This window comes from Halobellus clavatus, from assembly GCF_900107195.1.
Lineage (GTDB): Archaea > Halobacteriota > Halobacteria > Halobacteriales > Haloferacaceae > Haloquadratum > Haloquadratum clavatum.
This window is the reverse complement of record NZ_FNPB01000005.1, coordinates 1-52,734: the sequence shown is the minus strand read 5'-3', so window position 1 is coordinate 52,734 and position 52,734 is coordinate 1. Positions and strand designations below refer to the sequence as shown.

Annotated in this window: 63 protein-coding genes, 3 tRNA genes and 2 pseudogenes (1 of these 68 only partly in view); 47 read left to right on the top strand and 21 right to left on the bottom strand. The window is 64.1% G+C overall.

What is annotated here, in order from left to right; genetic code table 11:
• Positions 1-70, top strand: partial view of a DUF8146 domain-containing protein gene (locus BLU74_RS08750; protein ID WP_089766901.1) — the 3' portion only. 341 nt of this gene lie to the left of the window's left edge; only the last 70 of its 411 coding nucleotides appear in the window; the start codon falls outside the window, past its left edge; the stop codon is at positions 68-70.
• Positions 71-146: 76 nt separating this feature from the next.
• Here the strand turns inward: BLU74_RS08750 and BLU74_RS08745 are convergent, their stop codons facing one another.
• Positions 147-602 carry a DUF5814 domain-containing protein gene (locus BLU74_RS08745; RefSeq protein ID WP_089766900.1) on the bottom strand — a complete coding sequence of 152 codons (456 nt, stop codon included), beginning with the start codon at positions 600-602 and terminating at the stop codon, positions 147-149.
• Positions 603-739: 137 nt separating this feature from the next.
• Between BLU74_RS08745 and BLU74_RS08740 the strand changes: the two genes are divergently transcribed.
• Positions 740-812, top strand: a tRNA-His gene (locus BLU74_RS08740).
• Positions 813-998: 186 nt separating this feature from the next.
• On the opposite strand, the gene ddh is transcribed toward BLU74_RS08740, so the two are convergent.
• Positions 999-1,937 (bottom strand): D-2-hydroxyacid dehydrogenase, encoded by a 939-nt coding sequence (gene ddh, locus BLU74_RS08735; protein WP_089766899.1) that lies wholly within the window; start codon positions 1,935-1,937, stop codon positions 999-1,001.
• Between the two features lie 172 nt (positions 1,938-2,109).
• Here ddh and BLU74_RS08730 point away from each other — a divergent pair, with 172 nt between their 5' ends.
• Together BLU74_RS08730 and BLU74_RS08725 are read left to right on the top strand one after the other, a co-directional pair.
• Entirely contained in the window at positions 2,110-2,655 is a 546-nt protein-coding gene (locus BLU74_RS08730; RefSeq protein ID WP_089766898.1) for a DoxX family protein, read from the top strand.
• Between the two features lie 61 nt (positions 2,656-2,716).
• The gene (locus BLU74_RS08725; protein ID WP_089766897.1) at positions 2,717-3,742 is read left to right on the top strand and encodes a threonine aldolase family protein; all 1,026 of its coding nucleotides are present in this window, start codon (positions 2,717-2,719) and stop codon (positions 3,740-3,742) included.
• Positions 3,743-3,747: 5 nt separating this feature from the next.
• Here the strand turns inward: BLU74_RS08725 and BLU74_RS08720 are convergent, their stop codons facing one another.
• Positions 3,748-4,689 carry a cation diffusion facilitator family transporter gene (locus tag BLU74_RS08720; protein ID WP_089766896.1) on the bottom strand — a complete coding sequence of 314 codons (942 nt, stop codon included), beginning with the start codon at positions 4,687-4,689 and terminating at the stop codon, positions 3,748-3,750.
• A gap of 100 nt (positions 4,690-4,789) precedes the next feature.
• Here BLU74_RS08720 and BLU74_RS08715 point away from each other — a divergent pair, with 100 nt between their 5' ends.
• Positions 4,790-5,323 carry a metallophosphoesterase gene (locus BLU74_RS08715; RefSeq protein WP_089766895.1) on the top strand — a complete coding sequence of 178 codons (534 nt, stop codon included), beginning with the start codon at positions 4,790-4,792 and terminating at the stop codon, positions 5,321-5,323.
• Between the two features lie 267 nt (positions 5,324-5,590).
• Here BLU74_RS08715 and BLU74_RS08710 read toward each other — a convergent pair whose 3' ends face one another.
• On the bottom strand, positions 5,591-6,490 hold the full coding sequence (locus BLU74_RS08710; RefSeq protein WP_089766894.1) for an ArsR/SmtB family transcription factor: 900 nt from the start codon (positions 6,488-6,490) through the stop codon (positions 5,591-5,593).
• Positions 6,491-6,673: 183 nt separating this feature from the next.
• On the opposite strand from BLU74_RS08710, the gene BLU74_RS08705 reads away from it, so the two are divergent.
• Positions 6,674-6,895 carry a DUF7859 family protein gene (locus tag BLU74_RS08705; protein WP_089766893.1) on the top strand — a complete coding sequence of 74 codons (222 nt, stop codon included), beginning with the start codon at positions 6,674-6,676 and terminating at the stop codon, positions 6,893-6,895.
• Positions 6,896-6,900: 5 nt separating this feature from the next.
• Positions 6,901-8,097 (top strand): inorganic phosphate transporter, encoded by a 1,197-nt coding sequence (locus tag BLU74_RS08700; protein WP_089766892.1) that lies wholly within the window; start codon positions 6,901-6,903, stop codon positions 8,095-8,097.
• Between the two features lie 24 nt (positions 8,098-8,121).
• Here BLU74_RS08700 and BLU74_RS08695 read toward each other — a convergent pair whose 3' ends face one another.
• Positions 8,122-9,462, bottom strand: coding sequence for a hemolysin family protein (locus tag BLU74_RS08695; protein ID WP_089767103.1), 1,341 nt, complete (start codon positions 9,460-9,462; stop codon positions 8,122-8,124).
• A 297-nt stretch (positions 9,463-9,759) separates the two neighbouring features.
• Between BLU74_RS08695 and BLU74_RS08690 the strand changes: the two genes are divergently transcribed.
• From BLU74_RS08690 to BLU74_RS08680, 3 genes are read left to right on the top strand one after another with little or no spacing between them, the layout of a single operon-like run.
• Positions 9,760-10,029, top strand: coding sequence for a glutathione S-transferase N-terminal domain-containing protein (locus BLU74_RS08690; RefSeq protein ID WP_089766891.1), 270 nt, complete (start codon positions 9,760-9,762; stop codon positions 10,027-10,029).
• The gene (locus BLU74_RS08685) at positions 10,029-10,538 is read left to right on the top strand and encodes a redoxin domain-containing protein (protein ID WP_089766890.1); all 510 of its coding nucleotides are present in this window, start codon (positions 10,029-10,031) and stop codon (positions 10,536-10,538) included. Before BLU74_RS08690 ends, BLU74_RS08685 begins: the two co-directional genes overlap by 1 nt.
• 60 nt (positions 10,539-10,598) lie before the next feature.
• Positions 10,599-11,249, top strand: coding sequence for an L-threonylcarbamoyladenylate synthase (locus BLU74_RS08680; RefSeq protein WP_089766889.1), 651 nt, complete (start codon positions 10,599-10,601; stop codon positions 11,247-11,249).
• Positions 11,250-11,264: 15 nt separating this feature from the next.
• Here the strand turns inward: BLU74_RS08680 and BLU74_RS08675 are convergent, their stop codons facing one another.
• Together BLU74_RS08675 and BLU74_RS08670 are read right to left on the bottom strand one after the other, a co-directional pair.
• Positions 11,265-11,987 (bottom strand): CRISPR-associated protein Cas4, encoded by a 723-nt coding sequence (locus tag BLU74_RS08675; RefSeq protein WP_089767102.1) that lies wholly within the window; start codon positions 11,985-11,987, stop codon positions 11,265-11,267.
• 208 nt (positions 11,988-12,195) lie between these two features.
• Positions 12,196-12,675, bottom strand: a complete 480-nt coding sequence (locus BLU74_RS08670) for an FKBP-type peptidyl-prolyl cis-trans isomerase (protein ID WP_089766888.1) — start codon at positions 12,673-12,675, stop codon at positions 12,196-12,198.
• 111 nt (positions 12,676-12,786) lie between these two features.
• Here BLU74_RS08670 and BLU74_RS08665 point away from each other — a divergent pair, with 111 nt between their 5' ends.
• The 5 genes from BLU74_RS08665 to BLU74_RS08645 all read left to right on the top strand — a co-directional run bounded on the left by BLU74_RS08665 (position 12,787) and on the right by BLU74_RS08645 (position 18,356).
• On the top strand, positions 12,787-13,191 hold the full coding sequence (locus BLU74_RS08665) for a DoxX family protein (RefSeq protein ID WP_089767101.1): 405 nt from the start codon (positions 12,787-12,789) through the stop codon (positions 13,189-13,191).
• A gap of 45 nt (positions 13,192-13,236) precedes the next feature.
• On the top strand, positions 13,237-15,516 hold the full coding sequence (locus BLU74_RS08660) for a hypothetical protein (protein WP_089766887.1): 2,280 nt from the start codon (positions 13,237-13,239) through the stop codon (positions 15,514-15,516).
• 288 nt (positions 15,517-15,804) lie between these two features.
• Positions 15,805-16,917 carry a glutamate-cysteine ligase family protein gene (locus BLU74_RS08655; protein ID WP_089766886.1) on the top strand — a complete coding sequence of 371 codons (1,113 nt, stop codon included), beginning with the start codon at positions 15,805-15,807 and terminating at the stop codon, positions 16,915-16,917.
• Between the two features lie 19 nt (positions 16,918-16,936).
• A complete protein-coding gene (locus tag BLU74_RS08650; protein WP_089766885.1) occupies positions 16,937-17,740 on the top strand; it encodes a type 1 glutamine amidotransferase in 804 nt (267 codons plus the stop codon).
• A 100-nt stretch (positions 17,741-17,840) separates the two neighbouring features.
• A complete protein-coding gene (locus BLU74_RS08645; RefSeq protein ID WP_089766884.1) occupies positions 17,841-18,356 on the top strand; it encodes a helix-turn-helix domain-containing protein in 516 nt (171 codons plus the stop codon).
• Between the two features lie 246 nt (positions 18,357-18,602).
• Here BLU74_RS08645 and BLU74_RS08640 read toward each other — a convergent pair whose 3' ends face one another.
• Complete coding sequence (locus BLU74_RS08640) at positions 18,603-19,076, bottom strand: DUF6789 family protein (protein ID WP_089766883.1); 474 nt, start codon at positions 19,074-19,076, stop codon at positions 18,603-18,605.
• A 290-nt stretch (positions 19,077-19,366) separates the two neighbouring features.
• Here BLU74_RS08640 and BLU74_RS08635 point away from each other — a divergent pair, with 290 nt between their 5' ends.
• A complete protein-coding gene (locus BLU74_RS08635; protein WP_089766882.1) occupies positions 19,367-20,116 on the top strand; it encodes an SDR family NAD(P)-dependent oxidoreductase in 750 nt (249 codons plus the stop codon).
• A 557-nt stretch (positions 20,117-20,673) separates the two neighbouring features.
• The gene (locus BLU74_RS18440) at positions 20,674-20,862 is read left to right on the top strand and encodes a hypothetical protein (RefSeq protein WP_139175698.1); all 189 of its coding nucleotides are present in this window, start codon (positions 20,674-20,676) and stop codon (positions 20,860-20,862) included.
• 236 nt (positions 20,863-21,098) lie between these two features.
• Here BLU74_RS18440 and BLU74_RS08630 read toward each other — a convergent pair whose 3' ends face one another.
• From BLU74_RS08630 to BLU74_RS08615, 4 genes are all read right to left on the bottom strand, one after another.
• Complete coding sequence (locus tag BLU74_RS08630; protein ID WP_217635353.1) at positions 21,099-21,284, bottom strand: DUF7563 family protein; 186 nt, start codon at positions 21,282-21,284, stop codon at positions 21,099-21,101.
• Positions 21,285-21,348: 64 nt separating this feature from the next.
• Positions 21,349-21,421 (bottom strand) — tRNA-Pro (locus tag BLU74_RS08625).
• A 67-nt stretch (positions 21,422-21,488) separates the two neighbouring features.
• Positions 21,489-23,339 (bottom strand): SLC13 family permease, encoded by a 1,851-nt coding sequence (locus tag BLU74_RS08620; RefSeq protein ID WP_089766881.1) that lies wholly within the window; start codon positions 23,337-23,339, stop codon positions 21,489-21,491.
• A 236-nt stretch (positions 23,340-23,575) separates the two neighbouring features.
• Positions 23,576-25,633 (bottom strand): DEAD/DEAH box helicase, encoded by a 2,058-nt coding sequence (locus BLU74_RS08615; protein WP_089766880.1) that lies wholly within the window; start codon positions 25,631-25,633, stop codon positions 23,576-23,578.
• 136 nt (positions 25,634-25,769) lie between these two features.
• Here BLU74_RS08615 and BLU74_RS08610 point away from each other — a divergent pair, with 136 nt between their 5' ends.
• Positions 25,770-26,945 carry a CBS domain-containing protein gene (locus BLU74_RS08610; protein WP_089766879.1) on the top strand — a complete coding sequence of 392 codons (1,176 nt, stop codon included), beginning with the start codon at positions 25,770-25,772 and terminating at the stop codon, positions 26,943-26,945.
• A 35-nt stretch (positions 26,946-26,980) separates the two neighbouring features.
• On the opposite strand, the gene BLU74_RS08605 is transcribed toward BLU74_RS08610, so the two are convergent.
• Complete coding sequence (locus BLU74_RS08605; protein ID WP_089766878.1) at positions 26,981-27,730, bottom strand: competence/damage-inducible protein A; 750 nt, start codon at positions 27,728-27,730, stop codon at positions 26,981-26,983.
• Between the two features lie 110 nt (positions 27,731-27,840).
• Here BLU74_RS08605 and BLU74_RS08600 point away from each other — a divergent pair, with 110 nt between their 5' ends.
• Complete coding sequence (locus BLU74_RS08600; RefSeq protein ID WP_089766877.1) at positions 27,841-28,029, top strand: DUF8178 family membrane protein; 189 nt, start codon at positions 27,841-27,843, stop codon at positions 28,027-28,029.
• 334 nt (positions 28,030-28,363) lie between these two features.
• Positions 28,364-31,591 (top strand): DUF7827 domain-containing protein, encoded by a 3,228-nt coding sequence (locus tag BLU74_RS08595; RefSeq protein ID WP_089766876.1) that lies wholly within the window; start codon positions 28,364-28,366, stop codon positions 31,589-31,591.
• Positions 31,592-31,651: 60 nt separating this feature from the next.
• On the opposite strand, the gene BLU74_RS08590 is transcribed toward BLU74_RS08595, so the two are convergent.
• The 4 genes from BLU74_RS08590 to BLU74_RS18435 all read right to left on the bottom strand — a co-directional run bounded on the left by BLU74_RS08590 (position 31,652) and on the right by BLU74_RS18435 (position 34,855).
• A complete protein-coding gene (locus BLU74_RS08590; RefSeq protein WP_089766875.1) occupies positions 31,652-31,978 on the bottom strand; it encodes an MTH1187 family thiamine-binding protein in 327 nt (108 codons plus the stop codon).
• A gap of 190 nt (positions 31,979-32,168) precedes the next feature.
• Entirely contained in the window at positions 32,169-33,329 is a 1,161-nt protein-coding gene (locus BLU74_RS08585) for an AI-2E family transporter (RefSeq protein WP_089766874.1), read from the bottom strand.
• A gap of 109 nt (positions 33,330-33,438) precedes the next feature.
• Positions 33,439-33,807: a hypothetical protein gene (locus BLU74_RS08580; RefSeq protein ID WP_139175696.1), complete on the bottom strand. Its 369-nt coding sequence runs from the start codon at positions 33,805-33,807 to the stop codon at positions 33,439-33,441.
• A 403-nt stretch (positions 33,808-34,210) separates the two neighbouring features.
• Complete coding sequence (locus BLU74_RS18435) at positions 34,211-34,855, bottom strand: DUF8102 family protein (RefSeq protein ID WP_139175694.1); 645 nt, start codon at positions 34,853-34,855, stop codon at positions 34,211-34,213.
• Positions 34,856-34,986: 131 nt separating this feature from the next.
• Here BLU74_RS18435 and BLU74_RS18920 point away from each other — a divergent pair, with 131 nt between their 5' ends.
• A complete protein-coding gene (locus BLU74_RS18920) occupies positions 34,987-35,157 on the top strand; it encodes a hypothetical protein (RefSeq protein WP_175454608.1) in 171 nt (56 codons plus the stop codon).
• A 111-nt stretch (positions 35,158-35,268) separates the two neighbouring features.
• Here BLU74_RS18920 and BLU74_RS08575 read toward each other — a convergent pair whose 3' ends face one another.
• Both BLU74_RS08575 and BLU74_RS08570 read right to left on the bottom strand, forming a co-directional pair.
• Positions 35,269-36,417 carry a tyrosine-type recombinase/integrase gene (locus BLU74_RS08575; protein WP_175454607.1) on the bottom strand — a complete coding sequence of 383 codons (1,149 nt, stop codon included), beginning with the start codon at positions 36,415-36,417 and terminating at the stop codon, positions 35,269-35,271.
• A 126-nt stretch (positions 36,418-36,543) separates the two neighbouring features.
• Positions 36,544-36,614: transfer RNA gene (locus BLU74_RS08570), tRNA-Gly, on the bottom strand.
• 228 nt (positions 36,615-36,842) lie between these two features.
• On the opposite strand from BLU74_RS08570, the gene BLU74_RS08565 reads away from it, so the two are divergent.
• The 25 genes from BLU74_RS08565 to secY are packed head-to-tail and all read left to right on the top strand — an operon-like array spanning position 36,843 to position 51,239.
• Positions 36,843-37,676: a putative RNA uridine N3 methyltransferase gene (locus BLU74_RS08565; protein ID WP_089766871.1), complete on the top strand. Its 834-nt coding sequence runs from the start codon at positions 36,843-36,845 to the stop codon at positions 37,674-37,676.
• A 4-nt stretch (positions 37,677-37,680) separates the two neighbouring features.
• On the top strand, positions 37,681-38,697 hold the full coding sequence (locus BLU74_RS08560; protein ID WP_089766870.1) for a 50S ribosomal protein L3: 1,017 nt from the start codon (positions 37,681-37,683) through the stop codon (positions 38,695-38,697).
• Between the two features lie 3 nt (positions 38,698-38,700).
• Positions 38,701-39,447 (top strand): 50S ribosomal protein L4, encoded by a 747-nt coding sequence (gene rpl4p, locus BLU74_RS08555; protein ID WP_089766869.1) that lies wholly within the window; start codon positions 38,701-38,703, stop codon positions 39,445-39,447.
• A complete protein-coding gene (locus BLU74_RS08550; RefSeq protein ID WP_089766868.1) occupies positions 39,444-39,698 on the top strand; it encodes a 50S ribosomal protein L23 in 255 nt (84 codons plus the stop codon). Before rpl4p ends, BLU74_RS08550 begins: the two co-directional genes overlap by 4 nt.
• A gap of 2 nt (positions 39,699-39,700) precedes the next feature.
• On the top strand, positions 39,701-40,432 hold the full coding sequence (locus tag BLU74_RS08545) for a 50S ribosomal protein L2 (RefSeq protein ID WP_089766867.1): 732 nt from the start codon (positions 39,701-39,703) through the stop codon (positions 40,430-40,432).
• A gap of 1 nt (position 40,433) precedes the next feature.
• Positions 40,434-40,856: a 30S ribosomal protein S19 gene (locus tag BLU74_RS08540; RefSeq protein ID WP_089766866.1), complete on the top strand. Its 423-nt coding sequence runs from the start codon at positions 40,434-40,436 to the stop codon at positions 40,854-40,856.
• A 3-nt stretch (positions 40,857-40,859) separates the two neighbouring features.
• Positions 40,860-41,330 carry a 50S ribosomal protein L22 gene (locus BLU74_RS08535; RefSeq protein ID WP_089766865.1) on the top strand — a complete coding sequence of 157 codons (471 nt, stop codon included), beginning with the start codon at positions 40,860-40,862 and terminating at the stop codon, positions 41,328-41,330.
• A complete protein-coding gene (locus BLU74_RS08530) occupies positions 41,330-42,262 on the top strand; it encodes a 30S ribosomal protein S3 (RefSeq protein ID WP_089766864.1) in 933 nt (310 codons plus the stop codon). Before BLU74_RS08535 ends, BLU74_RS08530 begins: the two co-directional genes overlap by 1 nt.
• Entirely contained in the window at positions 42,262-42,474 is a 213-nt protein-coding gene (gene rpmC / locus BLU74_RS08525; RefSeq protein ID WP_089766863.1) for a 50S ribosomal protein L29, read from the top strand. Before BLU74_RS08530 ends, rpmC begins: the two co-directional genes overlap by 1 nt.
• Positions 42,475-42,481: 7 nt before the next feature.
• Positions 42,482-42,961, top strand: a complete 480-nt coding sequence (locus BLU74_RS08520) for a ribonuclease P protein component 1 (RefSeq protein ID WP_089766862.1) — start codon at positions 42,482-42,484, stop codon at positions 42,959-42,961.
• Positions 42,952-43,278 carry a 30S ribosomal protein S17 gene (locus tag BLU74_RS08515; protein WP_089766861.1) on the top strand — a complete coding sequence of 109 codons (327 nt, stop codon included), beginning with the start codon at positions 42,952-42,954 and terminating at the stop codon, positions 43,276-43,278. The genes BLU74_RS08520 and BLU74_RS08515 overlap by 10 nt, the downstream gene beginning before the upstream one ends.
• Positions 43,278-43,676, top strand: a complete 399-nt coding sequence (locus BLU74_RS08510; protein ID WP_089766860.1) for a 50S ribosomal protein L14 — start codon at positions 43,278-43,280, stop codon at positions 43,674-43,676. Before BLU74_RS08515 ends, BLU74_RS08510 begins: the two co-directional genes overlap by 1 nt.
• 10 nt (positions 43,677-43,686) lie before the next feature.
• On the top strand, positions 43,687-44,043 hold the full coding sequence (gene rplX, locus BLU74_RS08505) for a 50S ribosomal protein L24 (RefSeq protein WP_089766859.1): 357 nt from the start codon (positions 43,687-43,689) through the stop codon (positions 44,041-44,043).
• A complete protein-coding gene (locus BLU74_RS08500; protein WP_089766858.1) occupies positions 44,040-44,783 on the top strand; it encodes a 30S ribosomal protein S4e in 744 nt (247 codons plus the stop codon). Before rplX ends, BLU74_RS08500 begins: the two co-directional genes overlap by 4 nt.
• Positions 44,780-45,307, top strand: coding sequence for a 50S ribosomal protein L5 (locus tag BLU74_RS08495; RefSeq protein ID WP_089766857.1), 528 nt, complete (start codon positions 44,780-44,782; stop codon positions 45,305-45,307). Before BLU74_RS08500 ends, BLU74_RS08495 begins: the two co-directional genes overlap by 4 nt.
• Positions 45,304-45,480, top strand: coding sequence for a 30S ribosomal protein S14 (locus tag BLU74_RS08490; RefSeq protein WP_089766856.1), 177 nt, complete (start codon positions 45,304-45,306; stop codon positions 45,478-45,480). The genes BLU74_RS08495 and BLU74_RS08490 overlap by 4 nt, the downstream gene beginning before the upstream one ends.
• Before the next feature lie 2 nt (positions 45,481-45,482).
• On the top strand, positions 45,483-45,875 hold the full coding sequence (locus BLU74_RS08485) for a 30S ribosomal protein S8 (protein ID WP_089766855.1): 393 nt from the start codon (positions 45,483-45,485) through the stop codon (positions 45,873-45,875).
• A 4-nt stretch (positions 45,876-45,879) separates the two neighbouring features.
• Positions 45,880-46,416, top strand: a complete 537-nt coding sequence (locus BLU74_RS08480) for a 50S ribosomal protein L6 (RefSeq protein ID WP_089766854.1) — start codon at positions 45,880-45,882, stop codon at positions 46,414-46,416.
• 1 nt (position 46,417) lies between these two features.
• The gene (locus tag BLU74_RS08475) at positions 46,418-47,146 is read left to right on the top strand and encodes a 50S ribosomal protein L32e (RefSeq protein WP_089766853.1); all 729 of its coding nucleotides are present in this window, start codon (positions 46,418-46,420) and stop codon (positions 47,144-47,146) included.
• On the top strand, positions 47,146-47,601 hold the full coding sequence (locus BLU74_RS08470; RefSeq protein WP_089766852.1) for a 50S ribosomal protein L19e: 456 nt from the start codon (positions 47,146-47,148) through the stop codon (positions 47,599-47,601). Before BLU74_RS08475 ends, BLU74_RS08470 begins: the two co-directional genes overlap by 1 nt.
• Entirely contained in the window at positions 47,601-48,155 is a 555-nt protein-coding gene (locus BLU74_RS08465) for a 50S ribosomal protein L18 (protein WP_089766851.1), read from the top strand. Before BLU74_RS08470 ends, BLU74_RS08465 begins: the two co-directional genes overlap by 1 nt.
• A complete protein-coding gene (locus BLU74_RS08460; protein WP_089766850.1) occupies positions 48,152-48,805 on the top strand; it encodes a 30S ribosomal protein S5 in 654 nt (217 codons plus the stop codon). The genes BLU74_RS08465 and BLU74_RS08460 overlap by 4 nt, the downstream gene beginning before the upstream one ends.
• Entirely contained in the window at positions 48,805-49,269 is a 465-nt protein-coding gene (locus BLU74_RS08455; protein WP_089766849.1) for a 50S ribosomal protein L30, read from the top strand. The genes BLU74_RS08460 and BLU74_RS08455 overlap by 1 nt, the downstream gene beginning before the upstream one ends.
• A complete protein-coding gene (locus BLU74_RS08450) occupies positions 49,266-49,766 on the top strand; it encodes an uL15m family ribosomal protein (protein ID WP_089766848.1) in 501 nt (166 codons plus the stop codon). Before BLU74_RS08455 ends, BLU74_RS08450 begins: the two co-directional genes overlap by 4 nt.
• A gap of 3 nt (positions 49,767-49,769) precedes the next feature.
• Positions 49,770-51,239, top strand: a complete 1,470-nt coding sequence (secY, locus tag BLU74_RS08445) for a preprotein translocase subunit SecY (protein WP_089766847.1) — start codon at positions 49,770-49,772, stop codon at positions 51,237-51,239.
• A 103-nt stretch (positions 51,240-51,342) separates the two neighbouring features.
• On the opposite strand, the pseudogene BLU74_RS18430 reads toward secY, so the two are convergent.
• Positions 51,343-51,457 (bottom strand): annotated as a pseudogene (locus BLU74_RS18430) (IS6 family transposase); the annotation flags it as partial.
• Positions 51,426-52,070, bottom strand: a complete 645-nt coding sequence (locus tag BLU74_RS08440) for a sulfatase-like hydrolase/transferase (protein ID WP_089766846.1) — start codon at positions 52,068-52,070, stop codon at positions 51,426-51,428. The pseudogene BLU74_RS18430 and the gene BLU74_RS08440, both read right to left, overlap by 32 nt.
• Positions 52,071-52,434: 364 nt before the next feature.
• Between BLU74_RS08440 and BLU74_RS08435 the strand changes: the two are divergent.
• Positions 52,435-52,734: pseudogene (locus tag BLU74_RS08435) on the top strand (IS6 family transposase); the annotation flags it as partial.

Below are 52,734 nucleotides of genomic sequence, written 5' to 3'. Positions count from 1 at the left end.
CGAGGAGGTCATCCAACTCGAGGATCTCGACGAGAGCGAGGCGGAAGAACCATCCTTTCGACTTGGATAGCCTCGACGGGGTCGAGCGGCCGCTCTCGCGAGATCGGCCGCGGGACGACTCGCCCTGAGGAGCCCCGGGACGCCCGTTACTTAGAGAGCGCCCGCCGCGCCGTCCGCATCTTTGCTTCCATCTCGTCGTTGCCCTCCACTTCGGCGAGCGTTTCGGCCGCCTCCAGCGTTCGGACCGCACTGTCGAGGAACGAGAGCACGTCGCCGGAGTACGAGTACAGCATATACTCGTCACTCATCACGTCGACGATGGCGTCGGGGCCGAGCCCCTGCGCGCGCAGTTCCAGCAGATAGCGGACGAACTGTCGCTCGGGATAGCCCGTGTAGAGGTCGTCGGGATTCTTCGGGTCGAGGAAGTCCTCAGCGAAGTCCAGCAGTCGATCGCGGGTCGCGTCGTCGAGTTTCGCCAGTCCCTCGCCGGAGTAGAGCACGTCCATTGTCGCGCCGGAGAACGCTCCCTTCGGGATATTCACGTCTAACTGGGAGACGATCTGCCGGTGGTTCTTCAGGTAGATCTTGTCCGTGATGGCCACGGTTGGACGTCCGTAGCGCACTCGGCGGCAAAAGGCTCGCGGTGCAGCGAGCGGTCGGGCCGATCGTGTGAGACCGGCGCACTCCGCTGGAGAGTCGTAACGTATTTGACTGCGACGGAGGTACGGAAAGGTGCGTGTCCGGGTTAGGGTAGTGGACCATCCTTCAGCCTTGTGGAGGCTGAGACGCGGGTTCGATTCTCGCACCCGGACCTTCCTGCTGACGAGCGAACGCGAGGAGGCGGAGGTCTGCACAGCGTGAATCGAAGCAGGGAGGTCGCGCGAAGCAAACGAAGTAAGCGAGCACGTCCGACTGCGGTTCGATTCTCGCACCCGGACCTTCTGCGTCCCACGCCGCTCGTGAGCGCCTGCTCCGTCGACGACGACACACGCGGTTCCTCAGACGACGTGGTTCGCGAGTGACTCGCCGCGTCGGATCCGGCGAACGTTCTCTGCGACGATGGCGGCCACGCGTTCGGCGTACTCGTCGGTGGCACCGGCGGCGTGGGGAGTGACGATGACGTTCTCCAGATCCCACAGCGGCGAGTCGTCGGGCAGCGGTTCGGTCTCGAAGACGTCCAGTGCTGCACCGGCTATTCGGCCGTCGGTCAGCGCCGCGACGAGGGCATCCTGATCGACGACGCCGCCGCGAGCGACGTTGAGCAGGTACGCGTCCTCGCGCATCGCGTCGAGTTCGTCGCTGCCGATGAGCCCCTCAGTCTGCGAGGTGAGCGGGACCGTGAGGGCGACGAACCGGGCGTCGGAGATCGCAGCGGTGAGCGAATCCGGCGTGAAGACGGCGTCGACGGACGGGACCGGGGTCGGCGTCCGGCGAACGCCCCGGACGTTCATCCCCACCGCGTCGGCGCGTGCAGTCACTCCCTGGCCGAGCGTCCCGAGTCCGACGACGCAGACGGTCTCGCCCGGAAGCGTGAACGTCTCGTCCCAGTCGGGATAGTACCACTCGCGCGTCGGTTCGTTATCTCGGTAGATGTGCAATCGTCGGGCGAACTGGAGCATATAGCCGAGAACCGTATCGCCGATCGCGTCGCCGTGGACGCCCGAACTGTTCGAGAGCGTGATTCCCCGGCGCTTCAGTGCCTCGAACGGGAATGCGTCGACGCCGGCGAGGATGCAGTGGATCCACTCGAGGTCCGCGGACAGAAACGCCTCCTCGAACGAGAACGTCACGACCCCATCGAGGCCGGCCAGCGCAGAGCCGTCCGACAGGATCCGGACGTCCGCCGCGAGGTCTGTGAGTTCCTCGCGGAGCAGGGACGGCGGAAAGACGATGTCGACCGACGGGTGAATTCCGAGTTCCAGGTCGTCTCCTGTCATACGCGTCACGTCGCGCCACCCGTACAAAAAGACCGGGCGGGGGGTCGGCCCCGCCGGCACCGCGTCTGGGGACCGTGCGTGACACACGCAGCCTCCGTTTCCGGGCCGATGAGAACCACGTTCCCGTTATATCCGCTCGGGGGGCGACAGTTCAATTGTAAGGTGAAAGACGATGACTACAACCCCAACGCAGGCGGCGACTGAAACGACGTTCGACGACATCCTCAACTTCGATCTAGGGGGCACAGTCGCCGGCTACTGGCTCGCAATCCTTCGAGTCGTGACCGGGTACTGGTTCCTCCACGCGGGCTTCACGAAGTTCGCCTTCGTGTCGGGCGAGCCCTTCGACGCGAGCGGCTACCTGCTGCAGGGAACCGCCGGGAGCCCGATACACGGCTTCTTCGCGTGGGCGGCGGGGACACCGTGGCTGATGGAGTTCACGAACTTCGCAATCCCGGCCGGAGAGTTCCTCATCGGCCTCGGACTCGTGGTCGGCGCACTCGTCAGACTGGCCTCGTTCTTCGGGGTCCTCCTGATGGTGTTCTTCTACCTCGGAAACGCCGACTGGGCGCACGGCCTGGTCAACGGTGACCTGATGGGCCTGCTGCTCTTCGTGACCATCGCGACGCTCGGCGCGGGCCGGATCCTCGGCCTCGACGCCTACCTCGAGCAACTGGACCTCGCGGACACCAGGATCGCGAAGTTCCTGCTCGGGTAGCCGGCTCGCTCTGTTTCAACCGGATCCGCGACTTCTTTGTGCTCGCCCGCGACGAAGGCGTATGGCGATCGATCTCCGGAGTGATACGGTGACCCGCCCCTCTACGGCAATGCGTGAGGCGGCGGCCGACGCCGACGTCGGCGACGACGTCTACGGTGAGGATCCGGCGGTGAACGACCTGGAAGCCGCGGCTGCAGCGGCCGTCGGATTCGAGGATGCGCTGTACGTGCCGACGGGGACGATGGGGAACCAGATCGCCGCGCACGTCCACGGCGAGCGCGGCGAGGAAGTCGTCCTCGACCGGGAGTCACACATCTACCGATGGGAACTCGGCGGCCTCGCGCAGTTGTCTGGGCTCCAGCCTCGCACGGTCGACGCCGACAACGCGGTCCCGACCCCCGCACAGTTCGAATCGACGTACGTCGACGAGAGTCTGCACCGGCCGGGGACCGGACTGCTTACCCTCGAGAACACGCACAACGCACGGGGCGGTGTCGCGACTCCCCCGGAGGCGCTCTCGGCCGTCGCGGACGCGGCCCACGACCGGCACGTCCCCGTCCACCTCGACGGCGCGCGCCTGTTCAACGCGTGCGTCGCCCTCGACGTCGATCCGGAGCGGATGACCAGCGAGGTCGACTCCGTGCTGTTCTGCCTCTCGAAGGGGCTCGGCGCGCCCGTCGGATCGATTCTCGCCGGCGACGCCGACTTCATCGACGCCGCGCGACGGGATCGAAAGCTGTTCGGCGGTGGGATGCGGCAGGCGGGCCTGATCGCTGCGCCGGGACTGCTCGCGCTGGAGAACGTCGAGCGGCTCGGGGTCGATCACGCGAACGCGGCCCGTCTCGCAGCGGGGTTGCGGGAGATCGACGGGCTCCGCGTGCCGGAACCGGACACGAACATTGTGCAGGTCGACACTGCGGACCTCGGGATCGACGCGGAGACGTTCGTCGCCGAGTGCGAGGACGCCGGCGTCCGCGGTGGGGCCCACGGCGACTACGTGACGCGGTTCTGCACCCATCTGGACGTTGATTCGGAAGACATCGACGACGCGATCGACCGGATCGATGCGGTCGTCGAATCGGGGTGAGCGACTCAGACCTCGGGTTCGATATACACGTGTTTGACCCGGTCGTCGACCTCGACGAGACGTGATTCGATATCGTCGATCAGTCCGTCGAGATCGGTGGCTTCGGTCTCCGGGACGAAACTCACGTCGGTGGTGACGAGTACGTCCTGCGGGCCGACGTAGACCGTTCGGAACGTGTCGACGTGAACGACCTGCGGAGCGGCCTCGATCGCCGTCTTGAGTTCGGTCTCGATCTCCGCCGGGAGGCTCTCACCGAGAATCAGCCGTTTGTTCTCCCACGCCAACGCGAGGGCGAATCCCATCAGCAGGAGGCCGATGATCAGGGCCGAGATCGCGTCGTAGATCTCGTTCCCCGTCGCCTTCGAGAGCAGGATCCCGACGAGCGCGATCCCCGCGCCGAGCAGCGCAATCGTGTCTTCAGTGTACGCTGTCAGCGTCGTCACGTCGCTGGTCTTCCGGAACGCGTCGCGGAGGCCGTCCCACTCGTAGTGGTTGATCTGGCGTCTGAGTTCCTTGTTCGCCTTCGCGAACGCGTAGCTCTCGAAGCCGATCGCCCCGAAGAGGACGACGACGCTGACGTACCACGAGGGGAACGTCACCCCGGCGACTGAGACGGGCCCGGCCGCCCCGTGACCACCGTGAACGATGGCGTCGTAGCCGTGTTTGACCGACTCCCAGCCCGCGATACCGAACAGCAGGACGGCGACCAGAAAGGAATAGAAGAACTGTGCCTTCCCGTAGCCGAACGGGTGTTCGCGGCTCACCGCTTTGTTGCTGTAGCGGATCCCGAGCAGCAGGAACACCTGATTGCCCGTATCGGAGATCGAGTGGTACGTCTCCGAGAGCATCGAGGGGCTGCCGGTGAGGAGAAACGCGAGGAATTTCAGGATCGCGATGGCACCGTTTGCGACGAGCGCTGCGAGGACGACGCCTCTGCTTCCGGCCATACGGATCCTCTCTGGCGAGAGGGATAAAGTGATTTGCACCGCGGTGCGTTCAGGGGGATTCCGTCGGGCACTTCTTGTCTCCGGGTGACTTACGGCGGCTATGCTCGTCGTCGTCTCTGACACACACAGTACTGATTCTCATCGGCTCACGGGGCGGACCCTCCGGGCCGTCCGCGAGGCAGACATCGTCGCACACCTGGGGGACTTTATGCGCGAATCCGTCCTGGACGACTTCGAGTCCGAAGCCGACCGACTGCTCGGCGTCACCGGCAACAACGACGACGGCGGGATCCGCAACCGGCTTCCTGAGGCGCGCTCGTTCACGTTCGGCGGGCTGACCTTCGCGATGACGCACACCCGGCGCGGCGGGCCGACCGCACTGTCGCTGTTCGGCCGCCAACGCGCCGCCCACGTGGTGCTCTTCGGACACAGTCACCGACCCACCTACGATCCGAGTGACGAGGTCGTCCTCCTCAACCCGGGCAGTCACGCCCAGCCACGGGGGAATCGCGCCGCGCACGCGGAACTCGAGCGACGACCCGCGGGCGGCGTCGAGGGGCGACTCGTCACCGTCGACGGCGAGGTGTTCGAGTCGTTCGTGGTGGAGGGAAACGGGACAGTCCGGCGGCAGTGACGCGAGAGACCGCGACTGAGTGAGCGGTCGATCGAAAAGAATCGGCGCAGGCCGGAGCCAGTGGCCGGGACTGGCCAATCGCCGCGATGTGGAGGGGGCAGGGAGCGAGTGCGGCGAGTCGTGACCCGGAAGGGTGGGGGAGCCGGGTGATGGCTGCTGGCCGGCGGTCCGGCGGGGCTTCGGCCCTCAGTATATCCTGTGGACGGGATGATAAAATAGCCGACGTAGACTGAAAGACCGATTTTATCGTCTCGACAGCAGCGGGGACTACTGCCGCCAGACCAGCGCGACGAACGAGAGCGCGACGACCCCGCCGAGGAAGAAGAGCGCGCCGGGCGGAACCCCGCCGATCGCGGACCCGATCGCGTCGAGCGGACCCACGCCGTCGCCTGCGGCCTGCGTGGTCGCCGCCGCGGTCTGGACCTGATCGGTCGCAATTTGCGTCGCCGTCTCGGTCGCAGTCGCCGCCGGCTCCGTCGATTCGGGCTGTGGGGTCGGCGTCGCCGTCTCCGCCGCCGACTCTGTCGGCGTGTCAGTCGCTTCTGCGATGCTGATGCCGTCGTCACCAGTCTCGGTCGCGGCCGCCGTCTCGGCGTCTGGCGTCGGCGTCGCGCTCGGTTCGGCGGTCCCCTGCTCGCTGAGATTGGTGGCGCCGCCGTCGGCACCGGCGGTGCTCGCACCCCCGTCGGCCCCGCCGGACCCAGCCGTGGGTGCCAGATCCGGGCCGACGCCGGTTCGTGCGAGGCGATCGACGACGACACTCCCCAGAGCGATGGCGCCGAGGCCACCGAGTAGTTGCGTGAGTGCCGACTGGAGTCCGCTGGTGTCGTCTTCGTTCCCCGCGACGACGACGAGCGCCTGGTCCGAGGGGGCGTAGACGGTCATCTCTCGACCCTTCGCGGAGTAGGCCGTGCCGGCCGGTTCGATGAGGCCCGCGGATTCGAGGCGGTCGAGGTGGTACTGCGCGTTCTGGATCGACGTGTCGATACGGTCGGCGAGGTCGGAGGGCGGCCCGGGTTCCTCGTGGATCTCCGAGAGCACCTGCCGCGCCGTCTCAGAGGAGATCGCGGCGAGGAGGTCGTCGACGTCGTCGCTGTCGAGTCCGACGACGCGCGGTTCCTTGTCGTCGTCGGAGATCTCTGGCCGGGAGGGCAGGAGATCGGCCATCTCTTCGCGAGGATTCCGACGCGTGTGTGATGAGTCTTCCCCCTCGCCCGTGTCGGTCGTTCGGTCACCGCTTCCCCGGCCGACGGGGGCTCGGTTGACGGGGCGAGGTGTCCCGAGCGCCGACAGGACCGACAGCGCCGCGACGGCGAAACGCCTTTAGCAACGCCGGGGAAAGCGAGGCCTATGACACCCCGTCAGCCGGGACTCGTCGGCCGATCGCGTCCGGTCGAAGCCGGTGGCGATCCAGCCCAGATCGACGTCGCCGTCGACTTCGTGGCGTCGAACCCGGCGTTGATCCTTCTCGTGGCGTTTCTCCTCGCCTTCGTCTTCTTCGCGTACCTGTTCGTGCGGCGGACGCTGACGGGACTCCGAGACGGCTTCGACGAAGGGTACCGGGGGAAGTAAGCCGGATGGTCGCGTCCGCTGTCCTCGCGACGCTCGTCGTCGCCGCGCTGGCGAGCCTGTTTATGGCGTGGTCGATCGGTGCGGGGTCGTCGGGATCGACGCCCTTCGCTCCCGCCGTCGGCGCGAACGCGATCTCGGTGATGCGCGCCGGGTTCATCGTCGGCGTGCTCGGTCTCGCCGGGGCCGTTCTCCAGGGAGCGAACGTCACGGAGGCCGTCGGGACCGAACTGGTCGTCGGGTCCGTGCTGACGGCCACAGCCTCGACCGTCGCGCTCATCGTCGCGGCCGCGCTGGTCGCGATCGGCGTCTTCGCCGGGTACCCGATCGCGACCGCGTTCACCGTCACCGGGGCGGTCGTCGGCGTCGGCCTCGCCGCCGGCGGCGGTCCGGCGATCGCGAAGTACCAGGAGATCGCAGCGCTGTGGGTGTTGACGCCGTTCGTCGGCGGCGGGATCGCCTACGGAACGGCGCGGTTGCTCCGCAAGGAATCGATCCCCGAGACGGTCGCAGTCCCCGCACTCGGTGGCGTGGTCGGCCTGCTGGTCGCGAACATCCGATTCGCCGTGCTCGGCGGCGAATCCGGTCGGTCGCTGGCGGAGGTCGGCGCGGCCGCGACCCCGCCGCTGGTCCTCCCGGTCCTCAACGTCGAGCTCGGCGTCGCAGCCGTCTCCGTACTGTTCGTCGGCGTCTCCGTCGCGTTGGTCCGACGCGAGGTGGTCCGAGACCTCGCGCAGGGGCAGCGTCGGTTCCTGCTCGTTCTCGGCGGGTTGGTGGCGTTCTCTGCCGGCGGGAGCCAGGTCGGCCTCGCGATCGGGCCGCTCGTCCCCCTCCTCGGTTCGGTGTCCGTCCCGCTCCCGGCACTCCTGGTGGGCGGCGGTCTCGGCCTCCTCGTGGGGTCGTGGACCGGCGCACCGCGGATGATCAAGGCCCTCTCGCAGGACTACTCCTCGCTCGGGCCGCGCCGATCGATCGCCGCGATGATCCCGTCGTTCGCAATCGCCCAGACGGCGGTCGCCCTCGGGATTCCGGTCTCGTTCAACGAGATCATCGTCAGCGCGATCATCGGAAGCGGATACGCCGCCGGCGGCGCAGGCGTGAGCCGCGAAAAGATGCTCAAGACGGCTCTGGCTTGGGTGGGATCTCTCGCGCTGGCGTTCGGCGTCGCGTACGGGGCCTTCACCGGATTGGAATTCCTTCTGTAACCGCCCTCGCCCGGGGCGACGGTGTCACTCCGGCGGTGGCGACTCGGAATCCGCCTCGATGCTCTCGACGTCGTCGTCCTCCTCCTCGATGACCGGCTCTTCGGGGATCGTGATCCGCGCCTTCATAATCCGGGTGTTGTCGACCTGTTCGATCCGGATAGTGATCCCGTCGTAGGTGATCTCCTCGCCCTCTTCGACGAGGCGGCCGGCGCGGTTGAAGACGAACCCGGCCAGCGTCTCGAACTCCTCACCCTCCGGGAGGTCGAGGCCGAGGGCTTCGTTGACTTCGTCGATGTTGACCTCGCCACGGACGAGCGTCTCGCGGTCGTCGACGTACTCGAACGCCTCTTCCTCGTCGTCTTCGAGGATGTCGCCGACGATCTCTTCGACCATATCTTCCAAGGTGACGAGTCCTTCGGTCGTCCCGAACTCGTCGATGACGATCACCATCCGCAGGCGGTTGTCCTGAATCTCCGTCAGCAGTTCGTCGACGTTCTTCGATTCGGGGACGTGCAGCGTGGGTTGGACGATGTCGATCAGCGACGCGGTGCCCTCGCCGTAATGCTTCTCGCGCACGAGGTCTCGGATCGTGACGATCCCGATGATGTTGTCGAGGTTCCCCTCGTAGACGGGCACGCGCTCGTGGTCGGACTGGACGCACGTCTCGATCGCCTCGTCGATGGTGGCGTCTTTCGCGACGGCCGTCATATCGAGTCGCGGGGTCATCACCTCCTTGACGATCGTCTGATTGAAGCGGAAGATCCGATCGAGCATCTCCCGTTCTTCTTCTTCGATCACGCCCTCGCGCTCGCCGGTCTGGATGAGGTCCTGAATCTCGTCGCGGGTGATATAAGAGGTCTCGATGGCGGAGCGACCACCGGTCACCTTGTTGATCACGCGCGTGAGGTAGTCGAAGACGACGACAAGCGGGAGCAGGACGTACTCGGAGTACTTCAGCGGCCGCGAGATCCGGAGCGCCCACGACTCGGTGTTCTCGACGGCGTAGGACTTCGGCGCGCTCTCGCCGAACAGCAGGACGAGCGTCGTGATGCCGAACGTCGAGGCTAACACCGCGGCGCCGGGGTCGAAGTAGATACTGACGATGGCCGTGGCGATCGACGACATCGCGATGTTGACGATGTTGTTACCGACCAGAATCGTCACGAGTAGGCGATGCGGGTTCGATTTGAGATCGGACACCGTCTCCGCGTTCGGGACGCCGTCCTCGACGAGCGAGTCGACGCGGTGTTTCGCCAGCGAGAACATCGCGATCTCCGAGGAGGAGAAGAACGCCGAAAAGCCGATCAACAGGAGGACGGCGATCGCACCCGCAATCGTGACCGTCGTGTCGTTGATCGGCACCATCTGGAGGACTGTACTCGGCAGGGGGGTCCCACTGTCGGCGAACACACGCCGGAGTGATCGCTCGGCGACAGCCGAGAACGCGGCTGGGTCACCGATATCGAGAAGCCCCCGAAGGGCGAGAGAGATGAGTGGCGGAGATAAGCCCATACGACTACGTCACCTTGTCTGGCCCGGGAATTAAGAGTTGCCCTCGAAGCGTCGGTGCGGCGAGAGCAGCGCCCCCTGACACGGGTTTGGCTTCCCGAACGCGACTGCCGGGTGCGAAGGGCTTAGGGAACCGTCGCTCGTATCACGAATATGAGCGAGTCCGACCCACAGATCACTCTGTATCGGCTGCAAGCGTGCCCGTTCTGCGAGCGGGTCGTTCGCGTCCTGAATGATCTCGATCTGTCGTATCAGTCGCGCTTCGTCGAGCCGATGCACTCCGATCGGAACGTCGTCAAGCGCGTCTCCGGCAAGCGCAGCGTACCGGCGATCGTCGACGAGAACACCGGGGTGACGATGTCGGAGTCGGCGAACATCGTCGAGTACCTGCAGAACACCTACGGTGAAGGGGGGGCGGCCTGATGGTCGACTTCGAGGTCGTCTCGCTTCCCGAGGCCGACAACCCGGACGTGGGCGAGACCGCGCCCGACTTCACCCGTCCGCTGGTAAACGAGGAGTACTGGACGGACGCGTCTCTCTCCTCGGTCGTCGCCGAGGGGCCCACGCTCTTGACGTTCCACCCGATGGACGGCGCGTTCCCCACGACGTACATCTGGAACGAGTTCGACGACCGCGGGTTCGCCGACGACGTCCAGGTGGTCGGCGTCTCGATTTCGTCGCCGTACGAACACACGGCGCTCCTCGAGGAGCGTGCCGAGGGCGCCCGCCTCTTTTCGGACCCCGCGGCCGACGTCGCGGAGGCGTACGGGATCGAACACGACCTCGACGGGATGTCCGGCGTCACCGAACCCAGACCGGCCGTCTTCCTCCTCGAGGAAGACCGGACGGTCCAGTACGCGTGGGTCGCGAGCGAGTGGCCGGCGTTCCCCGAGTACGACGAGATCGAGGCCGCGATCGCAGAGCACGTCTGAGTTGATCTGCAGGGGCCGATCCGCTAGCCTCTTGCCCACAGACCGCCAAGTTTCGAACGGATGACGAAGTTCGACGCGGGACCGGACGGAGGAGCCGACGATGCCCTCGATCGAGCGGCGGCGGCGATCGAAGCCGGCGATCCCGTCGTCTACCCGACGGAAACGGTGTACGGGCTCGGAGCCGACGCCAGCGACGCCGCAGCGGTCGAACGCGTCTTCGAGACGAAGGGTCGCGACCGCTCGAAGCCCCTCTCGATCGGCGTGCCGACGATCGCCGGGGCGCGACGGTACGCTCGCCCGAGTGAGCGTGCGATCCAGTTTATGCAGGCGTTTCTCCCCGGCCCGGTCACCGTCGTCGTCGAGCGCGACCCGGCCTTGCCGGACATCGTCACCGCCGGCCGCGACCGCGTCGGCGTGCGGATCCCCGACCACGAGGTCGCGCTGGCGCTGTTCGAGCGAGTCGCTCCCATCCCCGTGACGGCGACGAGCGCGAACCGCAGCGGGGATCCGAGCGTGACACAGATCGCGGAGTTGGATGCATCGCTCCGTGAGTCCGTCGGCGCGGTCGTCGACGACGGGCCCGCACCGGGCACCGAGAGCACGGTCGTCGACCCCGAGCGGAACGTCGTTCACCGCCGGGGGGCGATGGCCGACGCGATCGTGGCGTGGCTCACCGACGAGACCGGGACCGAGCCCGACGTCGAGGCGTAGCGGTCGACGGTCGGCTCACCCCAGTCCCAGCAGCGTCTTCAGCGAGCGGGTTTTCGTCCCGCAGGTCTCGCGATACTCGCAGGCGTCGCACTTCGAGGTCTCGTCGGTCCGGGCAGGCACCCCCGACATCGAGCGGACCGTCCAGAGCACTCTGCGATAGGCGCTCTTGTTCCGTGTCGTCAGTCTGACCGTCCGAACGATACCGTGCGTCGGATACTCGACGAGCGCACGCGGGATCGGTCGGCGATACTCCCAAGACAGTGCCTTCGCGACGGCCACGGCCCGGACTCGTTGGGGCTCCCAGACGCCGCGCGGCGGCGGCGTCCCGGGCGAGACGATCGTCGGCGTCGGCGGTGGCGTCTCCGCAGAGGCCTCCGTCACCGAGTCGTCGGGGTCGGGCGCGACGCCGAGGAGTTTGTGCGCGATCCCGTGACAGTCTCGTCCGCGGAGGAACGCGTCGCGGACCCCCGGATCGACGAGCGCGTCGTAGTCTTCGCGCTCGGCGAGCACAGCGAGGTTCGCGCGGTAGGTCGCGGGCGAGACCTCGATCGGCCGGTCGGCGAGGGCCTCGTCGCTCGTCGTGCGGAGGTCTTCGTACGCGAACGCGAGGTCGCGGACGGCGGCGACGCGTGCCGGTGGCTCGAAGTCGTCGTCGCGGCGCGCGTAGTAGAGCTGTCGAGGACAGTACGCGGCGCGGGCGAGGTGTGAGATCGGGATAGTTTCGGGACGTTCGGGCACGGGGAGGAGTGGTGCCGTCACCGTATTTGAACGCTCGCCGGACGCCCTTCGGCCCGTCGACGGTCGAATTCGGTCGGGGCCGAGTGGTCGTCGGGGTGGTATCCGACCGGATCGACGCTTCGTCGACGCCGGATCGACGCCCCGCCGAACCCCGTCGACGCCGGATCGACGCCCCGCCGAGCCCTATCGACGCCCCGTGGACGCCGAGTCAGACCGACGGCGGATCGACGACCTCGATCTCGAAGGTGAGCGTCCGACCCGCGAGTTCGTGGTTGAAATCCACTTCGACGGTGTCCTCGCGGACGGCGACGACGTCACCGTGCAGGCCGTTCTCCGCGTGGACGTGGAGGCCGACTTCCGGCGATTCACCGACCATCGACTCGAACGTCTCCGCGTCGTACTCGCGGATCCGGTCCTCGCGGACTTCGCCGTAGGCTGCCTCCGGCGGCACCCGGACGGTGTCGGACTCGCCGACGGCCATCCCGCGGACGGCCTCGTCGAGGCCCTCGATGACCTGCCCGTCGCCGACGACGAAGGTGAGTGGCCCATACGAGTCTGGATCGGCCTCGCGCTCGTCTGCCAGGTCGTGCTCGATCGCGATCTCGTACTTCGAGGTCCCGAAGACGGTCCCGTCCTCGAATCGCCCGACGTACTCGACGGCGATCTCGTCACCAGGCTCGACGGTCATACCGGTGGTGTGACGGCCGTCGACAATACCCTGTCGGAAGGGGAAGGTCCGAGCGGGCGGCCGGGCGTCCGGGGCCGAACGCTTTTCCGCGGCGCGCGAGTGAACGTGGATATGACCGACGACGCCGACTCAGCCGCACAGGCCGCCGACCGCGACGCGCCCTCGCGACTCGGACGAGTGCTGTTGGGACTCGGACTCGCCCTCCAGGCCTCCGAGGACTTTCGAGACATGGAAGAGAACATCGAGTACGCCGAGTCCGCCGGCGTCCCGATGCCAGAGATCGCCGCGCCCTTCGCGTCCGGGATGATGCTCGTCGCCGGCATCGGGGTCGCCCTCTGGCGCGTCCCGCGGATCGCGACGGGCGCGACCGTCACGTTCCTCACCGTCGTGACTGCGACGATGCACGACTTCTGGAACGCCGACGAGGACTCGAGAAGCGGCGAGCGTCTGGCGTTCTTCGGCAACCTGACGATGATCGGTGGCGCACTGGTATTCCTGCGCGAGGCGTGGAAGTGACCGTGCTCCGGTGACGGACCGAACCAGCGGAGCGGGCGTCCTCGAATGACCGACGATCTGACGCTCGACCGCCGGACGCTGCTCGCCGCGGTCGGGAGTGCCGGGACCGCTTCGATCGCCGGCTGTTCGTTCACGCAACGTGAAAGCGACAGTGAGACGACGGCCACCGACGAATCCCTCGCCCGGGAACTCGCCGAGCGGTTCGCACCGACGCTGTACTTCGACGCCGCGGAGTCGTGGCTCCCGACGGATCCCCGACCGTACACGAGCCAACAGGACGGATCCACGATCGTCGACGGGTTCGACGCGCTCGACGGCTATCACGAGCGCTACGACTCGACCGAGGAACCGCCGAACCCGACGGTCTTCTACAACGCCGTCGAGTACGAGGACTCTCCGCTCGCAGTCGTGCAGTTCTGGCTCTACTCGGCGTTCGATCAGTTCACGACGAACTTCCACTGGCACGACTGGGAGACCCTCCACGTGTTCGTCGACACCGACACCGACGAGCCGCAGTTGTTCGTCGCGAGTTCGCACTCCCGAGCGGTGCCGAACAACGAGTTCCTCGATCCCGACCCCGAGACCGTCCCGCGGTTGCTTTCGGAGCTCGGCTCGCACTCCAGCGCGCTCTCGATCAACGATGAGCTCGACGCGTTTCAGCGACTGCCCAGTCCGGATCTCCTCGCGGACATCACCAACTCCGCCGTCACCACGCTCCAGGACATCGCCGAACTGCCGCTCGCCTACGGCCTCCCGCGCGACGAGGGAGCACGGCTCCCGTATCTCGTCCCCGAGTACGAGGGAACGCCGATATACGAGCACGAGCGCCTCCCGAACGTCGAGCGAGAGTCGCTGGTCCCGCCGGCACTGACCGTCCGGTCCTTCGATTCGCTCTCGTCGCCGCCCACGGACCTGCCGCCGCGAGCGACGGGCGTGATCTTCCGGCACCAGACGCAGCGCGGTGATGACACCGGATCCGAAGACGATGCGTCGCCCAACGAACACGCCTACGAACTCGTCCCGACGAGCGAAATCGAACACATCGTCGACTTCACCGGCCCGCAGTTGAGCTTCGAGTTCGCGATCCCGGAGTTCGCCGAAGACGCGTTCGCGAGCCACATCACAACGACCGGCGCGCCCTGGGGACAGCCCCGATACGAGAACCCCGCCGCGGATATCACCGATCCCACACACCGGTCAGCGCTGGCCGACCGGTACGACGCCATCGGCGATGCGGCCCCGATCAACACGGTCGTCTCGCGCGTCACAGAGGCCGTCACGGCCGACGACGCGCCCGAGGGCGAGGGGCTGGCGACCCAGGAGACCAGCGTCGAGGCCGTCGCCCTGCTGGAGAGCGAGCCCGAAGCGGTCCCGACGTTTCACGGTGTCGCCGTGGCCCGAGACGTCGAAGCGGGCGAACACCGACTGACGGTCAACGCGGCGGGGCAGGCCCCGCACAGCGAACGGATCGCAGTCGGCGAAAGCGCGACGAATACGGCGGAGACGGCGGACGAGACGACCGCCGGATCCGCCACCCGTGAGACGACGGAGCGTGCCGAGTCCTCGACGGCGACAATGCAGTCGACGACAGCGGAGACGAACCCCACGGCCGAAGCGTCGAATACGCCGAACGGGGACACGGTGCAGGCTCCCGGCGAGCGGATCACCATCGGCGGGGTCGGGGGCGAGATCCCGCTCGTGGCGCGTGAGAACGCCCGAAAGCTGGAAGTCGACGCCGACGGCACCGACGCCGACCTGACCGACCTCGCGGTCGAGGATGACTTCGCCGGACGCCTCTATGAGTCGCCACTGTCGGGGTCGGACGCGGTCTACGTGCACCGCGACGGGGCGTACACGACTGAAGTTCGAGACGCGGACGGTGCGATCGGCGCGTTCCGGGTGAATCCGGACCCCGAGGACGACGCGGGGGTCCGAATCGAGCGCCCCACCACCGGGAAGGCGTCGCTGGCGGAGTTCGTCGCGTCAGTGGCGGGTGAGACGCAGGCGGAACTGCAGGAACTGGCGGACAGCGATATCGGCTCCGTGCTCGAGGAAGGAGGCCAGGCGAACGCGCTTCAGGGGCTGCTCACCGCGTTCGGCGCCGTCGTCGAGGCGGCGACGCGGGCGGCCGAAAACGCCAGGGGCGGTGACCGAGCGGGAGCGGATCAGCAACTGCAGGCGGCCGAGGGGGCGCTTGACCGTCTCGCCGAGCAGATTGAGGCGGCGGCCGACGTGGTCCCGGACCCGCTGCAGAACGCGGCACGAAACCGCGTCGACCAGGCGCGACAGCGAGCGAGTCAGGCCCAACGGCTCGAGAAGCTGTGAGGCGGATGCGCTCCCGCGAGCCCCGTTCCCAGGTCGGTTTCGCCGTCCGTTGAGGGAACGGTTGTCGAATAGCATATCTGGGCACGAAGAGCCGATATCAGTACGCGTTTGTCCCTGTTTTTCGATTACAAATACACGTTCGCATCCTCGTTTGCGGAGGATTTATAATATATTGGGAAGTACTGGTCAACGAACGTGGTAGTTGGTACCACACCAGAACAACGACCCCCCGGAGACCGAGCGACCGGCGGTGCACCACTGGACAGCAGAACCCCGAACGAATCGACTGTGCCACCCCACGAATCACCGTCCATCCCGCGGAGCATCGAAGCGGAGTACTGGGTCGTCGACGAGGAGGGGCGGCTGACAACGCCCGGAGCGCTGGTCTCAGCGACGGAGGGCGCCGAGCGCGAGTTCGTCCGCCCGCTGCTGGAGGTCAAGACGTCGCCGTGTCGGTCCACCGCGGCGCTGCGAGCCGAACTGCTCGATCGCCTCAGAGACGTGCTGCGAGCGGCTGAGGAGCGCGGCAAGCGGCTCGTCCCGCTGGCGACGCCGGCCACTCGCGAGGAGATCGAGGAGTTCGAGAGCGAGCGAACGCGGATTCAAAACGAGGTCGTCGGCCGGGATTTCAGGTACGTCCGTCACTGTGCGGGCACGCACGTGCACATCGAACAGCAGCCGGGCTGCGTGGCTGATCAGGTGAACGCGTTCGTCGCGGCCGATCCGGCGCTGGCACTCGTCAACTCCTCGCCGTACTTCCAGGGTCGCCGGCTGACGCGCGGCGCCCGCTCTGAACTGTATAGGCGGCGCGCCTACGAGACGGTTCCACACCAGGGGCAACTGTGGCGATACATCGACGAGCGAGCCGAGTGGACCCGGCGGCTCGAACGGCGGTACGAGGAGTTCGTCCGGGCGGCGATGGACGCCGGGATCGATCGCCGGACGGTCGAAGCGAATTTCGACCCCGAGAGCGCGGTGTGGACGCCGATTCAGCCCCGCGACCGGTTCGGGACAGTCGAGTGGCGGTCCCCGGACACGGCGCTCCCGTCACAGGTCGTTCGATTGGCCGATCGGTTGGCCTCGCTGACTGCGCAGGTCCGAGAGAAAGCGGTGCGCATCGAGGGCGAGCGCGGCGGGCTGACCGACGAGGCGCTGCTCCTCCCGGACTTCCCGACAGTGCTGAAGCACGTCGACGACGCGATTCAGGAGGGACTCGATTCCGAGCGATTGCGGCGGTACCTGGATCGACTGGGGTTCGAGGTCGAGGCGTACGACCCGCTCGCGCCACGAATCGACCGCGGCGAGGAACTGACGCCGGCGGCCGCCCGGGACCTGCGGCTCGACGCCGCGGCGCGGCTCGAACAGGACGTGTACCAGACGAGTTCGATCGACGCCGATTGATCCGACACCTTCGCGATACATGACAGCATCAGACGACTCCGAGCCGAGCGACGAACGAAGTGACACAGACGCGGTCGCGTCGAGACGGGCGGGCCCCGGCGTTCGACGCCCGAAACCGCCCGCAGATCAGCCACGAATCGCCCTGTTGAACGCGGCACAGTCCGCAGCGGAGACGAGAGCGAACTTCCGGCGCGTCCTCGACGTCGACCTCGTGGAGTTTCACGCGCCCTCGGGTGAGTTCCCCGAGACGCTGCACTACGACGGTGTCGTGGTCACCGGTTCGTGGGCCTCCGTCTACTGGGATCGTGAGTGGATCGCGCGGCTGAAGAGTTGGGTCGGCGACGCGGTCAAAGCTGGCATCCCGACGCTGGGCGTCTGCTACGGCCATCAGTTGCTCGCGGACGTGTTGGGTGGGCGCGTCGCGGCGATGGACGGGTACGAGATCGGATACCGCACGATCGAACACGACGGGGAGAACGAACTGCTCGAAGGCGTCGACGAGCAGTTCGTGGCGTTCACCACCCACTCCGATCGGGTCGTCGAGGCGCCGCCGGGGGCCACCGTCTTCGCGAAGAACGACTACGGGATCCACGGCTTCCGGCGCGGCAACGCGTTCGCGGTCCAGTTTCATCCCGAGTACGATCGTGAGATGGCCGAACACGTGACCCGGCGGAAGGAGGACCAACTCTCCGAAGAGCACCTCCAGGCCGTCCTTGACGGGATCACCGACGAGAACGACGCGGCGGCCCGACAGACCACGCAGGTGTTCGACAACTTCGTCGACTACGTGTTGGCGGTCACCCCCGAGCGAGTGCGGAAGTGAGCGCCGGAGAAGGCCGGATTCCACAGCGAGCGATCGTGGGTTGTGCAGCGTCACAGGACACCCGCAGCATCTCTATGTGGGACCTGTTCGCACGGGTAGTATGGCCCGAAGCGAGCCGCCCAACCTAGCACGCTGTCCCGACTGCGACACGGTAGCGATCGGGAGCCACGGAGTGGAGTGTTGCGACCGAGAGATGGAACGACTCAGCGGAACCCAGCCACCGATCGAACCGGCGGTCGAAGTCCTCCTCGAAACCGTGTTCGGCATCGGCGAAACGGAACTGGATGTCTGCCTCTGCGTGATGGAACACGACGGCGTGACCGTCGCAGAACTGGCAGATCGGCTCGAATTCGATCGGAGCGTGATCGCGCGCCACCTCGTTGATCTCGTGGAGATCGGCGTGGTCGAACGCGAACGGCGGTTGCTCAGACAGGGCGGTCACGTGTACGTGTACACGCCAGTCCCCGAGCAGGTCGTTCGAGAACGCCTGCTGTCCGGCTTCGCCGGCTGGGTCGAGGACGCAGTGGCGGAACTCGACGCGATCAGCCGCGAGAAGATCGAGGCGATCCCCGATCGCGATCGGGATGGTGAGCGCGACCAGCAGATATTCCGGTGAGGCGGCGTCGGTGTCGGTTCGTCGCTCCGCGTTCGGTCGCGGCCGCCATCCTCGAAGCGGTGCTCGGTCTCGACGACCCCGAGGTGTCAGTCGCACTCGTCGCGTAGACCACGGGGGACCGTGGATTCGGAAATCCGGGGCAGTGACGGGGGCGGCGAGAACGGCGATGGACTGTCCCCGCAGCGCCGTTTCGCTGCCGTCGAGGCGCCCAGACGCAACCCCTGACGATAGGTTTCCGTTCGGCGACTACACGCGGGTTCGCGTCACCGCGTAGACCCCGCCGAGAACGACTCCGTAGACGGCGTGCCACAGCAGCGAAGGCGGTGCGAAGTTGGGGAACGGCGGCGAGGCGGGGGACCCGACAACGGAGAGCCAGACCGGCATCACGACGGCGGCGAGACCTACCCAGGTGACGACTCCCCAGCCGAGGCCGGCGGCCACGACGGTTCGGACGGATGGCGTGCCCAGGACGGCCATCCCGGTCGCGAAGACGACCCCGAGAACCGCGCCGTGTGAGAGGTGCACGACGAGTCCAGCGCCCGCACTCGGCGGCGGCGCCAGTCCGTACAGCGAGGGGATGGCGACGGCGAGGGTCGGAGAATTCATCACGAGCACCAGAATGCCCATCGCTGCGGCTCCGGTGATCCCACCGAGAACGCCGGCTTCCCAGTTTCCGTCGGTCAATGCGGCGGATGTCGCGGAGTCGGACTCCGTAGACATACGTTACCGGTGCGCACGGAAGGCTGGTGAACGATCCGGGGCTGTTCGGCGGGCGGCCGCATCCCCACAACGAATATATAGGTCTTTCGAGCCGGCCCGCGCCGTCCCGGACTCGGCGCAGCCGAGTATCGACTCCTGATAGTGTTTACTCTCATCTCTTACCGCCGGGCGCTGCCAACGGGGGTGGCGCTCGGCGGTAAAAAGTGAGAGTAAACACTATGAGTGTGTGACGCCGCGATCGGTTCGTTGTCCACCCAAGCCTTTACCCGAACGCCATCGGGGGGCAGAGTATGGTCCGAATCGAGACGAGCGTCGCCGTGGTGACGGGAGCAGCGTCCGGAATGGGCGAGGCGATGGCCCGCGAGTTCGCGGTGCGGGGCGCAAACGTTGTGGCCGTAGATGTTGACGAGGCGGGCGTCACGCGCGTGGCCGACGACATCGTCGCGGGCGGCGGGGACGCCATCGGCGTCTACGGCGACGTCGCCGACGAAACCTGTGTGGGAGAAGTCGTCGAAGCGGCCCGCGACGAGTACGGGACGATCGACGTTCTCTGCAACAACGCCGGCGTCTTCGACGGCGACCAGTCGCTGGAGGAACTGTCCAGAGAGCGGTGGTTCGACGTCCTCGGTGTCAATCTCGACGGCCCGTTTCTGCTGACGAAGGCGGCGCTTCCGGCACTGCTCGCCGGCGACGACGAGGGCGTGGTGATCAACACCGCCTCAGTCGCTGGGCGGTCCGGCGGGGGTGGCGGACCGGCGTATACCGCCTCCAAGCACGGACTCGTCGGCTTCACGAAGGCGCTCGCGAACAAGCACGGCCCCGAGATCCGCGCGAACGCGATCTGCCCGGGGTTCGTGGCCACCGGGATGACCGACGATATGCTCGACGAACTCGCCGATCTCGCGGCGGAGACGCCGGCGGGGCGGTACGCCGAGGCGGAGGAGATCGGTGAGATCGCAGCGTTCCTGGCCAGCGACGAGGCGTCGTTCATTCACGGGGCGGCGCTCGCCGTCGACGGCGGGATCCTTTCCGGGATGTAGTACCGACGCTCTGAGTGACTCTCCGCCGGAGGATCATCACGAACTCACTGACTGCGGAGAGACGGACGACCGACGTCGATCACACGAGCCGGAACGATGCTCGGTGGAGTGACGGGCGACCGTGGATGTGAAAGCGTGCTTGTTGTCGAGGCGCGCTGCCCGGGTGCGATTGTGGGAGAGGCACCATCGACGCCTTCGGCAGGAGGCTCGCGGCTACGTGTTCGTCGGCATCGGCGGAACGAGCGCGGGAGTCCTGTTCGCCGATCTCGAACCCTCCGGCTCGATATTTGTCGGCGTCTTGCGACAATGCCGGCGCACAGCAGAAAGATGACCCGGGAGGCGACCAAACCGGACCATCTATTTTGAATCTGGGTGGCATAGAAGAGAGTCTACACCTGAATGGGACACAGTTAGTTCAGGTGACTAACGCATCGGTCAGTACAGGTAACGTAGGGATCGGTCAGTACAGGGAGCCTACATCTTAAATACAAATAAAACCCGATTTTGAAATATTGGTGTATCGACATATTTATATTTTATACAACTACACCCCAAATATGGCACTGAAAGACGTGCAGTGTGAGCGGCAAGGGTGTAGTGGCAGAGTTCAATTCACTATTGACTCGGGTGAAGAGGTGAGACTGGTCAGTTCCACGGACAAGAAGGATGAGAAAGGTGCCCATTATCAATATGTCGGTGAGGAGTGTCCTGTCTGTGGAAAGTATATCTCTATTGGTGTAGAATAAACAGAGTCTACAAGTACAGTTAGCAGTAGTTTCGCACGCAGGCTCTCACGGCTGTTTCGGCCATAAAATCGTGAAATAACGTGAGTAGCGCCTGCGTCGCCCACTGGACTGCACCGGTACGCGCGTCGAGGCGGACGAGCAGGCGGTTCAAGTGCCGGACTGTTTTCGATCAACCACATCGGTAATCCAGTCGGCTGGACGTCGAGCGGTATCGAAGATCCCGGGCCCGAACTCTTCTACGCATCAGGCCTGCTGCGGTCGTGCCCGGCGGCGGACCCTTGCTGAATCCGGACGGCAGTATCACAGTCGCGGCGGCGGTGGGCGACGCCGATACTATCACCGTAGGCACGGCGGAAGTCGTGGGTGACGCGAGCGCCGCAGTTGTCACAGTAACGAGGCTGCGCCTCGGCGTCGAGGCGCATCATCGCGACCACCTCGTACGGCCGCTAAAACCGGAGATTTCATCCGGTATATGCGTAATGAGTATGGGACCGCCCGGATTCGAACCGGGGTCACGGGCACCCAAGGCCCGAAGTATACCAGGCTAACCCACGGTCCCGCACCTCTACGTCGACCCGACACCGAGTAAAGGATTTCGTTCGGCCGGCGGTCGCGCGATCGGCCGTTCAGAGCCCCCAGATGACCACGATGCCGATAGTGGTGACGATCCCCAGGACCAACTGCAACGGGCCGCCGACCCGGAGGTAATCGCTGAATCGGTACCCCCCGGGACCGTAGACGAAGAGGTTCGTCTGATATCCGACCGGCGTCATAAACGCCGTCGACGCCGCGAAGGTGACGGCCAGCACGAACGAGAAGGGGTTCGCGCCAAGTACCTGTGCGGCCTCGACGGCGACAGGGATCATCAGCACGACGCTCGCGTTGTTCGAGATCACGTTCGTCAAGAGCGCGGTCAGGAGGTAGAACACCGCGAGGACACCGGCGATCGGGAGGAAGTTTCCACTGGCCACGACCAGATCTGCCAGAAGCGCCGCGCCGCCGGACGTCTCTAAGGCGACCCCGAGCGGGATCACCCCGGCGAGGAGGAACACCACGTCCCACTGGACGGCCTCGTAGAGTTCCGGCGGTCGGAGACACCGCGTCACAACCATTGCGAGCGCGCCCGCGAGCGCGGCGACGACGATCGGAAGCACGTCGAGCGCCGCGAGTCCGACGACGGCGAGAACGATCCCCACCGCGACTGGGGTCTTCGACGCACGGTAGTCGTGCGTCTCGATCTCCTGGGCGACGATGAAATCGCGGTTCGCGTCCAGTCGCTCGACGCTGTCGGCCGTCGCCTGGACGAGTAGCGTATCACCAACTCGGAGCGTGACGTCGTCCATCCGGCGGCGGATGAGTTCCTGGCCGCGTCGAAGCGCGAGCACCGTCGCATTGTACCGCTGCCGGAAGCTCGCTGAGACGAGCGATTCCCCGACCAGCGACGATCCCGGCGAGATCACGACTTCGACGAGGTTCTGTCTGGATTCGCCCGCTTCGAGTTCGTCCTCGTCAACGGCGATCGGCACGATAGAGAGACCCTCGACGTCGAGCAGATCGACGAGGGTGTCGCGATCGGTCCGGAGCGCGAAGACGTCGCCCGCCTGAATCTGCTTGGGGCCGAGCGGCTCTAAGAAGATCTCTTCTCCGCGGATCAGTTGAATCAGATCGACGTCGAAGTCGGTCTCGACGAGTGCGCGCTGGACCTGCTGGCCGACGAGCGGCGAGTCCTCGCGCACGACGACCTCCGTCAGGTACTCGCCCATCTCGAACTCCTCGGTGAGGTCCTGTCGCGGTGGGATCCGCTCGGGCGTCAGCCACTTCCCGACCGTCAACAGGTACGCGGCCCCGACGATCGACACCACGATTCCGAGTTGCGTGAACTCGAACATCGTGAACGATCGCCCGATGAGTCGCCCGGACAGCTCTGAGGCGAGGATGTTCGTCGAGGTGCCGATCAACGTGAGCGTGCCGCCGAACATCGACGCGTACGAGAGCGCGAGGAGAAGCTTCGACGGCGACGTCCCGCCCCGCTCGGCGAGATCTGTCACCATCGGGAGAAGGATCGCGACCGCAGCGGTGTTGTTGATGAACCCCGAGATCGGCGCGACGACGCCGATCGTCGCGCCGAGTTGGCGATCGACGCTGTCGCCCGTAAACGAAGCGATCATCGCGCCGAGGCGCTGGATCACGCCCGTCCGCTGGACGCCCTCGCTGAGGATGAACATCGCGAGTACCGTCAGCGTGGCCGTGCTCGAAAAACCGGACAGCGCGTCGGCCGGGTAGTCGGCGAAGAGGACGATCGGCTCCGAGAGCAGTCCGTAGCCCGCAGCGATCGCCGAGGCCGGCTGGATCAGCACCAGCGAGACCAACACGCCCAGTGCGGTGACGTCGACCGGGACCGGCTCGATCACGAAGAGCGTGAGCGCACCGAGGACGACGAGGAAGACCACGAGCGTCGCCAGCGTAATCGAGACCACAGCCGGCAGTCACCGCGGTTCTGCAAAAGGCTGTGGGATACGGGGGGAGTTTATCTACCAAGACGGGACCAGAGCCCGCGTGCGCTGAGCGCGACTCCGCGCCGGGCAGCGGGTGTGCGGCACGTCGGCGCGGAGCGAGAGCGGTGTGCCGCCTGTTCGCATCACGAATCCGACACGGAGCGGAGCGACGAGGCCGACCCCGGCGAGGAGGGGGCCGACGGTGGCCGATGTACGCCTCAGCGCTCTTCTTGCAGTTCCATCTCTGCGACCAGGTCGTACGGGTCGGTCCCAGAGCGGATCAAGTCCAGAATGGTGAACGCGTCACTCGGCGAGAGGAAGTGCCGGCAGACCGCGCGCCCCAGGTCTGTCGGCTCGAACCCATCGATGAACTCCCACTGGAGGAGCTTGCCCAGCGCGTGCTTCGTGGGCACGTCGCCGACCATTCGGTCGTTCAACCGCTTGGCGCGCTTGCCGGCGACGACGACGTTCGCGAGGGTCTCTTCGGCGGCGGCGGTCTCGTCGTAGTGCGTCAGGACGTCCTCCATCTCGCCTTTCAGGAGCTTGAACGCCAGCTCGTCTTCGGTCATCTCCATCGAATTGTGATAGGTACAGTCGGGCTCGACCAGCAGGTAGACCGTCCCCTGATCGTGGTAGTCGGGGCGGCCGGCGCGACCGAGCATCTGCTCGAACTCCTGGACGGACAGCCACTCGATCCCCATCGCCAGCGAGTCGAAGATCACCTGTGAGGCCGGGAAGTCGACGCCGGCCGCGAGCGCCGCGGTCGTCACCACCGCCGCCAGATCCTGGTCACCGAACTGCCGTTCGACCTGTTTCCGGCGGCCGTAATCGAGGCCGGCGTGGTACGGTGCAGAGGCGTACTCGAGCTTTCGAGAGATCTCGTGACACCGGCGGCGAGAGTTCGTGAAGACGATCGTCTGCCCCCGGTAGCCCTTCGAGGACTTCGAGTCGAACTCCCGCCGAACCAACTTGTTCACGATGTCGGGCTTCTCACGTCCGTCGGCGAACGTCACGTGCCGCTCGATCGGCACCGGTCGCTCCTCGAACTCGATCAGCGTCGCGCGGAGGCGCTCGGCCAGCGATTCGGGATTCCCGACCGTCGCCGAGAGGTACACGTACTGGGCCCCGTCGTAGCCGTCGCGTCGCCGCTCGCGCTCTTCGCAGAAGTACTTGAGTCGGCTGATCAGTCCGTCGAGGCGGTGGCCGCGTTCCTCCTCTTTGAGGGTATGGATCTCGTCGATGACGACCGTGCCGATGTCACCGAGGTCTTTCCCCGTCCGGAGCGCGTGGTCGATCCCCTCGTAGGTCCCGACGACGACGTCCGCGTTCGGATTGAAGCGGTTGCCGTCGTCATTGATGCGGGAGGCACCCACGCGGATCGTGACGTCGAGGAGGTCACCGTATCGGTCCTCGAAGTCCTCGTGTTTCTGGTTCGCGAGCGCGACCAGCGGGACGAGAAAGAGCAGTTTCCCCTCGCCCTTCAACGCGCGGTCGAGTCCTGCGAGTTCGCCGACGAGCGTCTTCCCGGTCGCGGTGGCGCTCACGACGAGTTGGTCACGCTCCTCGAACAGGCCGTTGTCGACCGAGAGCGACTGTACCGGCAGGAGCGTGTCGAAGCGGTCCTCGACGCGTCGCTGGAGTTCGGGATGCAGATCCAGCGTCGACGTCTCGACGAGGTCGACCTCGTCGGTCGTCGCGCTGACGGTGTCGAACTTCGTGAGGTCGGGATCGAGCCCGCCGGAGAGGAGATTCGAGATCCGATCGAGGTCCTGCGTGTCGAGGAGGAGATCCTCGAGGCGGTCCTGGGCCGCTCCGGTGAGGCGTCCCGAGGCCGAGAAGTCGAGTTCCCGTTCGAGTTCGCGCTTTGCGCACTCCGGACAGATGTACTCGCGATCGGTCTTGATGGCCGTCTCCTCGGTGATCGGTGAGTACCGACCATCGGACGCACAGTAGCGGCAGGTCCGGACCACCAGCGCGTCGAGCTGATAGCCGTCCAACATCTCCTGTAACTCCTGCCGACGACCCGTCGACGTCTGCTCGGAGATGCGGATTCGGGAGGCGCGTCGCGCGAGTTCGACGAACTGGCTCGGATCGCGCGGTTCCTCCGTCGACCCACGCTTGAGACGGAATTTCGCGGGACGGGGGCCGGCGTTCGTCTCCTTCAGTTCCAAGCGCGCGCGGAAGACGCGCTCGCCGTCGCGCTCGACGACCACGAGGAAGTCGTCGCCGGACTCGTGGAGAAAGAGCGTGTCGACGCGGCCGACCTGTTGAGACACGTTGGACTATACGAAAAGCAGGTATTTCAGCGATTCGTCTGCGGTCGTTCCCGTCCGGCGGCGGCCACTGTCGGTCGGTGCGGGCGCGTCGACGCCCCCGATTGGACTTAAGTCCCGTCACCGACTACGTACCGCTATGCGTGGTATCCGCATCGGCAGCGCGTTCGGGATCCCGATCAAGCTCGATCTCACGTTCCTCCTCGTGCTCCCGTTCTTCGCGTGGCTCATCGGCAACGACGTCGCCCAGTTGACCGGTGTCGTGAACGACCTGTTCGGCTCGGCGATCGACGTCGGGGTGCTCACCGCCGGATCGATGCAGTGGGTCCTCGGCGCGGCTGCAGCGCTCGGGCTCTTCGTCTGTGTCCTCTTTCACGAGTTCGGCCACTCGCTGGTCGCGATGCGGTTCGGCTACGAGATCGACTCGATCACCCTGTGGCTCTTCGGTGGCGTGGCGAGCTTCGCCGAGATGCCCGAAGACTGGCGACAGGAGCTGTCGATCGCTATCGCGGGACCGATCGTCAGCGTCGCGCTCGGGGGGATCTCTTACGTCGCGTTCCTCGCGCTGCCGGCGACGCTCGATCCCGTGAAGTTCGTCATCGGCTATCTAGCCCTGACGAACGTCGTGCTCGCGGTCTTCAATATGCTCCCCGGGTTTCCGATGGACGGGGGTCGGGTGCTCCGAGCGCTGCTGGCACGGAATCGCCCGCACGCCAGGGCGACGCAGATCGCCGCCGAGGTCGGCAAGGTGTTCGCCTTCCTGCTCGGACTGTTCGGCCTGTTCGCGAATCTCTTTCTCGTCGCCCTGGCGTTCTTCATCTATATGGGTGCATCCTCGGAGGCCCAACAGACCGTGATGAAGGCCGCGTTTCAGGACGTCACCGTCCGGGACGTGATGACGCCCCGCGAGCAACTCGACGTCGTCGACAGCGGGACGAGCGTCGCCGAACTGCTCGAGCGGATGTTCACCGAGCGACACACCGGGTACCCGGTGATGGACGGCGACCGACTGGTCGGGATGGTCACGCTCGATGACGCCCGATCGGTACGGGAGGTCGAACGCGATGCCTACCGCGTCGGCGAGGTGATGTCCGACGAACTGGCGACGATCGGTCCCGACGAAGACGCGATGACCGCCATCGAGCAGATGCAGCAGCACGATGTGGGCCGGCTTCCGGTGGTCGACGAACGTGGCGAGGTCGTCGGACTCATCTCCCGCTCGGATCTCGTGACGGCCTTCAACATCATCCAGTCTCGCGGGACCCTGTCGTCGCTGTCGCCCCGGGACACCTCGAGCCTCCCCAACCCGCGGTAGACCGGCACAGGTCCAGTCTGCCGGGAGCGATTCGGTCAGTGCGCCGACTCGGGGTCCTCGGTCGGGGTGAGTTCGAAGTCCGCCTCCTCGCGGAGCCACGCGACTGCCTCCTCGACAGTCGCCGCGTCGTCGCCGGTGAGCTTGAGTCGGGTGCGGCTGGCGTCTCGGTTCGGATAGCTGCCGACGCGGACGCCGAACTCCGCTGCGACGTCCCCCAGGGCTGATGCGAGCGCCCCCTCCGGCTCGGGCGAGTACAGCGTCCGCGTGGCGACGTCGCCGGCGAATTCGGCGGCGACGTTCTCGAAGACGGCGCGCATCTCCTCGGGAATTCCGGGCAGGACGTACACGTTGTCGGCGACGCACCCGGGCGCGAGTCCCTCGGGGTTCGGGATCGGCGTCGCGTCGGCCGGCATCGAGGCGTACCACTCCGCGCGGAGGTCGAAGTCGAGGTCCGGGTTCTCCTCGAAGATGCGATCGATCGTCTCCTGGACGTCGGCCTCGGCGACGGGATCGACGACCAACTCGCGGTCGAGTCCCGCTGCCACGGCGGCCATCGTCACGTCGTCTGGCGTCCCACCCAGTCCACCGGTGACCAAGACGGCGTCGAAGCGCTCGCGCCACTCGCGGATCCGTGTGGCGACGACGGGCTCTTCGTCCGGAACGACGATGATGCGAGTGACGTCGACGCCGCGGGCGGTGAGTTCTTCCGCGAGCCACGTCGCGTTCGTGTTCTCGATGTCGCCCGCGAGCAGTTCGTTGCCGACGGTGACGATCGCGGCGTTCATACCCGCCCCGACGGACGGCGGGCGGTTAAGTCACACTCCACGGGGCGCGGGAGGATCGCCTGATAATCAAAAGCGGAAAGTCCATATCCCGCGCTGTGCAGAGGGTCGGTATGGGACTCTTCGATAGCACTCGCGTGCTCGTCGGCATCGCGCTTATGATCGTCGGGACGCTGTTGTTCCTGCCCGGGATCTTTCCGGGGACCTCACAGCTCTTCACCTACGCGCTGGTGCCGGCAGCGGCGCTTCTGACGCTCGGAACGTGGCTCGTCGGCACGTCCGAAAGCGGACCTGTAGTCTGACTCACGTCGTCGCGGCGAACCCATCGACCCGGCCGAGTCGCCCTCGCGGTCCGCGGTGGGAGACCGTATCGAGATGTGGCCGTTCCGGCGCTGGCGGCGATTGTTTCTTCGAGAATCCGGCACACTGGACCGATACGTCCCAGCGATGTAGCACACAAAGCCTATGTCCCCGTATAAATATAGTCCACGCAGACACCCGACTGTGCCGCACACGAGTACGCCCGAAACGTCGGCGGCGAGCCCCCCACGCCGACAGGTCCCCATCCGGGCACAGTCGGTCCAGTCGCCCGAACAGCCGCGGTGAGACCTGAAATCCCCACGTAATCCCCAAGCTATGACACGAGACACCTCCCGAATTCGCGCCGTATCGCTCGCAGCCCTTGTCCTTCTGTCAGCCGTCGCCGGCAGCGTCGCGTTCGCCGGATCGGCGGCGGCCGTTTCCGGAGTCACAGAGGAAGCGGCGTTCAGTCCGGACAGCGTCGACGAAGATACCTTGGATACGTTCAGTTTCAATTATTCTGTCAGCGGCGTCAACACGAGCGACACCGTCACGGCCAATCTCACGATTCCCAGCGCGTTCACGATCGAAGACGCGAGCAGCGTCGTGCTGGTCAACGAGACCGGGGGAACGATCGACGACAACCCCACCGTCCAGAGCGACAACAACGTAACGTTATCCGGAAGTTCCGCAACGTCGACCGTCTACCTCCGAGGAGAGATCGACCTCCGGAGTCCGTCAGTCAACTCGGACCAGACGTACAATCCGGAGGTCACAGCGAGCGACAACGACGGGTCGGCATCTATCCAGGGTTCAGGTATCGACATCCTGAATGATCCACTCGCAGTCACGGATGGCCCGACAGAGTTTTCGCCGTCTGAGGGTGTCGAGGAGACGACAACGCAGCATAATTTCAATTACACGTTTACCGGCGTCGATACGAGCGCGGACACGACGTTCTCGCTCTCAGTTCCAGCGGAGTTCACGATAGAGCAAGAAAACGTCGTACTCAGAGATGCGGACGGGACTGTGGTAAATAGTTCTGCGGACATCGTCGGAGATTCGGTCGAAATCGTCGATACTCCCAACACTGAGACGGTCTACCTCGCCGGAACGGTGAACGTGACCAGTCCGGCCGTCCCGGAAGGGACAGAGGAAATACAGGAACTGGTCAAGATTAACGCGAGTGATTCCCAGACACGGTCTACAGGGACGTCCGCAGAGCTTAGGGTCCCATACAGTGGCGGTTCCCCCGGTGACCCAGAGTTCCTGAGTGCGATCCAGTACGTACGGCCGTCCGACGACACGCCCGTCGTCGAGGTGTCGTTCTCCGAAGACGTCCAGAACTTCGGCTCGAGCTACGCGCTCTACGTCGAAGGTGAGGGGCAGCTGACGAACGGGAACGGAATCGTCAGCGTCAGCGAGGCGCAAGGTCGCGCAGTCATCGAACTCGACGACACCTACAGCCAGGCGATGACGCTTAATCTGCAGAGCGGTATCACGGATCCGGACGGAAACGCGCTCTCGAATACCGGCAACACGAGCGTCAGATTCGCGCCCACGTCAGTCGGCTCCGGTGAGAGCGCTACCGCGTACAAGGGGGCGAACGTCTCCATCGTCGCTTCAGCATCGAATACCGGCGTCGTGATCGAAGCAACTGACGACGACAACAACTACTTCTTCGACGGATCGACGGGAACTAACAGCCACGTGTTCGTGTTCGCAACTGCACAGCGCGCCGCCGGTGACTACGACGCCGATATCGACGGCGAAAGCACGGCATCGATCACTGTGCGGAGCCTCGGTCTCTCACTCTCGATCGACGATCGGAACGTGACGAACGCCGGGACGATCGACGGGACGGTCGAAGCCCGAGCAGGGAACCGTGAGATCAGACTTGAACTCCTTGACGACGACGGTGAACTCCCCGAAGGCGTGAGTGAACGGCTGGAACAGCTTTCGGGCCAGGGGAACTACGACTTCAGCTACGACCTCGAACAGCTTTCGCTCGAAACCGGCGAGTACACGATCCGTGCGACCGACACGACATCGGGTGTCACCACCGAATCGAACACAATCACCGTTCGCGAGGCCGGTGACACGGAGGCGACGTTCCCGAACCGAATCCCACAGGAGGAACGGGGTGACGTCGCTGCCATCACAGTCGAGCTTGCGAACACCGACGAGGGGACGCTACGGATCGGTGGAGATACCGTCGGCTACGAAGCGAACGTGACCGTCCGGGACGCCGGCGGCGACGATCAAGACGGGCAAGTGACCGTCTACTTCAATACGTACGCCGCGACCTCGTACGGAACGGGATCGTTCAGCAGCGAAAACGACGTCTTCAGCGTCAGTGAGGACGACGAGATCGTCAACGGTGAAGTCTCCCTCGGCGTCTCGAACCTCCTCGACGCCGAGATCTACCCGCTCGAAGCCTCGGTCGACGGTCGAGTGACAGACGTCGCCCAACTCGATCTCCGGCCGCGTGAGACAGTCGAGATTCGGTCGTGGACCGCCCCGCGGGACCGTTACGGCGACCTCGACAACGCAGAGGACGTACGAGCGGGGACCGGCGACTGGGTCACCCGCACGTCTGAGGCTGCGTTCGGTGACACGGTCCTCTACGAAATCCGTGCATCCGGACTCGAAGGCGCACTCGACGCCCGCGGCGAGGACACCGTCACCTCGGCGTTCTTCGCCTTTGCGAACGGTACTGGCAGTTCGCCTGCATCGCGCTTCACTGTCGAACAGCAGGATCCCGGACCGAACCGTGACCCGCTGGTGCTCCAGATGAACGCCAGCAACTCACGGGTCATCGCGGACGCAGAGAACGACACGTACTACGTCGTCACACGAACCGGCGAGTTTGGACCCGCTGGGGTCGAAGATACCGACAACGACGGGGCGATCGATGCAAGCGAAAACAGCTACGGGGAGATCAGTGACGACGACGACCTCCGCGCGTCGTTCACTGTCTTCGGCGACGACGAGAACGATCTCGATCTGACCGAGTCAGGTGACGATGAAGCTGTTGAGACGACGCTCTCGCTGACGACCGCCGAGCTCACGATGAACGAACCGTTCAACGTCACGGCGGCGAGCGGCCAGGAGGTCTTCGGGGAAACGACGGTCGCGCCCGGGACCGAACTGACGATCCGCGTGCGGAGTGGCGACGGAGTGCGGCCGCCGTTCCTGAAGACGGGGACGACGACGGTCGACTCCGACGGCCAGTTCCTGGTGACCCTGTCGTTCAACGACACCAGCCCCGGCGATCCCTACACGGTTACCGTGACCGGGACGAGTCCGGCGTCAGATCTGGAAGTCGATGGCACGGTACAGCCGGTGATCCCGACCGCGACGACTGACACGCCGGAGGAGACGACCACGATCACGACGTCCACGACCACGACAGACACCCCGACGAGGACTACGGCAACGCCCGGAACCACCACGACCGAAATCCCCACGGTTCAGACGCCGACCACGACGCCCGGATTCGGCGTCGCGACCGCGCTGATCGCCCTCGCAGGGGCCGCGCTGCTGGCCCTCCGCCGGGAGTGAGGTGACGTCCGGTCTTCGTGACCGGGAGTTCGCTTTGTTCAACCCCGCCGGGCGGTTCACTTACCCGTCCGAGTCCGTCCGGTCGCTGCGGGCGGGTCGTCCGAGGTGTGATTCGACGACGTCGACTTTTTCTGCCGCGTCGGTATCGCTCGTCCGCTTGTCGTCGATTTTCAGCACGGTACTCACCCGGTCTGCGTCGACCGCCCGGTGGGCCGCTTCGGCGGCCGCGAAGAGCGTTCCCGGGTCGTCTGCTTCGATCACAGTCCCCATCGGATTCGTCTCGTATTCGACGTCGAACGACTCGAGTGCGTCGACGGCGGCCGCGACCTCCTCGGCCATACTTCCCTCGATTACCGGGGCGACACTGAGTAGTGCGATGACGGTCATCACTGGACGTTCGACGGCGAGACGCAAAAACGGTTGACTCGACGTGTCCGACAGTCGTCTACGGAGGGAACCGCCCCGATCAGCGGCACCCAGTGCGGCGGTGGACTGCCCCGCCCGATGGACGAGTGGGAGGAACAGCGAACAGTGGGTAGCGAATCGAGTGTCTACAGATCGGGTCGCCGCCCGCAACTCACCCGGCAGGTTGTTCGTCGAGTCCGGCCGAGTCGTCCGTCTCGTCGGGGGTGCCCGCCTCGGACGGTTCACTCTGCGTAGTGGTCAGTGCCGCGCCCCTCCCGGTCGAAGAGTCCTCAAGCAGTCGCGGGAGCGCGGTGTTGGCGAACGTCAACCCGACGACCAGCAACATCGGGGCCAAGAAGAGGCCGTAGAAGCCGAGAACCACCGGGCCGAGCGTGTACGCCAGCATCAACATTCCCACGTGGGTATCCTCGCCGCTGAGGAGCGGGCGCAGCACGAGGTCGGGAATCGTGTCGACGACGACGACGGCGACGGCGAAGAACCCCGCGACGAACAGGAGGTTCGCCGGATCGCCGTTGAGCACGATCGGCAGCGCGGTCGCGATCGTGAGGGGCACGTAGATGATCTTCATCCCGACGACCGGAACCAGGCTCGCGATTCCAGTGAGCGCCCCGGCGAGTGCGGGATACGGGACCTCCGCGGCGGCGGGAACGAACGTATTGTAGGCGCTGAACGACCCGATCGCGATCAGCGCGATCGCCAGCACGTTCAGGAGGTTCCCGAAGAGGACGGCCTCCAGTTCCCGATCGACGGCTTCGAGATACTCCCGGATGATCGCCCCGTCGTCGAACTGCAGGAGCCACTCGCTGATCCGGTGGCCGTCGATCAGGAGATAGTAGGTCACGATCACCAGGACGAACAGGTTGAGGAAGAAATTCGAGATCAGCGTCGTCAGGAACGCCGCGTGCTCGGTGGCGAACTCGACGAAGGGCGCGAGATCACCGGCCTGATACGCCTCGTAGAGTCCCTGAATACTGAATTCGGGGATGTCGTTGATCCCAGCGAACCACTCGAAGTTCTGACTGGCGACGTCGATGAGCGCGTACTGTTCGATGAACTGCTGGGCCTCGATGGCGAGCAACACGGTCGCGTAGCTGATCAGCAGGATCAGCGGGACGGCCAGAGAGGCCATCACAATCGCCGCCCGGACGTTCGCGGGCAAGCGGAAGCGACTGAGGGCGTGGTGATAGCGGCGTGTCGAGTAGTAGAGGAACACCGATATCGTCAGCGGGGCGATGAACTCGAAGGCGAGGACGCCGATGACGGTGGCGACGAGGATACCGAAGAGGGCGACGACGAAGCGGTTCCCGTTCATACGGGGAGCGTCTGCGTGTCAATACTAAAATATGACTTTGTGCGAGCGGGATACCATCCGGACGGGTCGACGACGCGTCTGCACCGGGCGAGGCACGGTATCTGGCCACTCAGCACGGCTCGATCCGATCGCCGCTCATCCGGTGTGCGCCGCGCAGGGAGACCACGTACGTCGCGTCCGAGGCGGTGTCTGCGAAGAGCGGCTCACCGTCCTGCTCGACCCGGTAGGCGTAGGGCATCGTGACCCGCACGCGAACGCCGCGAGCGGTGACGCGCGTGACACGCGCGCTTTTCCTGACGGTCCCCGCATCTACGCCCCACTCGTCGAGGCAGGTGGCGTCGTCCAGTCGGTTCGTGATGTGCTCCCGTTCGGCGTTCAGCGCTTGCTGTTCGGCGGTCGAGGCTGTCATTACCCCACCCGTGGCGAGGACGAGCACGAGGCCGAGGGCGAGGGCGAAGCGCATTCGTCGGGACGCCATCGTGTCGGGACCGACACCCCGAGGGGGTGAATCCTTTCGGGAATCTCAGACGACTGTGTGAGGAACGGCGGTGTGTGACGGATTTTTGAGTAGACGTTGAGTGGGCGAGGCGAGCGACGCGCGGTGCGGTCGCTCTTCAACTAGAATGCAGAGAAGTGCGCTGGCTGGGATTTGAACCCAGGTTGTGACCATGGCAAGGCCCGGCGCGGAGCGCCGTGGGTACCACTCTTTTTGCGGAAGCACTTGCTGATTCTGCCTCCAATTCATCCGTCCTCCTTAGTATCACTAATCCAGATCCTTAATGTTTCGTTAGTGATACATAGTTGTTCCGTACAGGATGTAGTTCAAACACTAAATCAAACGTAGAAGAAGTGCTTTTGATTGAATTTAAAGAGTCTGTCGCTCACTCCAATTCTTGGTCTACGTAGTGATCCCACAATTGTTGAGCAAAGCCTGCGGGGATTCTATTTTGATGATAGAGATCGAGTATTTTCTCTGCTGCTTCGTCTGACTTTTCAGGAATATTCCTTTCGATATTGACTATGTGATTCTGCATTGATTCACGCTCTGCAACCGTTACTTCTATATCCACGTTGTAATTGATGTAGTCACCTCCAGTACTGAGATGGTATCTGCGAAGGCCTCTCTCAAATCCTTCCTGCACTATTAGGTCCCGAAGATTTGCAACTTCCGTAATCCGACTTTTTGCCATAGAATATGCAAAGAAATTAAAAAACGCGAGCAGACTCTGAATAAATTCATTCGTTTCGGGGTATTCATCATATCGCCCTTCTTCATTGAGTCTTCTTCTGTCTCGGCCCCACTCATATGCCGGGTCAAATATCTGTTCAATATCCTTATCAGGCAATCCTTGTTCGATTACCTGAAAATCGAGTATCGCATTTTCCAACCGCTTCCTGATTTTGTGACGTTTTTGCCGTCGAGCTGAACCTTCTGGTGGCTCTTCTTTGTCTCCGAGAAGAAACTGTCTGTCGTCCTCAGTGAGGAATCCTCGACTCCGGAGTTCCGAATTTGAATTATTTGCCATAGCGTTATTTCATTCAGTAACGTTATAGTACTTACCGTTATCGCAGCAGATCACATTAGTACCGGCTATCGTTACTGTATGTAGTGTCGTCTCAAAAACACTATTTTAATAGCAAATCAAACCACAAGTGTATGTCAGTAATTCCAATCGCTGGTTCGCTGATCGTGATCGCATTGACCAACGTCATAGCAGGGATGATACCAGTGACGTTCACAGGAAATGCACAACTTGCAGTGTGGCTTCTGTCACTCCTGTTCGGAGTAGTCGCCTACGTAAGTCTCACCCAAGCGCTTCACAAGTGAATCACACGAGGTACTAAACAGGTGAATTCATTTTTGAGGAAACCCGCTCCGAGACACCAATGAATGTGCTGGAAAAACACCTGTAATAGTGGGTGAATCAGCAGAAAATGATTACCAGAGGTCGTTAACGATCTCCTTGCGGTGTGCGTTTGAGGATTTCACATACTTTTGAGTGGTTGATAATTTCTTATGCCTGAGTTGGTCTTTCGCCTCATGGAGGCCTGCATTATTAGCCCACATAGTGGCAGACCCCCGCCGGATAGCGTACCACGAAAGATCGCGACCGTTTGGTTTGATGTTTGCCTCATCAAGCAACTTCTGGAATATAGAATTTAGCGAGTTAGAGGAATACGGATTGTCGTATTTCGTTAACCAGAGTTCATCTCGTAGATGGTATTTTTCGTAACTGTCCCGTTCATTGAGCCACTTGCTTAGGACACGAACTGTCTTGTCTCGAAGAGTTGATTCCCAGTGTTCCTCGTTTTTCGTGGATTCGTCCTTCGGAATAACCAATAGACCATCATCGAGGTTCACCCAATCCACTGTTGCGCGGCCGACCTCGATGGGTCGGAGTCCACAGTCAATACTCGTGGCCACAATTGAGGGCCATTTCCACGAATTGGCCCGTTTAAAATCCTCAGAAGTAATTTCTGACTTTGGTTTCTCAAGCCGCTGGGCGAGATAGGACTTTATTTTCTCGCGTTCAGCGCTACTCATTCCTTTATTATAGTAACTCTTGACGGAACCAACCTCGATAGCCGCTTCATAGAGCTGGCTCAACTCCCACCGCTTCAGATAGTGGCCACTATTTCCACCTTGATTTGGACTGAGTTCTCCCTGATGCTTGAACTTCCAATCGATGTTGTGACTTCGCGTTTCATTGAACCATTTAAACAGACGATGAAACGCCTTGACGTAATTTGTCACATCCTTATCAGAGTGATCTGGGTGGCCAAGAGTAAGCGTACAGAATTGATCAGCATCGTCCGCAGAGAATGATGTGGTGAAGCCGTTCTCCTCCCATTTCCACCTGTATGCTTTCTCAATCTTATAGTGCGTCTGACGAACTGTTGTCTCGCTGTATCCGTTTCCTTTGATTGGTGCTTTCCCGCGCGTGAGAAGCCATTTTAGAAACTCGAATTTGAACTCCCGATACTCTTCTCGTTTTAGCGGCGCATATTCCATCAATGCCTCCTGATTCGCACTGCTAACAATTGGCATTGGAAACTCAGTACCGTTTGGTTCGGATTTGTCGAACATAATCTGGTCCGTGGACGGATTCATCGAGCGCGCGCCAGCTATGATTCGTGCTACGCTGAAGTCACAATCTGGCTGTAAATCCCCGCGGGGAGTGCATACCGGACGTAACGGGCCTAAGGACGGGTATGCGCTGGCTGGGATTTGAACCCAGGTTGTGACCATGGCAAGGTCACGTGATACCACTACACTACCAGCGCGTGGTGCGTTCGTCTGCGTTTTATGCGAAGCGAGATTCGTAAATAAGACTTGCGAATCGGAGAGAAACCGACCGATGGCGTGGGGCATCGTACCACGGGTTGGCGGAGCACGAAACGGCCGCCAACCGGAGTGTGACGGCCTCACACCCACCGCGAGCTTTCGCTACTCTTTTAGGGTCCCCTGCGGTATCAGTGGTACAGTCTAGACGTGACGCTGAAGGGACCGGTATGACGCTGACCGTACTCGTGCCGTCCTCTCTCGTCCGCGAGGCCGAGGACAAACGCGAGGCAACTCGCAAACTCGGTTACGTCGCCCGCGCGGCGACGGTGTTCCGGGCGGATCGCCTGGTCGTCTTCCCCGATCGGGACGGCGAACGGCGATTCGGGGGCGAGTTCGTCGAAACGGTACTCCGATACGCCGCCACGCCCCCACACCTCCGAAAGGATCTGTGGGGGCGACGCGACGAACTGGAGTACGTCGGCGTCCTGCCGCCCCTCCGCGTCCCGTCTACGACCGGCTCCGAGTCAGACGATTCGGGGTCGTTAACACAGGGAATCGTGACCGAGGTCGGACCTGACGGCCGCGTTCGGGTCAATTGCGAACTGCAACACCCGGTCTCGCTCCACGTGCCTCCGTCGATGGAGGTCAAGGAGGGAGCGCGCGTCGCCATCAGGATCTCTTCGCGAGAACCGGTCCGTGCGCGGATCGTCGATGAGCCCCTTGCGGGCTTCGACGTGTCCCGGACGGACCTCGAGGAAGCACTCGGCCGCGCCGACGCGGGCGTCCGAATCGCGACGTCCCGCTTCGGCGAGGCACTGACCACGACACGGCTGCCGGAACTCGCCTCGCGCATCGAGCGCGAGGGGGCGACAGTCGTATTCGGGTCACCAGGCCGCGGGCTTCCAGCCATCCTCGACATCACCGTCGAGGATGCGGTCGAACCCGTTGACGGTCCGGGGTTCGACCTCTGGCTAAATACGATTCCGCGACAGGGCAGCGAGACGGTGCGAACCGAAGAAGCGATGTTCGCCTCGCTCGCGTCCCTGACACTCACGGAGTGATCATATGCCACAACCAAACAGACCACGAAAAGGTTCGATGGGCTTCAGCCCGCGCCAGCGAGCGGCCAAGGAAGTCCCACGTATCCGGTCGTGGCCCGACGACGAGGGCGCGCCCGGTCTCCAGGGCTTCGCCGGCTACAAAGCCGGGATGACCCAGGTGATGATGGTCAACGACGAGGCCAACTCCCCCCGCGAAGGGATGGAGGAGGCCGTGCCGGTGACTGTCGTCGAGACGCCGCCGATGCGCGCCGTCGCCCTTCGAGCCTACGAAGATACGCCGTACGGTGCAAAGCCCCTCACGGAAGTGTGGGCGAGCGAGTTCGACCAGGACCTCGACCGCACTCTCGACCTCCCGAACGAGGACACGTTCGAGAGCGACGCCGACGACCTCCGCGAAGCGATGGAGGCCGGCGACGTCGACGACGTCCGACTCATCACCCACACCGTTCCGGCCGGGATGCGGAACGTTCCCAAGAAGAAGCCCGACGTGATGGAGACACGAGTCGGCGGCGGTTCGATCGACGAACGCGTCGACTTCGGACTCGAACTCCTCGAAGACGGCGGCGAACACGAGATGGCCGACGTCTTCCGCGCCGGCGAGTATCTCGACGTCGCCGGCGTCACCAAGGGCAAGGGCACGCAGGGTCCCGTCAAGCGGTGGGGCGTCCAGAAGCGGAAGGGCAAACACGCCCGCCAGGGATGGCGGCGCCGGATCGGCAACCTCGGTCCGTGGAACCCCTCCCGCGTGCGCTCGACCGTTCCCCAGCAGGGGCAGACGGGCTACCACCAGCGGACCGAACTGAACAAGCGCCTCATCGACATCGGTGAGGGCAGTGAACCGACCGTCGACGGCGGCTTCGTCGGGTACGGCGAAGTCGACGGACCGTACGCGCTCGTCAAGGGCTCGCTTCCGGGCCCGGACAAGCGCCTGCTTCGGTTCCGTCCGGCCGTCCGACCGAAGGACCAACCGCGCCTCGATCCCGAGGTGCGCTACGTGTCGACCGAATCGAATCAGGGCTAACCAATGAAGGCAACAATTCGCGACCTGAACGGCGACGACGCCGGCACGCTCGACCTTCCCGAGGTCTTCGAGACGGCGTACCGTCCGGACCTCATCGAGCGCGCCGTCGTCGCCGCGCAGGCGAACCGAAAACAGGCGTACGGTGCCGATCCCTACGCAGGGCTCCGAACTCCGGCCGAATCGTTCGGCAGCGGCCGCGGGATGGCGCACGTGCCCCGTGAGAACGGGCGCGCACGGCGCGTTCCGCACACGATCAAGGGTCGGAAAGCGCACCCGCCGAAAGCAGAGAAGGACCAGGGCAAAGACATCAACGACAAAGAGCGGAAACTCGCCGTACGCTCGGCGATCGCCGCCACGACGGACGAGGAACTCGTCCGCGAGCGCGGTCACCAGTTCGAGGACGACGTCGAACTCCCGCTCGTCGTCTCCGACGACTTCGAGGACCTCGTGAAGACGCGCGAGGTCGTCGACCTGCTCGAATCGCTCGGCCTCCACGCCGACATCGAGCGTTCCGACGAGAACAGGAAAGTCAAGGCGGGCCGAGGCAAGACCCGCGGCCGGAAGTACACCCGGCCGAAGTCGATCCTCTTCGTCACGAGCGACGAGCCGTCCAAGGCTGCACGTAACCTCGCCGGTGCCGACGTGGTCACCGCCGACAACGTGAGCGCCGAGGACCTCGCACCCGGTACACAGGCCGGTCGCCTCACGCTCTTCACCGAGAGCGCGGTCGAGGAGGTGGCCTCGCGATGAGTTCGCTCATCGAGCATCCGCTCGTCACCGAGAAGGCGATGGACGAGATGGACTTCGACAACAAGCTCCAGTTCATCGTCGACCTCGACGCCACGAAGCGCGACGTCGTCGACGAGGTCGAGTCCCGCTATGAGGTGTCCGTCGTGAACGTCAACACGCAGGTGACACCGCAAGGCAAGAAGAAGGCGACCGTCCGACTCCACGAGGACGACGACGCGCAGGAAGTCGCCTCGCGAATCGGGGTGTTCTGATAATGGGACGACGAATTCAAGGTCAACGTCGCGGCCGCGGCACGTCCACGTTCCGGGCGCCGTCGCACCGCTACAAGGCCGAACTCTCGCACAAGAAGGCTGAATCGGACGACACCGTCTCCGGGACGGTCGTCGACATCGAGCACGACCCCGCTCGCAGTGCGCCGGTCGTCGCCGTCGAATTCGAAGACGGCGACCAGCGGCTCATCCTCGCACCCGAAGGCGTCGCCGTCGGCGACACCATTCAGGTCGGCGTGAGCGCGGAGATCAAGCCCGGGAACACGCTCCCGCTGGCGGAGATCCCAGAAGGAGTCCCGGTCTGTAACGTCGAGCGCCAGCCCGGCGACGGCGGGAAATTCGCCCGCGCGTCCGGGACGAGCGCCCAGCTGATGACGCACGACCGCCGCGTGGCGGTCGTCCAGCTCCCCTCCGGGGAGGTCAAGCGGCTGAACCCGCAGTGCCGTGCCACGGTCGGCGTGGTCGCCGGCGGCGGTCGAACGGAGAAGCCGTTCGTGAAGGCCGGCAAGAAGCACCACAAGATGAAAGCCCGCGGCATCAAGTGGCCGCGCGTCCGCGGTGTCGCGATGAACGCCGTCGACCACCCGTTCGGTGGCGGCGGCCGACAGCACCCCGGACAGCCGAAGTCCGTCTCGCGGGACGCCCCGCCGGGACGGAAGGTCGGCGACATCGCCTCGAAGCGCACCGGTCGCGGTGGCAAAGGAGGCAAGGACTAACATGAGTTCGGAATACCGTACCGGCCGCGAAGGTGAGTTCACCTACCGCGGCCACACGCTCGACGAGCTGCAGGAGCTGTCGCTCGAAGAGGTCGCGGAACTGCTCCCCGCCCGACAGCGGCGAACCATCGAACGAGGACTCTCCGTCCAGCAGGAGAAACTGCTGGCGGAGGCCCGCGAGGCCGGCGTCCAGGAGACGGCCAACGACCCGATCCGGACGCACCTCCGAGACATGCCCATCCTCCCCGAATTCGTCGAAAAGACGTTCGAGGTGTACACCGGGCAGTCCTTCGAGCGCGTCCGCGTCGAGCCCGAGATGATCGGGCACTATCTGGGCGAATTCCAGCTGACCCGGACGTCGGTCGAACACGGGCAGGCCGGCATCGGCGCGACCCGGTCCTCGAAGTTCGTGCCGCTCAAATAACCCATGGGTATCAACTACAGCGTCGAGGCCGACCCGGAGACCACCGCCAAGGGGATGCTCCGCGAGCGGCCCATCAGCCTGAAGCACAGCAAGGCCATCGCCCGCGAGATCAAGGGCATGACCGTCGCAGACGCCGAGTCCTATCTCGAAGACGTCATCGACGAGAAACAGTCCGTGCCGTTCCGACAGCACAACACTGGCGTCGGACACCGCTCGGACATCGATGGCTGGGACGCGGGACGGTACCCCGAGAAGGCGTCGAACGCGTTCCTCGAACTCCTGCACAACGTCGCGTCGAACGCGGACGAGCAGGGCTTCGACGGTCGCTCGATGGTCATCAAGCACGTCGCGCCCCACAAGGTCGGCGAGCGTCAGGGCCGCAAGCCCCGGGCGTTCGGTAGCGCCGACCCGTGGAACACGATCGAGTGCGACGTGGAACTCATCATCGAAGAACCCGAGGAGGTCGAAGCCTAATGGCCGACGAACACCAGTTCATCGAAGACGGACTGCAGCGCTCACAGATCGACGAGTTCTTCGCCGACGAACTCGGTCGCGCCGGCTACGGCGGGATGGACGTCGCGAAGACCCCGATGGGAACCCAGATCGTCCTGAAGGCCGAAAAGCCCGGGATGGTCATCGGCAAGGGCGGGAAGAACATCCGAAAGGTCACCCGCGAACTCGAAGAGCGGTTCGACCTCGACGATCCCCAGATCGACGTACAGGAGGTCGACGAACCCGACCTCAACGCCCGCATCGTCGCGGACCGACTGGCCAACGCGCTCGAGCGTGGCTGGTACTTCCGCAAGGCGGGTCACACGACGATCGACCGCATCATGGAGTCCGGCGCACTCGGCGCCGAGATCGTCCTGAGCGGGAAGGTCACCGGTGCGCGCTCGCGCGTAGAGAAGTTCAACCGCGGCTACATCAAGCACAACGGCGAACCCGCCCAGGAGATCGTCGACGAAGGCCAGGGCGTCGCCGTGATGAAGCTCGGCACGATCGGCGTGACCGTGAAGATCATCCCGCCGGGTGCGGAGCTGCCCGACGACTTCGAGATCCACGAAGACGTGGACGTCGAGCCCGTCGAGCAGGTCGCAGAGAGCGAGGGCGTCGAGGAACTGCTCGAAGAAGAGCCCGAGGAGATCCCTGACGTCGGCGAGGCCGACGACGAGGTCGAGATCCCCGACGAAACGCCCGAGGAGGTCATCGACGAGGAAGTCGTCGAAGAGGTCGTCGAAGAGACCGCCGAAGAGCCCGTCGGGAGCGACGACGTCGACGTTCCGGACGAGGACGCCGTCGAGGAGGAACTCGACGAACTCGACGAGGACGTCGAGGCCGAGGCCGAGGAACTCCTCGACGAGATGGAAGCGGCCGACGAGGCCGACGACGAGGAGGATGACGAATAATGGCGATCCTCTACACCGAAGAGATCCGCGACATGACGGCCGCAGAGCGCGAAGCCGAGCTCGAAGAGCTCGAGACTGAACTGCTCAACACGCGAGCCGTCCAGGCCGCCGGCGGTGCGCCGGAGAACCCGGGCCGCGTCAACGAGCTGAAGAAGACGATCGCGCGGATCAAGACGATCCAGCACGAAAAAGGCGACCTCGACGAGGAGTAACCCGACAATGGCACTGACACCCGAGACACTGACGCGACACGAGCTCAACGGCCTCCGCGTGGCCGTCGTCGACGCGCCCAACCCCGACCTCGTCGGGATCGCGGGGCGCGTCGTCATCGAGACGATGCAGACCCTACACGTCGACGTCAGCGAGCGCGACGCCGCGGCCGCCGAGAGCGCGGACGACGGCTCGACTCGGGTGGTTCAGGTGCCGAAGCAGGGCTCCAAGCTGGAGTTCGAGCTTCCCGCTTCGGACGACCCGTCCGGAGCGACCGACGAACGCGGACACGAACGCACAGATGAAGCCGCCGACGCTGCGAAGGCGTCGGGGACCGCGTCCGAACTTCGGTCGGAAACTGCCGGCGGATTAGATGCCGGTCAGTCTGGCCGTTGCCAGGGCGCGGCCTACGTTACGGTGGATGGCACACGACTGCTCTCACGACCCGCCTTGCGGACCGAGAAGGCAGGTGACACACTATGGCGATAGGACTGAACGTAGAAGAACCGGAGGAGGCCTGCTCCGACGAGAACTGTCCGTTCCACGGGACACTTTCCGTGCGTGGACAGACGCTCGAGGGCACGGTCGCCTCCACCGACATGGAGAAAACCGTCATCGTGGAACGTGAATACGACGTTCACGTTCCCAAGTACGACCGCTACATGAAGCGGCGTAGTCGCGTTCCGGCCCACGCACCCCCGTGCGTGGATCTCGCGGAAGGCGACGCGGTACGCATCGCAGAGACCCGACCGCTGTCGAAGACCAAGGCTCACGTCGTGGTCGAGACCCTCGGAGGTGAGGAGTGATGGAGGCCCTGAAAGCCGACGTCACCAAAGGCCTCGAACGAGGCTCGCTCATCACGTGCGCCGACAACACTGGCGCGCGCCAGCTGAAGGTCATCAGCGTGAAGGGCTACTCAGGAACCAAGAACCGACACCCCAAGGCGGGCATCGGCGACCAGATCACCGTCTCGGTGACGAAAGGGACGCCGGAGATGCGCCGCCAGGTGCTGCAGGCCGTCATCGTCCGTCAGCGGAAACCGATCCGCCGGCCGGACGGGACGCGCGTGAAGTTCGAGGACAACGCCGCCGTCATCATCGACGAGATGGAGGAACCTCGCGGGACCGAGATCAAGGGTCCCATCGCGCGGGAAGTGGCCGAGCGCTTCGGGAGCATCGCCTCAACGGCGACGATGATCGTCTGAGGTGTAACGTATGACCAAACAACCACACAAACAGCGAACACGGACGCAGAACGCGCCCCTACACGAGCGGCAGGACCAGGTCCGCTCGACGCTGTCCGACGACCTCCGCGAGGAGTACGGCCAGCGCAACGTCCGCGTCAACGTGGGCGACACCGTCGAGGTGCTCCGCGGCGACGACGCCGGCACGGAAGCCGAAGTCATCGACGTGGACCTCCGCGACACCGTCGTCCACGTCGAGGGCGTGACCATCGAGAAGGCCGACGGCGAAGAAGTGCCGCGCCCGCTCGATGCGTCGAACCTCCGCGTGACGGAACTGGACCTGGAAGACGACCGCCGTGAGGCGCGACTCACGGAGGACAACGAATGACGCGACACCAGAAACGACTGTCGGCACCGAACGCCTGGCCCGTCGAGCGGAAGACGGGGACGTTCACGGTCAAAGCCGGCGCGGGCCCGCACGGTGAGGACGGGGTTCCCCTCCTCATCCTGCTGCGGGACGTGCTCGGCTACGTCGACTCGAAGAAGGAGGCCCGCTACGCACTGAACGAGGGCGCAGTCCTCGTCAACGGCGACGAGATCTCCGACGAGCAGCGCCCGGTGGGGATGTTCGACATCCTCGCGTTCACCGAGCGCGAAGAGTACTACCGCGTCTTCCCCCAGGAAGGCGGACGCCTCGCGCTGACCCCGATCGACGCCGACGCGGCCGGTAGCCGCCTCGGCAAGATCGTCGGCAAGCAGTCTGTCTCGGGCGGCGAGACGCAACTCACGCTGCACGACGGCGCGAACCTCCGCGTCGAGGACGATAGCGAGTACAACACGAAGGACTCGCTCGTCGTCGACAACGAGGACAAAGAGATCGTCGCGCACTTCCCCTACGAGGAGGGTGCGCTGGTCACTGCCGTCGACGGGTCGCACTCGGGCGAGATCGGCGAGATCGACGAGATCACCGTCACCGCCGGCAGCGGCGACAACACCGTCATCGTCGAGACCGACGATAGCGCCTTCGAGACGATCGAGGACTACGTCGTCGTGATCGACGAGAACTTCGTCGACGACGAGGAGGCCGAGGAGGCCGAATCCGACGCCGACGGAGGTGACGACGAATGAGCGGGAGCGACGCGTCGTTCCACGAGATGCGCGAGCCCCAGATCGAGAAGGTCGTCGTCCACATGGGCGTCGGCGAAGGTGGTCGCGAACTCGCGAACGCCGAGGAGATCCTCGAAGAGATCGCCGGCCAGGAAGCCGTCCGAACGACGGCGACGCGCGCCGCGACGCAGTTCGGTTCGCGCACTGGTGATCCCGTCGGCGCGAAGGTCACCCTTCGCGGCGACGACGCCGAGTCCTTCCTGGAGACGGCACTGCCGATCGCAGAGCTGAACGCCCGGCAGTTCGACGACACGGGCAACTTCAGTTTCGGCGTCGAGGAGCACACCGAGTTCCCCTCCCAGGAGTACGACCCCCAGATCGGGATCTACGGGCTGGACGTGACGGTCAACCTCGTCCGCCCGGGCTACCGAGTCACGAAGCGTGACAAGGCGTCGCGTTCGATCCCGCAAGCGCATCGACTGACGCCCGAGGACGCGATCACGTTCCTCGAGGACGCCTTCGAGGTGGAGGTCACAGACGCATGAGCGAATCAGAAACAGAACAGACGGGCGAGCACGCGAGTCGGCGCACGGGACAGACCCACGAGTGCCGTCGCTGCGGCCGCAATCAGGGTCTCGTCGGTAAGTACGAGATCTACCTGTGCCGCCAGTGCTTCCGCGAGGTCGCCCGCGAGATGGGATTCAAGAAGTACCGATAACTATGGCAGGAAACGATCCACTCGCCAACGCGCTCGCCGGTGTGGACAACGCCGAGAGCGTCGGGCACCTGTCGCACGAGATACAGCCCGCCTCGAACGTCATCGGCTCCGTCCTCGAGGTCTTCTACGACCGCGGGTACATCGACGGCTTCGAGTTCGTCGACGATGGCAAAGCCGGCCAATTCGAGGTCGAACTGAACGGCGCAATCAACGAATGTGGTGTCGTCAAGCCCCGCTACTCCGCGGGCGCAGACGAGTTCGAGAAGTGGGAGAAGCGATACCTCCCCGCCCGTGACTACGGGACGCTCATCGTCACGACGAGCCACGGCGTCATGAGCCACTACGATGCACGCGAAGCGGGCATCGGTGGACAGGTAATCGCCTACGTGTACTGAGACAATGAACAGAGTAGAAATCGAGATTCCGGACGAAGTCTCCGCCGAGGTTTCCAACCTCGACCTGACCGTCGAGGGGCCGAACGGCAGCGTCACACGGACGCTGTGGTACCCCTCCGTCAGCGTCAGCGTCGAGGACGACGTCGTCGTCATCGAGTCCGAAGAATCGGACGCGAAGACGAACGCGACCGTCGGGACCTTCGAGAGCCACGTGTCGAACATGCTCCACGGGGTCACCGAGGGCTGGACGTACGAGATGGAAGTCTACTACGCCCACTTCCCGATGCAGGTCAACGTCGACGGCGACGAGATCGTCATCGAGAACTTCCTCGGAGAGAAGTCCTCGCGACGGACGCCGATCCGCGGAGACACAGAGGTACAGGTCGACGGCGAAGTGGTCACCCTGACGGGTCCCTCGAAAGAGGACGTCGGGCAGACCGCCGCCGACATCGAACAGCTCACTCGCGTGACGGACAAGGACACGCGCGTCTTCCAGGACGGCGTCTACATCACGCAGAAGCCGCAGACTGGAGGTGCCTGAGATGGCCGACAACGAAGACGCTGAAGCCGAGAACGACGACGCGATCGAGTCGCTCGAAGACGTCAGCGGTGTCGGCCCCTCGAAGGCCGACGCGCTGCGTGAGGCCGGCTACGAGTCGGTCGACGACGTGAAAGCAGCCAGCCAGTCGGAACTCGCAGACGTCGACGGCGTCGGGAACGCCCTGGCGGCCCGCATCAAGGCCGACGTGGGCGGACTCGAAGTCACCGAAGAGACCGAGGCCGAAGTCGAAGACGAGAGCGAGGACGAGGCGGCCGACGAGGACGTCGAGACGGAACTCCGTCCCCGCGGCTACGCCGATAAGACGCCCGACCTCGACGACGAGACGGCGCGTGCACTCGGCCAGAAGCACCGCGAGGGCAAGCCGGCGTTCCGTCGCCAGAAGTACCACGCGAAGAAGCGCGTGCCCGAATCCTGGCGCAAACCCCGCGGCAACCTCTCGAAGCAGCGCCGCGGCGTCAAGGGCAAGGGCGATATGGTCGAGGCGGGCTTCCGCTCGCCGAAGGCCGCCCGCGGACTTCACCCCTCGGGCTTCGAGGAGGTCCGCGTCCACAACGTCGACGACCTCGAGGGTGTCGACGGCGACACGCAAGCCGTCCGCATCGCCTCGAAAGTCGGCGGCCGCAAGCGCGAGAAGATCGAAGAGGAAGCCGAGGACCGCGAGATCCGCGTCCTCAACCCGACCTACGTCGAAGTGGAGGTCGAAGAGTAATGACGGATCTGAAAGCACAGAAACGTATGGCCGCCGACGTCCTCGACGTCGGTAAGGACCGCGTCTGGTTCGATCCCGACGAACAGTCCGAGATTGCGGAGGCCATCACCCGCGAGGACATCCGTGACCTGATCGAGGAGGGAACTATTCGCGCCAAAGACGCGAAAGGGAACTCCAAGGGTCGCGCCCGCGAGCGCGCAGCGAAGCGCGCGTACGGCCACCGCAAGGGCCCCGGCTCCCGCAAAGGGCGGTCCGGCGGTCGGAAGAACTCGAAAGACGAATGGGTCAGCCGCATCCGCGCACAGCGTCGTCGCCTGAAGGAACTGCGCGACGACGGACCGCTCACGCCGACAGAGTACCGCGAAGCGTACAACAAGGCGTCGGGTGGCGAATTCGATGACGTGGCGCGGCTCGAAGCATACCTACGGAACAACTACGACGTGGAGATAGAATAATGGCAACAGGACCACGCTACAAGGTGCCGATGCGACGTCGCCGCGAGGTCCGGACGGACTACCATCAGAGGTTGCGCCTGCTGAAATCGGGCAAGCCTCGCCTCGTTGCTCGCGTGAGCAACAGTCACATCAGGGCGCAGCTGATCACCCCCGGACCGGACGGAGACGAGACGCACGCGGCCGCGTCCTCCGAGGATCTCGCCGAATACGGCTGGGAGGCTCCCACCGGGAACCTTCCGAGCGCGTACCTCACGGGATTCCTCGCGGGGACGCGAGCCCGCCGGGCCGGCCTCGACGAGGCCGTCCTCGACATCGGACTGAACACCGCGACGCCCGGTAACAAGGTGTTCGCGGTGCAGGAAGGAGCGATAGACGCTGGCCTCGAGATCCCGCACAACGAGTCGGTGCTCGCGGACTGGTCGCGTAACCGCGGCGAACACATCGCCGAGTACGCCGACCAGCTCGACGAGCCCCTCTACTCCGGAGACTTCGACGCCACGAACCTACCCGAGCACTTCGACGACGTGCTCGAACGACTGCAGGAGGACGCATGAGCCAACGCAACGACAACGGCTGGACGCCGCGCACGCGGCTCGGCCGAATGGTACAGGACGGCGACGTGACCTCGATGGAGCAGGCCCTCAACACGGGGCTGCCGCTGAAGGAACCGGAACTCGTCGATCAGCTCCTCCCGGGGCTGGACGACGAGGTGCTGGACATCAACATGGTCCAGCGGATGACCGACTCCGGCCGTCGGGTGAAGTTCCGCTGTGTCGTCGCGATCGGTAACCGCGACGGCTACCTCGGCTACGCCGAGGCGCGAGACGATCAGGTCGGCTCCGCGATTCAGAAGGCGATCGACGTCGCGAAGCTGAACATCATCTCGGTCGACCGCGGCTCGGGGTCCTGGGAGGACTCCGCCGGCGGCGTCAACTCCCTCACCCGGAAGGCCGAGGGCAAAGCCGGTTCGGTCACCGTCGAGATTATGCCCGCCCCGCAAGGGCTCGGGCTCGCAGCGGCCGAGACCGTCCGCAACATCCTCGAGCTGGCGGGCGTCCAGGACGCCTGGACCCGCTCGAACGGGAACACGCGGACGACGGTCAACCTCGCGAAAGCGACGTACAACGCGCTGAAGAACGCCTCGCAGTCGCGGACGCCTCGACGCGCCGCGGCCAAACAACGGGAAGCGGAGGTCGACGAGTGATGCAGGCGATCGTTCAACTCCGCGGCGAGGTCAATATGAGCACCGACGTACACGACACGCTCAAGATGCTCAACATTCACCGCGTGAATCACTGCGCGTTCGTCCCGGAGACGGACACGTATCGCGGGATGATCACGAAAGTCAACGAGTACGTCGCACACGGCGAACCCAGCGTGGACGCCGTCGAGACCGTCCTCCGTACGCGTGCCGAGCCCGAATCGGGCGACGCCGACGTCGACGAGGCGTGGCTGGCCGAGCACACCGACTACGACGACTTCGGCGCGCTCGCCGAGGCGATCGTGGCCGAAGAGACGACGCTGCGCGAGCAGGGTCTCTCACCGGTCCTTCGGCTCCACCCGCCGCGAGGCGGCCACCGGGGCCAGAAGCACCCGACCAGCGAGGGTGGACAGCTCGGAAAGCATAACACCGAAGAAATCGACGAACTCCTGGAGGCAATGCGATGACCTCGAAGAAACGACGACAGCGGGGATCGCGAACGCACGGCGGCGGCACGCACAAGAACCGCCGCGGTGCCGGTCACCGGGGCGGTCGCGGCCGCGCCGGCCGTGACAAACACGAGTTCCACAACTACGAACCGATCGGCAAACACGGCTTCAAGCGGCCGGAAGACGCCCAGCGAACCGTCGCTGAGGTCAACGTCAGCGAGATCGACGAGGACGTCGCCCTGCTCGCGGCCGACGGAGTCGCCGAGACCGAGGGCGACGCGTATCACGTCGATGCGCGCGACGTCGCCGACGACGCCGAGAGCGCCGATATCGTGAAGGTGCTGGGCGGCGGACAGGTGCGACAAGAGCTCCACCTCGTTGCCGATGCGTTCTCCGAGAGTGCGGTCGAACTCGTCGAGGACGCCGGTGGCAGTGTCGAGCTCACCGAACGCGGCGAGGAGCTCCTCGCCGAGGCTGAAGCCGAGGCCGAAGACGACGAGAACGACGAGGAGTAATCTATGGGATGGAAGGAGGCCGCCGAACCGGTGCTGACGCGGATGCCGTCAGTCACGCGTCCGGAGGGACACGTTCCGTTCCGCCGGAAGCTCGGGTGGACCGCCGGGATTCTCGTGCTGTATTTTTTCCTGACGAACGTGACGATGTTCGGCCTGCAGACTGGCGGTCAGGGCGGGGACTTCTACGGACAGTTCCGTAGCATCCTCGCCGGGTCGCAAGGGTCGATCCTGCAGCTCGGGATCGGGCCGATCGTCACGGCGAGCATCGTGCTGCAGTTGCTCGGTGGTGCGGATCTGCTCGGGCTGGACACCAACGACCCCCGGGATCAGGTACTGTATCAGGGCCTCCAGAAGCTGCTGGTGGTCGTGATGATCTGTCTGACCGGGCTCCCGATGGTGTTCGGCGGGAACTTCCTGCCACCGAGCGAGGCGCTCGCGCAGTCGCTCGGCATCGGCACTGGCGGCGTCCGCGGGATCATCTTCGCACAGATGTTCGTCGGCGGCGTCCTCATCCTGTTCATGGACGAGATCGTGAGCAAGTGGGGCGTCGGTTCCGGTGTCGGTCTGTTCATTATCGCCGGCGTGAGCCAACAGCTCGTCGCCGGGCTGTTCAGTTGGCAGAGCCTCGGCGGTCAGAGCGGCTTCATCCCGACGTGGATCGGCATCGTCACCGGTGCCGTCGAGATCGGATCGCCGCTGACGGCCGGCGGGCTCTCGGACATCTTCCTCGGGCAGGGGCAGATCCTCGCGCTCATCACGACGCTGCTGATCTTCGGGATCGTCGTCTACGCGGAGAGCGTCCGCGTCGAGATTCCGCTCTCGCACGCGAACGTCAAGGGTGCTCGCGGTCGCTTCCCGGTGAAGCTCATCTACGCGAGCGTCCTGCCGATGATCCTCGTCCGCGCGCTGCAGGCGAACCTCCAGTTCCTCGGGCAGATCCTGAACAACTGGTGGGCGGGGATGCCCGCATGGATCGGTCAGTACAGCCAGGGACAGGTCACCGGTGGCCTGTTCTGGTACATCGCGCCGATCCAGTCCAGACAGGACTGGATGTGGTTCCTCGGGTTCACCTCCCAGGAGCCCGGCGCCATCGCCGTCCGGGTCCTCATCGACCTGATCTTTATGATCATCGGCGGTGCGATCTTCGCGATCTTCTGGGTGGAAACGACGGGGATGGGCCCCGAAGCGACCGCCAAACAGATCCAGAACTCCGGGATGCAGATTCCCGGCTTCCGCCGTAATCCGCAGGTCATCGAGAAGGTGATGGAGCGATACATCCCGCAGGTGACTGTCATCGGCGGGGCACTGGTCGGACTGCTGGCCGTCTTAGCGAACATGCTCGGCACCATCGGCGGTGTCTCCGGAACGGGACTGCTGCTCACGGTCTCTATCACGTACAAACTGTACGAAGAGATCGCCGAGGAGCAGTTGATGGAGATGCATCCGATGATGCGCGAGATGTTCAACAACTGATCGGCTCTCCCGCCGGTCCCCTTCTGCGGTATTGTCAATTGTCGTCAGGCAACCGAATTGGAACGCCGAACCGGGCTTCGATTCCGGCTCGCTGATGAGACCCCTCGTAGAGAGCCACTGACCGCGTCTGAGTCGTCGTTGTTGAAAAAGGCTGCAGATAGATGCAGCAGTTCGTTTGTTTCAGGATCAGTCGCAGCGTACAGCCAGAATTGCTGGTCGCCGTGCGTTGATCCGCGAACGAATTCGTCGCTTTCTGGTGGGTATCCAATGTTTTAACCATTCCGTAGTTCTCTTGGCACCATCATCATCATTCATATTATTTGAATGGTATTTATTGAAAAGAGCGTTAATACCATTCTTGATTGGATTCCCTCTTAGAACCTCTCTAGCTATCAACGCATATTTTTTAAATCCACGATTTTTTGCACTGACCTGGCTTACATCCACACCACTTTGGAAATATTTCCATCCCTTGAAGAAAGTGTCAAACCCTTGGCCGAATCCAAATTTATCGTTTATCCATGTGTTATTGCTTGCAGCTGCAGTTTTGTATCCATTCTGATGAAAAATCTCTGCAATCGTTGAATATTTGGAATTCAGATACTTATTTCCTGCATGAGCGCCATGCTTTGATGGGTATATTCCAGTGAATAATGATGCATGTGACGGTAATGTCCAAGGTGCTGGAGCATAACAATTATCGAAAGTAACCCCATTCTTAGCCAAACGTGAAAGGTTAGGGGTTGTGATATTGCTATTTATTTTGGTGTTGACAATATCAAACCTAGCAGTGTCTAACACTAAAATCACAATATTCGGTGTATTTGTCATACAAAGATTATGTTACTAATGGCTTAAATATTCACTGCTTTCAGAGTTTGATACTGTTTAGATCAGATAGAAAAGTGGGGGGAGGTAGTAGTTGCTTGGAGTCCAGAGCGTGTCATAAAAATCTCCCAAGGGAGGCTACAGGGTTTGGAAACTGTGTTTAGTAGTACCCAGGCCCTGCAAGACGTAGCTTCGGAAGACGACTTCTCGAATGCGGCGGTTACCGAAACAGTACCGTTATTCGAGCTTCTTTAGTTCGAGTTTCTGCTGGAACACGAATTCACGAGCTACTAATCTCTTTCGCGACTTTCTGCAGTCGTGTTTAGTTAAGGATGAAGAGTGAGGCGGAGTGATTTCTTGGTGATCTATGCCAGAAATCGCCCGCCTCACCGGATGTACAGACTGGATTGATTTGGATTTTGTGGAGCGTCAGCGGACACCCGAGCGTGCGATGAAGCTCGGTATTCAGTTGCAGTTAGCGGGGCTGTCGCTCCGGAATACCGTCCCGGTTCTCGAAGAGTGGGGTGTCGAGCGCTCGCCGAAAGCGATCCACGATTGGGTGCAGAAAGCCGATCTACAGCCCACAGAGGGTCGAAGCCCGAATCACGTTGCTCTTGACGAGACTGTGATTCGAATCGATGATCAGCAATTCTGGCTGTACGCCGCC

Coding starts and splice junctions, on each gene's coding strand:
- BLU74_RS08660 (WP_089766887.1), top strand. CDS start 13,237: ATGACCGACGATCTGACGCTCGACCGCCGGACGCTGCTCGCCGCGGTC.
- BLU74_RS08580 (WP_139175696.1), bottom strand. CDS start 33,807: ATGGCGTCCCGACGAATGCGCTTCGCCCTCGCCCTCGGCCTCGTGCTC.
- BLU74_RS08520 (WP_089766862.1), top strand. CDS start 42,482: ATGGCACTGACACCCGAGACACTGACGCGACACGAGCTCAACGGCCTC.
- BLU74_RS08440 (WP_089766846.1), bottom strand. CDS start 52,070: ATGACAAATACACCGAATATTGTGATTTTAGTGTTAGACACTGCTAGG.
- BLU74_RS08645 (WP_089766884.1), top strand. CDS start 17,841: ATGGCCCGAAGCGAGCCGCCCAACCTAGCACGCTGTCCCGACTGCGAC.
- BLU74_RS08700 (WP_089766892.1), top strand. CDS start 6,901: ATGGTCGCGTCCGCTGTCCTCGCGACGCTCGTCGTCGCCGCGCTGGCG.
- BLU74_RS08635 (WP_089766882.1), top strand. CDS start 19,367: ATGGTCCGAATCGAGACGAGCGTCGCCGTGGTGACGGGAGCAGCGTCC.
- BLU74_RS08725 (WP_089766897.1), top strand. CDS start 2,717: ATGGCGATCGATCTCCGGAGTGATACGGTGACCCGCCCCTCTACGGCA.
- BLU74_RS08590 (WP_089766875.1), bottom strand. CDS start 31,978: ATGACCGTCATCGCACTACTCAGTGTCGCCCCGGTAATCGAGGGAAGT.
- BLU74_RS08485 (WP_089766855.1), top strand. CDS start 45,483: ATGGCAGGAAACGATCCACTCGCCAACGCGCTCGCCGGTGTGGACAAC.
- BLU74_RS08540 (WP_089766866.1), top strand. CDS start 40,434: ATGAGTTCGGAATACCGTACCGGCCGCGAAGGTGAGTTCACCTACCGC.
- BLU74_RS08690 (WP_089766891.1), top strand. CDS start 9,760: ATGAGCGAGTCCGACCCACAGATCACTCTGTATCGGCTGCAAGCGTGC.
- BLU74_RS08545 (WP_089766867.1), top strand. CDS start 39,701: ATGGGACGACGAATTCAAGGTCAACGTCGCGGCCGCGGCACGTCCACG.
- BLU74_RS08715 (WP_089766895.1), top strand. CDS start 4,790: ATGCTCGTCGTCGTCTCTGACACACACAGTACTGATTCTCATCGGCTC.
- BLU74_RS08490 (WP_089766856.1), top strand. CDS start 45,304: ATGAGCGAATCAGAAACAGAACAGACGGGCGAGCACGCGAGTCGGCGC.
- ddh (WP_089766899.1), bottom strand. CDS start 1,937: ATGACAGGAGACGACCTGGAACTCGGAATTCACCCGTCGGTCGACATC.
- secY (WP_089766847.1), top strand. CDS start 49,770: ATGGGATGGAAGGAGGCCGCCGAACCGGTGCTGACGCGGATGCCGTCA.
- BLU74_RS08585 (WP_089766874.1), bottom strand. CDS start 33,329: ATGAACGGGAACCGCTTCGTCGTCGCCCTCTTCGGTATCCTCGTCGCC.
- BLU74_RS08720 (WP_089766896.1), bottom strand. CDS start 4,689: ATGGCCGGAAGCAGAGGCGTCGTCCTCGCAGCGCTCGTCGCAAACGGT.
- BLU74_RS08605 (WP_089766878.1), bottom strand. CDS start 27,730: ATGAACGCCGCGATCGTCACCGTCGGCAACGAACTGCTCGCGGGCGAC.
- BLU74_RS08510 (WP_089766860.1), top strand. CDS start 43,278: ATGGAGGCCCTGAAAGCCGACGTCACCAAAGGCCTCGAACGAGGCTCG.
- BLU74_RS08730 (WP_089766898.1), top strand. CDS start 2,110: ATGACTACAACCCCAACGCAGGCGGCGACTGAAACGACGTTCGACGAC.
- BLU74_RS18435 (WP_139175694.1), bottom strand. CDS start 34,855: ATGGCAAATAATTCAAATTCGGAACTCCGGAGTCGAGGATTCCTCACT.
- rplX (WP_089766859.1), top strand. CDS start 43,687: ATGACCAAACAACCACACAAACAGCGAACACGGACGCAGAACGCGCCC.
- BLU74_RS08480 (WP_089766854.1), top strand. CDS start 45,880: ATGAACAGAGTAGAAATCGAGATTCCGGACGAAGTCTCCGCCGAGGTT.
- BLU74_RS08450 (WP_089766848.1), top strand. CDS start 49,266: ATGACCTCGAAGAAACGACGACAGCGGGGATCGCGAACGCACGGCGGC.
- BLU74_RS08600 (WP_089766877.1), top strand. CDS start 27,841: ATGGGACTCTTCGATAGCACTCGCGTGCTCGTCGGCATCGCGCTTATG.
- rpl4p (WP_089766869.1), top strand. CDS start 38,701: ATGAAGGCAACAATTCGCGACCTGAACGGCGACGACGCCGGCACGCTC.
- BLU74_RS08680 (WP_089766889.1), top strand. CDS start 10,599: ATGACGAAGTTCGACGCGGGACCGGACGGAGGAGCCGACGATGCCCTC.
- BLU74_RS08695 (WP_089767103.1), bottom strand. CDS start 9,462: ATGGTGCCGATCAACGACACGACGGTCACGATTGCGGGTGCGATCGCC.
- BLU74_RS08650 (WP_089766885.1), top strand. CDS start 16,937: ATGACAGCATCAGACGACTCCGAGCCGAGCGACGAACGAAGTGACACA.
- BLU74_RS08500 (WP_089766858.1), top strand. CDS start 44,040: ATGACGCGACACCAGAAACGACTGTCGGCACCGAACGCCTGGCCCGTC.
- BLU74_RS18440 (WP_139175698.1), top strand. CDS start 20,674: ATGGCACTGAAAGACGTGCAGTGTGAGCGGCAAGGGTGTAGTGGCAGA.
- BLU74_RS08610 (WP_089766879.1), top strand. CDS start 25,770: ATGCGTGGTATCCGCATCGGCAGCGCGTTCGGGATCCCGATCAAGCTC.
- BLU74_RS08710 (WP_089766894.1), bottom strand. CDS start 6,490: ATGGCCGATCTCCTGCCCTCCCGGCCAGAGATCTCCGACGACGACAAG.
- BLU74_RS08705 (WP_089766893.1), top strand. CDS start 6,674: ATGACACCCCGTCAGCCGGGACTCGTCGGCCGATCGCGTCCGGTCGAA.
- rpmC (WP_089766863.1), top strand. CDS start 42,262: ATGGCGATCCTCTACACCGAAGAGATCCGCGACATGACGGCCGCAGAG.
- BLU74_RS08560 (WP_089766870.1), top strand. CDS start 37,681: ATGCCACAACCAAACAGACCACGAAAAGGTTCGATGGGCTTCAGCCCG.
- BLU74_RS08455 (WP_089766849.1), top strand. CDS start 48,805: ATGCAGGCGATCGTTCAACTCCGCGGCGAGGTCAATATGAGCACCGAC.
- BLU74_RS08535 (WP_089766865.1), top strand. CDS start 40,860: ATGGGTATCAACTACAGCGTCGAGGCCGACCCGGAGACCACCGCCAAG.
- BLU74_RS08640 (WP_089766883.1), bottom strand. CDS start 19,076: ATGTCTACGGAGTCCGACTCCGCGACATCCGCCGCATTGACCGACGGA.
- BLU74_RS08495 (WP_089766857.1), top strand. CDS start 44,780: ATGAGCGGGAGCGACGCGTCGTTCCACGAGATGCGCGAGCCCCAGATC.
- BLU74_RS08630 (WP_217635353.1), bottom strand. CDS start 21,284: ATGCGCCTCGACGCCGAGGCGCAGCCTCGTTACTGTGACAACTGCGGC.
- BLU74_RS08465 (WP_089766851.1), top strand. CDS start 47,601: ATGGCAACAGGACCACGCTACAAGGTGCCGATGCGACGTCGCCGCGAG.
- BLU74_RS08685 (WP_089766890.1), top strand. CDS start 10,029: ATGGTCGACTTCGAGGTCGTCTCGCTTCCCGAGGCCGACAACCCGGAC.
- BLU74_RS08475 (WP_089766853.1), top strand. CDS start 46,418: ATGGCCGACAACGAAGACGCTGAAGCCGAGAACGACGACGCGATCGAG.
- BLU74_RS08670 (WP_089766888.1), bottom strand. CDS start 12,675: ATGACCGTCGAGCCTGGTGACGAGATCGCCGTCGAGTACGTCGGGCGA.
- BLU74_RS08460 (WP_089766850.1), top strand. CDS start 48,152: ATGAGCCAACGCAACGACAACGGCTGGACGCCGCGCACGCGGCTCGGC.
- BLU74_RS18920 (WP_175454608.1), top strand. CDS start 34,987: ATGTCAGTAATTCCAATCGCTGGTTCGCTGATCGTGATCGCATTGACC.
- BLU74_RS08550 (WP_089766868.1), top strand. CDS start 39,444: ATGAGTTCGCTCATCGAGCATCCGCTCGTCACCGAGAAGGCGATGGAC.
- BLU74_RS08575 (WP_175454607.1), bottom strand. CDS start 36,417: ATGTTCGACAAATCCGAACCAAACGGTACTGAGTTTCCAATGCCAATT.
- BLU74_RS08515 (WP_089766861.1), top strand. CDS start 42,952: ATGGCGATAGGACTGAACGTAGAAGAACCGGAGGAGGCCTGCTCCGAC.
- BLU74_RS08595 (WP_089766876.1), top strand. CDS start 28,364: ATGACACGAGACACCTCCCGAATTCGCGCCGTATCGCTCGCAGCCCTT.
- BLU74_RS08470 (WP_089766852.1), top strand. CDS start 47,146: ATGACGGATCTGAAAGCACAGAAACGTATGGCCGCCGACGTCCTCGAC.
- BLU74_RS08565 (WP_089766871.1), top strand. CDS start 36,843: ATGACGCTGACCGTACTCGTGCCGTCCTCTCTCGTCCGCGAGGCCGAG.
- BLU74_RS08665 (WP_089767101.1), top strand. CDS start 12,787: ATGACCGACGACGCCGACTCAGCCGCACAGGCCGCCGACCGCGACGCG.
- BLU74_RS08530 (WP_089766864.1), top strand. CDS start 41,330: ATGGCCGACGAACACCAGTTCATCGAAGACGGACTGCAGCGCTCACAG.